Source organism: Candidatus Agathobaculum pullicola (genome assembly GCF_052117205.1).
In the GTDB taxonomy this organism is placed as follows: domain Bacteria; phylum Bacillota; class Clostridia; order Oscillospirales; family Butyricicoccaceae; genus Agathobaculum; species Agathobaculum pullicola.
In genome coordinates, this window is the sequence record NZ_JBQKJP010000019.1 from 1 (window position 1) to 47,214 (window position 47,214).

Here is a 47,214-nt window from a genome sequence, read left to right on the forward strand (position 1 = left end):
TGGAGAAGCACCAGTTATGCCTCACTGCATAAAAAGCGGCCAGCAACCTACAGGCTGCCGGCCGGGAAAACTTTATACTTTTTCACTGTCCTCTTGACGGGTAGCGGTTCATTATTCAGGGTCAGTGGCTTTTCGTTGAAAACGAGGCTGCATTCTGGTACAATCTATGTGTATAAAAGGAACTTCTCATAATTGCACCTTATCGGAAGTTGAAAGGAGGGGCACTGTGAGCGAACTTATGACGAAACACGAGATGACTGAGGAAGATATCAAGTTACAGTATATTACTCCAGCGATTGAGAGCGCAGGCTGGGATAAACTTAAGCAAATTAAAATGGAGTACAACTTCACGGACGGTCGTGTCATCGTCCGCGGAAATGTCACAGCCAGGGGAAAGAGAAAGCGCACAGACTATCTGCTTTACTACAAGCCCAATATTCCTTTGGCTATCGTCGAGGCAAAGGATAACAGACACAGTGTCGGAGCCGGAATGCAACAGGCCATCGAATATGCCGAGGTGCTGGACATCCCGTTTGTGTACAGCTCAAATGGCGACGGTTTCTTGGAACACGATATGAAATCCGGCAAAGAGCGTGAATTGATGTTGGAGCAGTTTCCCTCGCCGCATGATCTCTGGCAGCGGCACATCGGCGACGAGCATTTCACGCCGGAGCAGGAACAACTTATTACCGAGCCGTACTATTTCCAGCTGGGTGATAAGACCCCTCGCTACTATCAGCGCATCGCCATCAACCGCACCGTTGATGCGGTTGCCCGTGGGCAAGACCGCATTCTCCTCGTTATGGCGACCGGCACTGGCAAGACTTATACTGCGTTCCAGATTATTCATCGCCTTTGGAAATCCGGCCGAAAGAAAAAGATCCTGTTCCTTGCTGACCGCAACATTCTTGTCGACCAGACCATGCAACAGGACTTCAAGCCTTTTGCAAAGGTCATGACGAAAATCGAGGGCAAAAAGCTGGACAGCTCCTATGAGTTGTATCTGTCCCTTTATCAGCAGTTGGCCGGTGATGAGAATGAAGAGCCGTTCCGTGCATTCCAGCCGGATTTCTTCGACCTTATTGTCATCGATGAGTGTCACCGTGGCAGTGCCAAGGAGGATTCCCGCTGGCGCAGAATACTCGAATACTTCCACAGCGCCACCCAGATCGGCATGACGGCTACGCCGAAGGAAACGAAAGAGGTATCCAATATCTCTTACTTCGGCGAACCCATCTATACATACAGTCTGAAGCAAGGTATCGACGACGGTTTCCTTGCGCCGTACAAAGTTCTCCGTGTCGGTCTGGACAAAGATCTGGAAGGCTGGCGTCCCACAGCGGGACAGCGGGATATCTACGGCTATGAGATTGATGACCGTGAGTACAATACCAAGGACTACGACAAGAACCTCATCATTGATGAGCGTACCAATGCCGTTGCAAAACGTATTACTCGCTTTTTGGAGGAGAACGACCGCTTTGCCAAGACCATCGTATTCTGTGTGGATATAGACCATGCAGAGCGTATGCGGCAGGCGCTCGTGAATGAGAACAGCGACCTTGTGGCGGAGAACGCCAAGTATGTCATGCGCATTACCGGCGACAACGCCGAGGGCAAGGCGCAGCTCGACTACTTCATCGCAGAGGATAGCAAATATCCCGTGATCGTTACGACTTCCAAACTGATGACAACTGGCGTGGACTGCAAAACATGCCGGCTCATCGTTTTGGACAACAACATAAACTCCATGACCGAGTTCAAACAGATCATCGGTCGTGGTACACGACTCAAGCCCGATTATGGCAAAGAGTATTTCACCATTATGGATTTCCGCAACGCCTGCCGACTTTTCGCAGACCCGGAATTCGATGGAGACCCGATCTCTATCATTGATGATGACGATGATCCCGGCGAAGAGCCGACCATCGATCCGCCGAAGCCGCCCGCCCCGACTCCCGGTCCCTGCGGGGACACCGACGATCCGCCTGAAAAGAAGCATAAATACCGGGTGCGTGGTGTCGAGGTCACGATTTTGAACGAGCGAGTCCAATACTACGACAAGGACGGTAAGCTCATCACGGAAAGCGTGACGGATTACTCCAAGAAGAACATTCTCGGTGAGTATGCCACCCTGGATTCGTTCCTCCGTGCCTGGAACTCCGAGGAGAAGAAACAGGCAATTATTGATGAACTCCAGGAGCGTGGCGTTCTGCTAGAGGCGCTGCGCGAGGCATCAGGCAATAAGGACATCGACGATTTTGACCTAATCTGCCACATTGCCTACGACAAGGCACCGCTGACGAAGGCAGAGCGGGCAAACAATGTCCGCAAGCGTGGATACCTCTACAAGTATTCCGGCTTGGCACAGGAAGTTCTGAGTGCGCTGTTGGACAAATACATGAACGAGGGCATTCAGGACATCGAGAACCTCGAAATCCTGTCCAATGACCCGTTCCGCAAATTCGGCACCCCCATGAAGATTGCAAAGCTGTTCGGCGGCAAAAACGGATACATTCAAGCCATCCGTGATTTGCAGAAGGAAATCTACGCTGCGTAAGGAGATATAAGCTATGAGTTTAAATAACCTGGTAAAACGACTGCAGGACATCATGCGCAATGACGCAGGCATCAACGGCGATGCCCAGCGTATCGAGCAGATGGTTTGGATTCTCTTTCTGAAGGTGTATGACGCCAAGGAAGAGATATGGGAGTTTTACGACGAGAATTACACCTCCATCATCCCTGAGGAGCTGCGCTGGCGCAATTGGGCCGTAGACCACAAGGATGGCAAGGCTCTCACCGGCGATGCGCTTCTGGACTTCGTGAACGGAAAGCTGTTCCCGACCCTCAAGGCCATCGCAATCGATGAGAATACACCCATGAGCCAGATCATCGTCCGCACCGCCTTCGAGGACAACAATAACTACATGAAGGACGGCATCCTGCTCCGCCAGGTTATCAATGTCATTGACGAGATTGACTTTGAAGAGTACGAGGACCGTCACGCCTTCGGCGAGATCTACGAAACGATTCTCCGCAGTTTGCAGAGCGCCGGTAACTCCGGTGAATTCTACACGCCCCGTGCGGTCACGGACTTCATGGTGCAGATGATCAAGCCGAAGCTCGGCGAGTCCATTGCGGACTTCGCCTGCGGTACAGGCGGCTTCCTTACCTCTGCGCTGAAGGTGCTGGACGCCCAGGTGCAGACTGTCGAGGACAGAACGGTTTACAGCAACTCCATCTACGGTATCGAAAAGAAGGCGCTGCCATTCCTTCTGTGCGCCACAAATATGCTGCTCCACGACATCGACAATCCTCGCATCATCCACGGCAACAGTTTGGAAAAGAATGTGCGTGAGTACAAGGAGAGCGACCGCTTCGATGTCATTCTGATGAATCCTCCTTATGGCGGCAACGAAAAAGAGGGCGTGAAACAGAATTTCTCGGCTGACCTTCGTAGCAGCGAAACCGCAGACCTCTTTATGTCTGTCATCATGTATCGGCTGAAGCAGAACGGCCGGTGCGCCATTATTCTGCCGGACGGCTTCCTGTTCGGCACGGATAACGCAAAAATGGCAATCAAGGAAAAGCTGCTGTCCGAGTTCAATCTCCATACGGTCATCCGTATGCCGCACAGCGTGTTTGCGCCGTACACCTCTATCACAACAAACATCCTTTTCTTCGACCGGACGCATCCCACGACGGAGACCTGGTTCTATCGTCTGGATATGCCGGAGGGATACAAGAACTTCTCCAAAACGAAGCCCATGAAGCTGGAGCACTTCGCCCCGACTGTTGAGTGGTGGGACAACCGTGAGGAGATTACTATCGACGGCTTCGACAAGGCGAAGAAGTACACCGTCGAGGAACTGAAAGCACGGAGCTATAACATTGACCTTTGCGGCTATCCTCACGAAGAGGAGGAGATCCTGCCGCCAAAAGAACTGATTCAGCAGTACCAGGAAAAGCGGGCCAGCTTGAACGCTGACATCGACCGCATCCTTGCCCAGATCACCGACATCCTTGGCATCGACATTACGGAGGAGGGCGACGAATGACTGCGCAGCAACTGAAAAACTCAATTCTCCAGATGGCTGTTCAAGGCAAGCTCGTGCCGCAGGACCCGAATGACGAGCCCGCCAGCGTTCTGCTGGAACGCATCCGCACGGAGAAGGAGCGGCTCATCAAAGAAAAGAAAATCAAGCGTGAAAAGAACCCCTCCGTCATTTTCAAAGGTGCCGATAATACTCCTTATGAGAAAATCGGCGATGAAGTGCGGTCGCTGGCGGATGAGGTACCGTTTGACATCCCCGATTCGTGGGAGTGGGTGCGTATTCGCTCCTTGGGAGAGATTGTGCGCGGTAGCGGCATAAAGCGGAACGAAACAGTTCAACAGGGTCTCCCGTGCGTCCGCTACGGTGAGCTCTATACAACCTATCAGACATCGTTCACTTCAGCTGTTTCATTTATTGCCCCTGATCTCTACGAGAAATGTAAGCATTTTTCGTATGGCGATGTGCTCATGACTCTTACCGGCGAGAATAAGCCGGATATAGCTAAAGCTGTAGCGTATTTAGGAACAGAGCCAATTGCCGCAAGCGGCGACCTTGCTTTTTGGACTCAGCATGGCATGAACCCGCTTTTTCTTTCATACATTATGGCTTCGCCGTATATAATCGCCCGCAAAGTAGCTTTAGCAACCGGCGACATAATCGTTCACATCTCAGGAGACAAGCTGGGAACGATACTGCTTCCCGTCCCGCCGCTTGCCGAGCAAGAAAGAATTGTAGCTTGTATCCAAGAAGCTGAACTGGTCATTGAGAATTACGCAATTAAGGCAACAGCTCTCCAAAAACTACAGGATTCTTTCCCAGAAGCCCTAAAAAAGTCCATCCTGCAAGAGGCAGTCCAGGGCAAGCTGGTACCGCAAGACCCATCCGACGAGCCTGCAGAGGCTCTGCTGGAGCGTATCCGGGCGGAGAAGCATCGGCTCATCAAGGAAGGCAAAATCAAAAAGGACAAGCACGAATCTGTCATTTTCAGACGGGATAATTCTCATTATGAAAAGCGTGATCCAGATGAGGTCTGCATCGATGATGCACTGCCGTTTGAGATACCGGAGAACTGGACTTGGGCGAGACTTTCCTCCGCATGCGTAAGCATTGCCGATGGAGATCACCAGCCTCCACCGCAGGTGCAGGACGGAATTCCTTTCTTGGTAATTTCAAATGTATCTGATGGGAGAGTCGATTTCTCAGATACCCGTTATGTCCCAAAAGAATATTTTGATTCTTTGGCAGAAATTCGCATTCCCCAATGCGGCGACCTTCTGTTTACTGTGACAGGTTCTTACGGCATAGTTATTCCAGTACAAACTGAGAGAAAGTTCTGTTTTCAACGACATATAGCCCTAATAAAGTTCAGTTGTCTATCTCCTGACTTTATGAAGCTCTGGTTGTCATCACCGCTCGTTTACGAGCAGTGCAGAAGGGCCGCAACTGGTACAGCACAAAAAACTGTCGGTTTGGCATCCCTGAAAGGTTTGCTTATTCCAATTCCGCCACTAAATGAGCAGAAGAGAATTGTCCAAAAACTGAATACGCTTCTTGCTCTGGCTACTTTGTAAAGTTCTCATTATGAGAAGTTGGACGGCGTGGAGCGCTGTATCGACGACGAACTGCCCTTTGAGATACCGGAATCGTGGGCATGGGTGCGGTGGGGATCAATCGCAGAATCCATCCAATACGGGTACAATGCACCAGCAAAGCAGGAAGGGCGCATCAGAATGGTTCGTATAAGCGATATCCACGAAAATACTGTTGCATGGAGTTCTGTCCCGTTTTGTGATATCGAAGATTCTGATATTCCTACATATCTGCTTCAACCCAATGATATTCTGTTTGCACGAACCGGCGGAACGGTAGGAAAATCGTTTCTTGTTAGCGAAGTACCGTGTGAATCCATTTATGCTGGATACTTGATTCGTACTCGCTATAGTTCGCTTCTTTGCCCGCAATACTTGAAGTTTTTTATGGAGTCTCCGCTATATTGGCAACAGTTAAAGAGCGGGACGACCGCAACTGCACAGCCGAACTGTAATGGGCAGACACTCGCAAAGATGCTACTTCCACTTCCTCCGGCGAATGAGCAATTACGGATTGTTGCAAATCTTGTCCGTGCATTTGCCATAATAGATAAAATGTAACAACCAGGCATACGCCATAGCCGTGCGTATGCCTGGTTTCTTTTTACCAGTCTATGACCTCATCGACGATAGCCCGTTGCTCGGTTGATGTTTTGCGGAGATAAATGCGGGTGGTTTCAATACTTTCATGCCCCATAAGGTCAGCGGGTGCTGTCAAGAATTATGCGCAAAAATGTTTGCAGATTCTGGCTGAATGAGGTCAGCCGGCAATAGAGACGTCTTCCAGAGCCGCCTCCAAGTGCTTCATATTCATGTATTTCTTGTTGCCCCACTGGGTGCCGGCCACATGGCGCAGCCGGGCACAGACCAGCATGAGGGCAGAATTGCCGTCCGGAAAAGTTCCCACCACACGGGTCCTGCGGCGGATCTCCCGGTTCAGCCGTTCAATTACATTGTTGGTACGGATCCGCGTCCAATGCTCATCGGGAAAATCACAGTAAGCACGCGCCTCAGACCGTGGAGATTTACTACAACGGCATTGGCTATGTCGGCAGTGGTCAGCAGGATGTGGAAGAAGCACTGGAAGCGCCGGAACCCCAGCAAACCCAGGACACAGAGAAGCCCCGGCAGGCATCGTAAACACGATGACCTGCCGGGGTATCCCAGGAATCACTTGTTACCCCTGTGAGGGGGGAGCGAAAGTTCCGAAGCCTTTTTTAGAGTGGAGATAGAATGGATCAATAGTTTTCGGCCTTCATCTCGAAGTAAGCCTGCGGATGTGCGCATACCGGGCATACTTCGGGGGCCTGCTTGCCGACAACGATGTGGCCGCAGTTGGAGCACTGCCAGATGCAGTCGCCGTCGCGAGAGAAGACCAGATTGCCTTCCACATTGGCCAGCAGTTTGAGGTAACGGGCCTCATGCTCCTTCTCAATTGCGCCGACCTTCTCGAAGAGGAATGCGATGTCCTCGAAGCCCTCTTCATGTGCTTCCTTGGCAAAGGTCGCGTACATATCCGTCCACTCGTAATTTTCACCGGCTGCCGCTGCCTTGAGGTTTTCCATCGTGCTGCCGATGCCTTCCAGCAGTTTGAACCAGATTTTCGCGTGTTCCTTTTCGTTATTCGCCGTCTCCTCAAAGATCTTGGAGATCTGCACATAGCCGTCCTTCTTGGCCTTGGAGGCGTAATAGGTATACTTATTGCGCGCCATGGATTCTCCCGCAAATGCGGTCTGGAGGTTTGCTTCCGTCTTGCTTCCCTTCAAATTTGCCATAATCACATACTCCTCACATTTTAGTATTTTTCAGACAGATTTCGCTGTCGGAAATCACACTGCTTCTGTCCGACAATCTTGGCAAATGCCCTCGAACAGAATGTCATATCGCTGCACTTCCACGCCGGAAGCATCCTCAACCTGATCAATCAGATTAAGGATGTGCGGCATATGCACATCAAATACCGCACCGCATTTCTCACAGCGCACATGATAATGCTCGCTGGTGTTGAAATCAAACCGATCGGCACCGTTCGGCATAGCTACACGGCGAATTTCCCCTTGTGAAGCCAACTGGTTCAGATTGCGGTATACAGTAGCCTTGCTGATGGAAGGATGCTCCGCCGCGACGGCAGCATACACGGTATCCGCAGTGGGATGATCGTGCATGTGCAGAACGGTCTGCAAAACGATTTGACGTTGCACCGTATTTCGGGTCTGCATGCTGTCACCTACTCTCTAATAGTATAAGATATTAATTAGAGTATATATATAATCTGTGCACTTGTCAAGTATTTTACGGAAAATACTACAATATTACCTTATAAAACATAGAGAAAAACCATCAAATAGTGGCATACGCTGCCTGCAATAACGAACAAATGAAAGATTTCATGAAATCCGAACAGCGCGGTAGGATTTGGATACTTGGCGATGTAGATTACGCCGCCAATCGTATAGAGGATACCGCCTGCGGCCAGCAGAGTGATGGCAGGAGCAGGCATGGAGAGGACAACGTCAAAATCCACTACGATTGCCCAACCCAGTACCAGATACAGGGCAGTACCTAAAAAACGCGGCGCATCAATCCAGATAAGTTTTACGGCGATGCCTGCTGTGGCAACCAACCAGATAAAAGCGAGGAAAATATAATTATGTGACGGACGCATGTAGCAAAGCACAATAGGGGTATAGCTGCCTGCAATCAGCACGTAAATCATGCTGTGGTCAAGTTTTTTGAGACGGCGCAGGGTTTGTTCATCCCGGCAGGAGTAGTGATAAGCACTGCTGGCAGAATATAGTCCGATAAGTGAAAGACAAAAAACGATAACCGAAGTCGCTATCTGACCGTTGGCCGTATCGGTAGTCAGCATACGGAACAACATGGCCAGTAGTCCTATTCCGCTTAGTACCGCCCCGATAAAGTGCGAATAGCTGGAAAATGGCTCCCGTGCCTTGAGGAAAACACGCGGCATATAGACTCCTCCTTGTATTAATATAGTTTTAATAACTACTTTATATTTAATATAATACTATATATATGAGAGGGAATGCAACAGTTTTTTGTGTAGTTATTGTGTCCTGAAGGCAAAAAAATACACCTGCAAGATTGCAGGTGTATTGATACGATACGATTTATGCGGTCACCATAACGGTTTGGGAGATGCCGTCCCAAGCGACCAGAAAGCCGCACAAATCGCCCAAACTTCTGAGTTTATAGTAGGTGTGGCCATCAATATTATACGCGGCAACCATATGCAGCGAGCCATCAGCAAAGGTTGGATCGGTCAGAGACTGCACGGTGCGCCTTTCGCCGGACATCGGTTTATTTTCCTTTCCGGTTGGCGTATAGGGGGAAAAAGACTTAAGTTCCACTTGTTTTACATTTTGGTTCCACTGTACGTCAAAGCTGCTTTGCGTATCCTTGAGCAGCATTGCGACATCACGCACACGCACATAGTTGTTGCCATCAATTTGATACGCTGGCAGTATGGTGGTGTTGCCGTTGACCGACACATTGGCAATCGCAGGGATAGCGACAGATGTTTGGCGAAGCAGGGAGGAAACCGACTGCTGCATGGTGATGCGATAGCGGGGCATCTGGTGGAGAGAAGCCGCAGGATTGGCTTTGCCTGTCTTGGTCAGTGTGCTGACCAATATGCCATTTTCGTTCAAAAGCGGCTGCATCCAACTGTCATACGCGCCAAAGGGATAGGAGAAATAAAGCACTTTCTGCTGTCCGGTATGCTGTGTTATCAACTGAATACTGGTTTGTAGGTCGCTGCCCACACGCAGGCGATAGGCTTTTGCTGATTCGCCGGATAAACGCATCACACCATTGATACCGTTCGGTGCGTTGTAGCCGTCGTACTGTGGATTATGCAGATTATAAGTATGCGATCCGATTTCCACAACACCACTGGAAACCATTTCCGCAATCTCTTCCCAAGTCAGAGAATTAGACGGTGCATCGGTCGTGGTTGCTAAATGAATGTTGTGGCCTATCACGGAGATGGTTGCTTTCATGCCGGTGCTTTGCAAAACCGGATAGGCATATTCGTAATTGGAGTGATAGCCGTCATCGAAGGTGATCATAACGGGTTTTGCCGGCAGTTGTTGCTTACTCTGTGTGATTGCAACCAGTTCTGCCGGCAACAGCGGCGTAAAACCGAACTCCTGTAGGAACTCCATATCCAGCCGGAAACGATCCGCTGTGATGGTCATGCTGTTGGTCTGTCCCGGATCGTTTGTTAAATCATGATACATTAAAATAGTTAAGCTGTTGTTGGCTGATGCAGCGCCGGCTGTTCCCAGCGTAGACAAAGACACCATAGAAAAGAGAGTGATAATCGCCGCAACTCTTTTGATAAGCACTATTCCCATCGTATCCTCCTGCCCTTTCCAAAGCATTATACCAGTTTTTTTCAATGCTGTCCACTTTTCCACCCCTTGCATGCCGGTTCTGGAAGGATTATAATGAGGAGGAAATGAGGTGAATATCATGCCTGATTTTAGCAATGTCATTGAACGGGTTTTTTCGGATCAGGACATTATGCCCGCGGATGTGCCGCGGCTTGATTTATATATGGATCAGGTTTTGTCGCTGTTCGATCAGCACCTGTCTGCGGATAAGCGGAATCCGTCAGATAAGCTGCTGACCAAAACAATGGTGAATAACTATGTAAAAGAGGGGCTCATGACCCCGGTTCGCGGCAAAAAATATACCCGGCAGCAAATTATGCAGCTGCTTTGCGTGTATCATTTGAAGCAAAATCTGCGGTTGAGCGATGTGAAGGCGCTGACCGGACGCGATGATGTGGACTTTGAGGCCTGCTATGCGCATCTGCTGGAGGATAAAATGAAGATCCGCCAAAGCGTTCCGCCGATGCTGGATGCGTTCCTGCCTTATGATTCGGACGATCCCAACGGACGGCTGATGCTGTGTCTTGCGCTCAGTGAAATTGCTTCTTATTTGCGTCGTTTATGCGAAAGTGTAGTTGATGCAATTGACGAACAGAGCGGAGGAAAATAAAGATGTCCATTGAAAAAGCAAAGAATTGGCTGCGGCAATTTGGCGCGGCGGAACGTGTGCAGGAATTTGATACCTCCTCGGCTACGGTCGAGCTGGCAGCGCAGGCGGTTGGCTGCGCGCCCGCACGCATTGCGAAAACGCTGTCCTTTCGCACCGGGGACGGCGTCATTTTGATTGTTGCTGCGGGCGATACCAAAATTGACAATCCAAAATATAAGGCCCGTTTTGGCTGTAAGGCGAAAATGCTTGCCTTTGAAGAGGTCGAGCCGGAAATCGGCCATGCGGTTGGCGGAGTCTGTCCCTTTGGTATCAAGGAGGGTGTGACGGTGTTTCTGGATGAATCCCTTCATCGCTTTGAGACCGTGTTTCCCGCCTGTGGGTCCGCCAATTCCGCAATCGAGTTGACGATTCCGGAGCTGGAGAAGTTCTCCGGGTATAAGGCTTGGGTAGATGTGTGCAAGGGATGGCGGGAGTAACCGTTTCGTTGGCGCAGTTTGGCGCCTGTGAGGACAAGCTGGATAACCTGCGCAGGATACAAGACTATGCACAGAAAGCGAAGGAATTTGGCGTATCTATGCTGTTTTTGCCGGAATACAGCATGTTTTATGCAAAAATGAACAGGCGGTCACGCAATGTTCAGGCGGCGGAGACGCTGGATGGCCCGTTTGTTTCCGCGCTGTCGCAGATGGCCCGGCGGTACGGCCTGTGGATCACTGCAGGCATGTATGAACGGACGGACAACCTACCGTACAATACGGTTGTCGTCATGGCTGCGGACGGCACACTGCGCGGTGTACACCGCAAGCAGCGGCTGTATGATGCCTTCGGCTATCGGGAGTCCGACGAATGTCGGGCAGGAGAACGCCCTTTTCAGCCGGTGGATACACCAGTCGGTCGGCTGGGGCTGATTACTTGCTATGAATTACGCTTCCCGGCGTTGGCCGCTGCGCAAAAACAGGCCGGAGCGGAGGTGCTATTGGTCCCTGCGGGCTGGGCGGACGGCGCCAATAAGGTGCTGCATTGGCGCACGCTGCTTTGCGCGCGTGCAATCGAAAACAGTATACCCGTGCTTGGTGTCGACCAATATTCGCAAGCCTGCTTCATCGGTCATAGCGCGGCTTTCGCAGCGGATGGACAAATGCTTGGCGCGCTGGAAAAAGGGGAAGGTCTGTTGACTATCACAATTTAAAGGAGAACGAGTATGCAATTTGATCCCACGTTATATGTTATTACGGACAGCACATACCATACCACAGAGACTTTGCTGCACGCGGTTGACCGGGCCTGTGCGGGCGGTGCAACGCTGATCCAGCTGCGTGAAAAGGACACAGGCGGACGGGATTATCTGACGCTTGCGCAGCAGGTTAAGACAGTCACTGACCGCTGGAATGTGCCCCTTATTATCGATGACCGCGTGGATGTGGCCATTGCCTGTGATGCCGCTGGGGTGCATGTCGGCGCAAGCGATCTGCCGGTGGCCGTATGCCGCAAGCTGTTGGGGGCGGATAAAATCGTCGGTGCGACCGCGAAAACCGTGGAAGCTGCGCAGGCGGCCTATGCGGATGGTGCGGATTATCTTGGTACGGGTGCGATTTATCCGACTACTACGCATGTCACGACTAAGCTCACGCCGGTTTCCACGCTGGATGAAATTTGCCGTGCCGTACCCATTCCGGTGGTTGCGATTGGCGGTTTGAATGCGGACAATATGGAGGTGTTGGCAAACAGCCCAATTGCGGGCATTGCGGTGGTTTCCGCTGTGATGAAAGCCGAGGACCCTTGCGCGGCAGCGGCACATATCAAAGAAAAGTTTTTAGCAATGCAGAAGCATTGATGGGAAAGCATAAGAAAAAGGCTTCGGAGCGAAGTGCTCCGTCCCATAGGGACATGAAGTGAACCGAGGGGCACTACCGGTACGGAACAAAAGCCACACAAGAGTTTGCAACTCTTGTGTGGCTTTGTTTGTGCAAATCGGATAATTGCAATACCTGTTTAACATAAGTTTCAATCAGGATTTAAGACAGATGACAACCTTTGATTTGCTATATTACACCATTTTTCTTCCAACTCAATTCCAATCCACTTAATGTTGTGTCCTTGTCTATTGAGTTTTTCACAACAAACGCCTAAAGTCCCTGAACCGTGAAATGGATCAAGAATTGTTCCCTCATATTTCCCTTCTGCATTTTTGGGGCAATATGCTTTTATCAATTCCGTAATTAAGGCTTCTGGTTTTTGTGTCGGGTGATCTGTTTTTTCTTTAGCAAACCGTTTGCCTGCCAGCGTGGGAAAAGACCATATGTCGCCTCTTAGAGAACCGTTTGGATTTGGTTGCCAAGCTTTGCGAGCCCCATCTTTCCCGGAATAATACACCGGGGTTTTGAGCCTGCTACTACTCTTATAGGGGACGCGAACATCGTCAGCGTTATAGACCCAATGTGCGTTCGATTTCGAAAACCACAAAAACGGCTCATATTGTGTTGCTGGTGATTTCTTTGAGCGTGAAAAACCATTTTCATAATGCCAAATATTCATTCGGCGATAGTACAAACCCAATTCATACATCATCACCTGGATATAACCAATATAATGATGAATTCCAAACCAGATAATGCTCCCGTTATTGCTCAAAAGATTGCGGCAAATGGATAAACGAACTCTGGTTGTTGATAGAAACTCTTCCAAGCTTAGTTGATCAGTTGCGTTACCAAAATCTTTATTCAGGTTATAAGGCGGATCTGTAAGAATTAAATCGAAAACAATTCCTTCGTTTTCAAGCTGGGGGAGTATCTTGTCACAGTCGCCATGATAGACTTTGTTCCATTGCATTTTATTTTCCCTGTTTCTGTTTTACTTTTCTGAAAATAAGAATGTATTGATGGTGAATATTCTCCACATATGTAAACGGATACCCATAAGGCAAGAGACTCTTATGGTTTTGCAGCAAGACTTTTGTGCCTTGTAATTGAAATTCAAAACCATCAGTCAGTTCATGATGATTCAAGCGACTTATTAAATCACTATGAAAACTAACAAATTCGGAATTGTTTCGAAAATCCGAAACGACTATGCAGATATATTTATCGCGCTTTAGGATACGTCCGCATTCACAAAACACATTTTTAACCAATATTGAAAGGAACTCTTCGTAATCACAAATATTTCCTAAATCTTTTTCGCTATCCGAATAATGTGTAGCAAGTGATTGCTCTGCACGTGTTTTTGTTTTATGATCAAGTTTCTTGTTCAGTATTGACCAATACGGAGGACTTGTCACAACAAAATCAACACTTTCTGAATCAAAACGGGGCAGTTCCTGAATGCTATCACCTAAGATAAACCGATGATTTGGTACTTCTTCAGGTGTAATTTCTGTAGATATGCGCTGAATTGCAAGAGAGTGCCATTTTTCACTAAGTTCTATTTGAACACCTTTTCGCCCTTGCAAAGCACAAGCCTTTATCGTTGATCCTACACCACCAAATGGATCCAAAACAGTTTGCCCCGCCTTGGTAAAGAAGCTAATTAGTCGGCCAATATCCTGAAAAGAAAATGGTGCCGGATGTTGACGTTCGATCCGAGCTTCTGGATGATTTGCCCCCAATCCTTTTTGGAACATATAGCTTTTTGTTTCTTGAATCCACTCTTTTCCCGGAAGATCGTTAAGTTTGTTTCTTGGATCAACAGGCTTTCGTTCTTCAGCGTATTCTTGAGGAACGACCTCTGCGGCTTGTTTTTGCAGGTGAGGATTTTGTGGTGCAATTATATTTTTGCTATCTTCTATATACTTTTCAAGTAGCTCTTTATTGTATCGCCGCTGTCCACCTGGCGTGCGGAAGGGACTGAGGATACCGGATTCAGTCATGCGATACAATGTAGATATACTAATGCCCAGCATTTCAGCGGCTTGCTTGCTCGTAAGACATTCTGTCGAATTCATTGGACCACCTCCAAATACATTATAATCGGGTTTCAAATATTGTCAACACTTGTCAACACTATTTAATTTTGACTTTTCCCCGCGCCATATTGTGATTTTTGGGGAAACACGTTAAAATAAAAATGAATTTTGCTAAATTGGGAGTGAGTTTATGAAAAATTTTCCGCACCAAATTAATGATATCCCCAAATTAATTGCAGCGCTGAGAGTATACCAAGATTTGCTAATTGCAGGGGCTGACACATCTGACGATGAAGTTCTTGGATACGCTATGGCCTCCGCACTTGTGTACAAATTCAGGAATCAAAGGGACGACTCTCCTTCCGCTATTGCTGCCAGAATAGAGTCGGAAAAGCAGAAAACACCGCAAAATCAAGGGGCCCGTACTGCGGCAAGAGACATTCGGCGTTTCTTTGAACTCGCTCATTTCGTTGATGCTCACGGAATCACAAAAATGGGGCAAAACATACTGGACGCAGGCGGCGATGTCAAAGACCCTGTTGTACAGCATCTGTGGCGCAATGCTATGCGGGATATTGCGCTTCCAACTACGAATACATCCATAAATAGCGTCTCTCATCCCTATCAGGTGTTGTTAAATTTAGTAAAAGCGCGACCTAACTTAAGCAGAGATAGACTGGCACTTGCATTAGAGGCAGAGACTGATTCCGATGAAGAACTTCAGAGGATTTTGCACATTGCAGATTTGCCAGACTGGATCGATCAAATTCATTGCTCAGAGGCACAACGCAGAAATGCGGTGAAAATACTGCCTGCAATCGCCAGACAAATTGGTGATATCACAAACACTGGCCAGATTCGCCAAAAAAATGCTGTCGTTGCACCCGGAGTTGACCGCCAACAGAATGAAGCAATTGAAGATTTTGTTTGTTACAATTATGAAATAGCTGAAGAAGAGTATCCGGATACGTTTGCTTATTCTGGAAAACCTAAAGCCAAGCGGTCCCCTGTAAGCAAGGACAAGCAAAAGGCCTATCCCAGAGATCGAGCGGTTGCAGTAAACGCACTTGTACATGCAAATCATGCTTGTGAAGTTGATGCCAGTCATGGGACATTTGTTCGCAGAAGCAATAACAAACCCTATACTGAGCCGCATCATCTGGTCCCACTCGCATTTTCGGACAGCTTTGATGTGTCTCTCGATATTGAAGAAAATGTTATTTCTTTGTGCAGCACTTGTCACAACCGTATCCACTACGGCAAAGATGCTGCAGAGATCGTGAAAAAGCTTTACGACCAAAGAAAGGATCTGCTCCAGCAGGTTGGAATTGAGATTACATTGGAAGAACTTCTTTCTATGTATTGACCTTTCCGAACCAAAGGAAATTTTGGAGCTGGCTATTTCATTTCTTCTGTGCTATTGTGTGTTGCTACCAGGAGGTGCAACATATGAACAAGCTGCTCAAAGACCTGTATGACTGCTTCTACACCCCACCGGAGCTCCCGGCGCAGAAGCAGGAAATCGAGGAATGCCACCAAGCCCTCATTGAAGCGTTGGAGAAACCGGAACGGCGGCTGGTGCTGCAGATCATCGATGCCAAAGACCGCATCGTGGAGGACACATCCATTGACAGCTTTATCTCTGGATTTGAGCTGGCATGGCAACTCTCCATGGAGCTGAATCAATATGAAAAAGAGCGCTCAGTCTCTCGCTGTACGGCGAAGAGATTGGGCGCTCTTTCTATGTCTGGGAAGAGAGATCCAAAATAAGCGAATAGCAGTACGGTATCAGGCTGATGTCCGGTACCATACTGCTATTTTTCTTTGTTCTCCAATGCGTCACTGAATATCTTATGGACACGCGCCAGCGTAACGACCTCACAGATAAACTGCTCCGCCAGATCCTTCTCATCAATCCATGTAGTCTGTGGCGGCACATAGTAGCCATGGTCAGCCTCCGCTTCCGCTCTGGCCTTGTTAATGGCTTTCTGCATGGAGCGCCACTGTCCATAGGAACCGGAGTAGAGTTCCTTCTTCAATTTGCGAAGCGCGCTCTTATATGCTTTCTCCGCACCACTGGGACCATTGTAATTAAGTCGAATGGCCAGTTCCTGAAAGGTCATCCCTTCCTCGTCCGGCTGGCCAATGCCGAGATAGTAACGCACCAGATTTCGTTCCCTGGGCTTCAGCACATCTTCCATCAGCTGGAGCAGAAGCACCCGGCGCATATAGCGGTCATAGTCCTTGGCCGGATCTCCACCGTAGCTGATGTAATTCACCCGGTCTCCCAGCAGCCAGATGTTGAACACGGTTCGATATTCCTTCAGCAGCTCCGCCGCCACCTTTGGGGATACCTCTAATTGTTTGCAGACAGCATCAATGAGCGCAGGCTCGGATTCGTCCTGCGCCTCGGCACAGACATAGGCTACCCTGCGAAGCTGGTGGTACCGGCTGGGCGGGATGCTGATCGTCAGCGCCCCGTGGGTGCCATAATCCATCATGGCCGATTCCATGGCTGGCGTTGCGTAGGTCAGCAGCTTCGTCCCATAGGAAAGATCAAACTGCTTCGCCGCCTCCAGAAGCGCCATGGCACCCTCCTGTTTCAAATCTTCTATCTCACACCACTCAGTATTCTTCAAAGCCAGTTCTGTAAGGTACCCTTCGTTCTGTGAGATAAGCAGATCCGCAGCCTTTCTATCTCCGGCCTGTATCCGCAGAACCAGATCTTCATTGCTGGGGCAGTCCCCGGCAATGTTATACATATTCTTTGACATGGGACCGCCCCCTTTCTTACTTCAAGCGTTTTCTGGCTTCCGCATAGACATGTTCCTGTTCCATGTCCTTCTCATAGCCGTTGGCGGCATAATCATTGTCCATCAGAGCCTTGTCCCGATAACACTCCGCTACATACAGCGCCTCCCGGCGCAGCTCATCGGAGATTTTTCCTCTCTGGTGATGTTTGCGTATGGTATTGGTGCGGGTCGAGAACAGGCGGTAGATGGGATGCTGTTTGTTCTGTTCCTTCTGCCGCATCATAGCTCCGTACTGCCGGCAGGTCATGCGGCTGTCCTGGGGTGCGATGCCGTCACAGTATTTCGGCATATGACCGTTGGTGGTCAAGAAGTATTTCCCGCAGCCCCGGCATTGGCTGGGAGCATGGCCGTGATGCAGTCCATTCATCAGGTCAAAGGTATAGAAATCCACGAGCCGCAGGAAGGACACCCGGTTAACAAACACCATTTCTTTTTCGTTCTTCGGACTGCGGGCAAACACATAACTGGATGTCAGTTCTGGATGAACAGAAAACTGTTCCATGTCCCAGCTCTGCAGCTCCTGCATTTCTTTCCAGAATTGCTCACTGTTGAAACAGTCGTGTGAGGCGATGGCAAAGAAAGTCTCATTCCGTTTTTTCAACCGCCGTAAGTAATCCAGCTCAAAAAATTTGCCTACTGTAACAAAATGTAAAATGGCGACAGGGATTCGCGTGATGGCCGCGCAGAACATCAGGAATTCTTGCTGAAACTCTGAATGCGGGACTCGTATTTTGGGGAGGGCACTTTCATCAAATAGGAAATTGATTTGTGCCAGTTCTTGCCCATGGTCGTTGTAACAGAAAGGTGGATACCGCCAAATCAGTTCCGCCAGATACATGATACGTTCACGAAGCAGAGGAAAAACCTGAGCGGCCTCCTGTTCACTACCTTGTACCACCACAGGGAGGAGAAAAGTAGGCGCACCACCGCTCTGGATGAGCTCCCGCAATTCATCATCTGAAATATTTAGAATGGACGCAGCGAAGTGTCCGGCGGGAAATTCCTGCTCCTGATAAAAGACTTTGTCATTCCAGATATCGAGCGTGGTTTGAACGAAGCTGTTGTTCTGCTGTATTCCCAGCGGCATTTTTTCGTCCTCCTGTCCCATATCTTCTCTAATGCTGTCTTGCGACAATCTCATTATATCAAAATCCACAGAATAATCAAGTGAAAGGACAAGAGCTACGGTGGCCGCGTGGTCTCTGTCCTTATCTTTTTTACAAGGAGACGATCCAATGAACAAAAGCAAACGACTGCAAACCATTGACGGAGAGAGCCTGATGAGCCTTCCACTTACGCCGCTGAACTTCGTGGTGGATACGCTGCTGTCCCAGGGACTGCACATCCTCGCTGGCTCACCAAAGGTAGGCAAGTCCTGGCTGGCGCTGTGGCTGTCCGTCATGGTGGCAAAGGGAGAATCCGTCTGGGGGATGACCGTCAAACAGGGTACCACCCTCTACCTCTGCCTGGAGGACTCCACTCTCCGTATTCAAAACCGACTGTTTGAGATCACGGAGGACGCTCCCGGAAATGTCCACTTCACTACCCAGAGTGACATCCTGGGCAAGGGTCTGGAGGAGCAGCTCTGCACCTTCCTCACCGAACATCCCAACACTGTGCTGGTTATCATCGACACGCTGCAGATGATCCGCGGCACCAACTACGACAACACCTACGCCAACGACTACCGCGACCTCTCTGCTCTGAAACGAATTGCGGATACCCACGGCATCGCTATCCTGCTGATCCATCATCTGCGAAAGGAACCTGCCGATGATGTATTCAGCCGCATCTCCGGTACGACTGCTATCAGCGGCGCGGTGGATTCCAGCTTCACACTGGTGGAGAGCAAGCGCGGCAGCGGACAGGCTGTGCTGCACTGCATCGGGCGGGACATCGAGTATCGGGAGATCGAACTGAAACGCAGCGAGGAAAATATCTGGGAGGTAGTCAGCGACAGCAAGGAGGCGCGGCCGATGAAGTTGGAGAGCCGCGTCACATTTCTTCTCTCTGAATTTATGAAACAGAGAACAGATTTTATCGGCACTCCCACCGAACTCTCACAACAAATCGACCCTGCCGGTGTCGAGAAGATCACACCGAAGAAAGTATCCCGACTGGTTCTGCAAAGCGTTGACGCTCTAAGAAAAACTGGTATTTCCGCCTCTGTCAGAAGGAGCAATGGCAAGCGGCTCATCGAGCTGCGCCGTGCCGATAGTGTCGATATTCCCGGTGCCGGAGAAAGCGGCACTTGCGACCCTGCTGAGGCCACAGGAGGCGATTTGCGGGTCTTTCCCGGCGAGGTGGAGTAAACGCCCACAGCAGTACGAAAGCCCGTTTGTGGCCCGTTTTTGCGGAGGGTTACGGCAGAGGGAAGAATCACCTCCTTGGAGGTGGCCAGCATCGCGTTTGTCTGGTCTACGGCAACGCCGCTGCCCGACTCCCGCATGAATTCCGGGCAGAAGCCCGGACCCACTTCATCTACGATTGGGAGGAAACGACATGAAAAAAGATATTAAATTCAGCACTCGGATGACTTCTGAAAACCGCACGAAAATCAAAGCACTGGCAGCAAAATCCGGAATGTCTATGAGCGACTATGTAACTGCCTGCTGCCTGGGAAAGCAGGTGGTGGTCATCGACGACCTGAAAGAAGTGCTGAAGGAGCTGAAGTCCATCGGCAGAAATCTGAACCAGCTCGTCACCCTGGCGCACATGGGGCGAGTGGCTGTGATCGATTTGGAAAGCGTATGTCGAGCGTTCTCTGAACTCTGCGACGCCGTCCGAATGATCCTGGAACGAAAGCGGTGGTGACTATGGCGATCATCAGCTTCACCAACTACAAGCGGGGACAGAGCGGCGGATGCATGGGGGCCGTGATGCGGTATACCATGCGGGATAAAAAGACCGAGTTCGAGGGGCGGCGGTTGGTCACAGGCATCAACTGTCAGCCGGAATCTGTCTATGCGGATTTCATGACCACCAAGCGGCTTTACCACAAAACGGACGGTGTGCTGTTCTACCACATGGTACAGAGCTTCCCGAAAGGCGAAGCAGTCGACCCGGTCACCGCTCACACGGCTGCGCTGAAGCTGGCGGAGTACTATGAGGGATACGAAGTTCTGGTCTGCACCCACACAGACCGTGACCACATCCATTCCCACTTCATCATCAACTCGGTCAACTTCGATACCGGACGGAAACTGCACATCGCCAAAGAACAGCTGCAGGAACTGCGGCAGCGCAACGATCAGGTCTGTGCGGAGTTTTCTCTCCCTGTGTTTCAACCCAGGAAACGAAAGCAGAAAACAAAGGCTATGACCATCGGAGAGTATCACACGGCGGCCCGCGGTCAGAGCAAGAAGCTGCAGCTCATGAATATCATCAACGACTGTATGCGCCACGCTTCCAACCGCGAGGAATTTATTGCTCTGATGGAGAGCGAGGGCTACAAGGTTCGCTGGGAAAAGTCCCGAAAGAATATCACCTACACTACACCCAGCGGTTGGCAGTGCCGTGACCGCCTGCTGTTCGGTGACAAATACTTGAAGGAGAACATGGAATATGAATTCAGGATCAGAGAAGAAATTATCTATGGACGAGCTCATGGCCCTGAACCGGCCCGAGCCTTCACCGCAGCCGACAGCGCAGGAGTCGAGTTCACCGATCACACCCATCGTCATTCAGTGTCCGCTGCCGGAGGCTCTGACGATGCTGACACAGAAAACAGAATCCATCGGGTGGGAAGTGCGTGGGATGCGGGAGTATCTTCCGAACCTGAGATCCCACACGGATCTGACAGCAGTACAGAACAGCATGGCGGAGATCCAGAAATCGTTGACGGAGATGACCACTCTGCTGGAACAGGCTGGGAAGAAGAAAGAAAAGCGTACCTGCAAATGGCTGGACTGGCTTCCGGACTTCGACCTGATCGTAGTGGCCAAATGGATCGTGCTGGTGCTGCTCATCGTGGGCGCGCTGCTGGGGATGGGGTATGGCACAGCGACAGTGGTCAGCAATATCCGCAACCTGTTTCTATGAAGCCGCTCTACGCTGGACTGTATGGTCTGGCGGCAACCGGAGCGTTATTGGAAGATGGTAACGAAGATGCCGAGGAACGTTACCGCCGTATCCAGGCAGAACAGGAATCCAAAAATATCGGCGCGGTCATCGGACTGGTGGCTGGCGTAGCCATGGTGCTCACGCAGGATGAGCAACCAGCTACAGAACAGCAGTGGTCCGAAGATCAGCAGGCAGAACAAGCACAGCAGCAGACCATGTAACGGTCTGCTATTTTTATTGCCCAAATTGATTTTGGGGGAAAGGATCTTTATGAAAAGCGAATACGAGATCTATCGAGATACTGGAATCCTTGGCGGCTATATCCCTGAGCGCGTTGTTGCCCGCCGTGATGAGAATACGGTCACGCCCATTTTCCGTGACACTTCGTATTGGTATACGGACAAAGGGTTGGAACTGCACCGTGAAATGATCGTGGGTGAGAGAAGATTCCTCATTCGTTCCATCCTCTCCAACGCTGAGAAAGCGAGAACACCTACGGAGCAAATGCTCCAAATCATCGACAGCGATTTGGAAAAAGGCTCGATTTAAGAATAGACTTTGGGCAGGAGATGCGGTATGTTTGTTGATACCGTATCGGCTTGCCCGGAAAGGAGTAACAATGGCAAGCAACGAAAAATACACCATCCTCTATGGCCGGCTGAGTCAGGAGGATACACAGAAAGCAAACAAGACGGATGACTCCAACAGCATCCAGAATCAGAAACTTCTGCTGGAGAAATACGCTGCTGAGAAAGGCTTCACCAATACCCTATTCCTGTATGACGATGGCTACTCCGGGACTAACTTCAACCGCCCCGGCTGGCAGCAGGTCATGGAGATGATGGAAAACGGTCAGGTGGAAACCCTCATCGTGAAGGACATGTCCCGGCTGGGCCGTGAGTACCTTCAGGTGGGTCAGTACACCGAACTCATCTTCCCCAGCTACGGTGTACGCTTCATCGCCGTCAATGATGGCGTGGACAGCCTGTACGAGTCTACCAACGACTTCACACCCTTCCGGAATCTCATGAATGAATTCTATGCCAAGGACTGCAGCAAGAAAGGCCGCTCCGTAGTTCGGCTCAAAGCCGAAACTGGCGCCAGAGTTTCCTCCCGTCCACGCTATGGGTATATGAAAGACCCGGCAGACCCCAAGCGACACATGGTACCTGACCCGGAAACAGCTCCGGTGGTACGGTATATCTTCGACCTCTGTCTTTCCGGAAAAGGACCTTCCCAGATTGCAAAGCAGCTCAAGAAGGACAAGATCCCCACGCCCGGTTATCACTACTACCAGAAGAATAGCGTAGAGCTGACCAACACCAATATTACCGAACCCTATAATTGGTCCAGCAAAACGATTGCCGGAATTCTGGAAGATGAGACTTATCTGGGCCACACTATCAACCTGAAGTCCACCACGCTGTCCTTCAAGAACAAGAAGCGTATCGAGCGTCCGGAATCTGAGCAGCTCCGCTTCGAGAACACCCATGAAGCACTTATTACGCAGCAGACTTGGGAGATCGTACAGGAGATTCGCAAACACAAGCGGCGTCCGGCAAAAATGGAGGAGCAGAATATCTTCTCTGGATTGATTTACTGCATGGACTGCGGTGGCACGCTGGTACTGCACCGGGCGCATACCATGGATGCGGTAAAGAACAACTTCATGTGTTCCGTCTATAAGAAGAAAGGTAAGGACGCCTGCACAGCTCACTACATTCGGGAGCAGGAGCTCAATGCCATCCTTCTGGATGACATCCGCCGTGTCACACATTTCGCCCGTCAGAACGAATTACGATTCGCAGAACACATCCGCAAGAAGCAGGGCAAGGAGGCGCAGCAGGAAATCACGGTGCTCCAGAAGAAGATCGACACCATGCAGAAGCGCCAGACCGAGCTTTCGAAGCTGTTCAAGCGACTCTACGAGGACAGCGTCCTTGGCCGTATCCCGGACGAGCAGTACCGCATCCTGTCTCGGGAGTACACCACCGAACAGAAAGATATCCAGGAGCAGCTTCCTTCTATGGAAGCACGGCTTCAGGAACTGAAAGACTCCAGCTCCGACATCGCCCGGTTCATCGAGAACGCCAAACGGTACAGTGAGATTCCGGAGCTGACCTCTGAGATCCTGCGCATCTTCATCAAGCGGGTAGAGGTCGGAGAGCGTGCGGAGAAATACTCCCGCACAGCACCGCAGGAGGTACGCATCTACTACCGTGACATCGGTCTGGTGGATGAACTGCCTCAGAGCATGGCCGAGGCTGTGGCTGAGCAGGTACCCGTTGAGGTCGCATGAACAGAAAAGGGAGGCTGTGCTAAAACACAGCCTCCCTCCACAGGAACAAATATTAACTTATTTGGGTAGGTTCACAAATTGTCCCTATGAAACGCCGGAGAATGCTGCGAAGCCTTTTTTGTCGTATGAGCAAAACAAAATCAATCCTGAAACAACGGTGTGGAGAAGTAGCGCTCGGCTGTATCGGGCAGAATGGTGACAACGGTTTTGCCAGAACCGAGTTTTTTGGCAAGCTGGATGGCTGCCGCAACATTGGTACCGCTCGAGATACCGCACATGAGTCCTTCCAAGCGCGCCAGATCTTTGGCGGTCTGGATAGCCTCGTCATCGGTGACGATGTAAAGATGATCGTAAATCTTCGTGTTTAGGTTGTTCGGGATAATACCGTCTCCAATACCCATCTGCAAATGGGTGCCAATCGAGCCGCCCGAGAGGATAGCTGCGTTTTCCGGCTCGACTGCCCAGATTTCCAACTGGGGATTTTGTGCCTTGAGCACTTCGCCAATGCCGCTTATCGTGCCGCCGGTGCCAAAACCGGAGCAGAAGCCGTCGATTGGGCCGCCAACCTGTTCGAGAATTTCCGTGGCGGTGTGATGACGGTGAACAGCGGGATTGGCCGGATTGTCGAACTGTCCAGGAACAAAGACCTTTGGGTCATTTTTAGCCATTTCGTCTGCAATTCGTTGACATTCTGCAATACAATCGCCGATATTGCCGGCATCATGTACCAAAATTACTTCAGCGCCATAATGCTGTACCAGCTTGCGGCGCTCTTCGGAGACCGAATCCGGCATAATAATTTTAACCTTGTAGCCCTTCACTGCACCGCAAAGCGCAAGGCCAATGCCCTGATTGCCGCTGGTGGGTTCTACAATAATGGTATCCGGTCCGATTAAGCCGCGCTGCTCAGCGTCCTCGACCATATTGAGTGCCGTGCGCGTTTTGATGGATCCGCCGACGTTTAAGCCCTCGAATTTGACAAGCACCTCGGCGCAGTCTGCGGGAACCATACGGTTCAAGCGTACTATCGGCGTGTGGCCGACTGCTTCCAGGATATTGCTGCATATCATCGTAAAATCTTCCTCTCAAACGTGTCTGACATACATTATAGCACAACTTTCTGCATAAGGATAGAATGGATTGACCAAATAGAGTCAATCCAACCTTCTTTTTTTGGAGTTTATGCAGGGAGGAGGTGAAAGGTGATGGAAATTCATTTTCAGCAGGCCAATTCAGGGAATTATCTGTCCGCTGCACGTGGGAAGAAGGAAATTCTTTATCTGGTGATTCATTTTACGGCGAACGACGGTGATACCGCCAAAAATAATGTAGATTACTTTAAAAATTCCAATATTTCTACTTCAGCCCATTATTTTGTCGACGAAAACGAAGTATGGCAGTCCGTGCGTGATGCGGATATTGCGTGGCATTGCGGAACCAAAGGTACTTACTTTCATCCATATTGTCGCAATGCCAACAGCATCGGCATTGAGCTGTGCAGTCGCATCAAGAGCGGCAAATATTATTTTCAACCGGGTACGGTGGAAAACGCGGTGCAGTTGGCGCGTATGCTGATGCAAAAGTACGGCATTGCGCCCGACCATGTGGTGCGGCACTATGATGTGACGCATAAAAACTGTCCTGCGCCGTTTGTGGAAAATGCAGCGGCATGGCAGGACTTCAAGAGGAGACTGACAGAGGAGGTGGATGATATGACGGTAGATGAGGTCAAGAACCTGATTGCGCAAAGTAAAACAGTGTACAGCACCGTAGCATCCGTGCCAGAGTGGGGGCGTGCGACGGTGGAAAAGCTGGAGAGAAAAGGCTGGCTCAAAGGCGAAGGCGGTGCTGCGGGGCTCAACCTTCCGGAGGAGATGCTTCGTGTGCTTGTCATAAATGACCGGGCAGGCATTTATGGGGATTGAGTAATAAAAAACGGCGAAAGCAACATGCTTTTGCCGTTTTTTCTTCTATTTATAGAAATCATTCGAGATTGCCACATATGCTGGAAACTTCTTTTCGTCCATCATTGGGCGGCATTGCAACGCATGCAATTATGGGGGATATCATGGTCCAACGCGCAACATTGTGCATCGGCATCTCGCTGCGTGCTTTCTGCGCAAGCCTTTTGGAGATGAGCCATGCTCTCGCGCAGGCTATTTTGGGCTTTATGATTCTGGTGATTTACGGTTTCGGTTTGGTCATCTTTATGCCAATAAAAATTTGCGCTGCATGTTGTCAAAACAACATACAGCGGGGGAGGATTACGTTATACTGAGGACAATCGAAATACATGGGAGGATACCGCGATGATGCGTAAAATTATTGAGATTGATGAAGCAAAGTGCAATGGCTGCGGCCTGTGTGCGAATGCGTGCCACGAGGGTGCCATCGGCATGGTGGACGGCAAAGCCAAGCTGTTGCGCGATGATTACTGCGACGGACTGGGTAACTGTCTGCCAGTTTGTCCGACTGGAGCAATTACATTTGTCGAGCGGGAGGCTGCGGCCTACGACGAAGCGGCAGTACAGGCTAATCTGAGCGCGAAGCAGGCACAGCAGCCGTTGGCTTGCGGTTGTCCCGGCAGTCAGGCGCGCGCAATTGAGCGCACGACAGCTGCGCCGACAGCTTCGGCTGTGCCTGCGGCATCTGAACTGCGTCAGTGGCCGGTACAGATCAAGCTGGTTCCGGTGCATGCGCCATACTTTGACGGGGCGCACCTGCTGGTCGCGGCGGACTGTACGGCCTATGCTTACGCAAACTTCCATCAGGACTTTATCCGGAATAAGATTACTCTTATCGGTTGCCCAAAACTGGACGAAGGCGATTATAGTGAAAAGCTGACCGAAATCATTCGCAGCAATAACATTAAAAGCGTTACAGTTGTGCGCATGGAGGTGCCGTGCTGTGGCGGTATCGAACATGCGGTGCGTACGGCATTGCAGGCGAGCGGCAAGTTCCTGCCGTGGCAGGTGGTTGTCGTTTCGACCGACGGAAAGATTCTTGAGCAGTAAGCTGATAGGCAAAACCGTCTGTTTGTGCTACAATGAAAGCGAAACATGGCATAAACGGAGGGGAACGGATGAATACGTTGGATGTAGTACATGATTTTTTGCGGCGTCAGGTGAAGACGGGCGCATTCTGCATTGACGCGACGGCAGGAAAGGGGCGCGACACTGCGCTGCTGTGCCGTTTGGCTGGCCCGAAGGGCCGCGTGCTCGCGTTTGATGTACAGCAGGATGCTGTGTCACAGACCTGCGCGTTGCTGGAAACGCAGGGCCTGAACGCTGAGGTTGTATTGGACAGCCATGCGAATATGGCGCGTTACGCCGCACCGGAAAGCGTGGACTGCATTGTGTTCAATTTCGGTCGGCTGCCGGGCGGAGACCCGAAAATCTTCACTACCGCTGCGTCATCTATTCCGGCAATCGATGCGGGGCTATCGCTGCTGCGCCCGGGCGGTGTGATGGCACTTGCACTCTATTATGGCAAAGAAAACGGATATGAGGAGAAAAATGCGGTTTTACAGCATCTAAAATTGTTGAATGATCGAACCTTCACTGTTCTGGCCTGCGACTGGCTCAACCGGAAGCATGACCCACCGCTGCCTATTTTTATCTGGAAAGAATAACGCGGATATGCTATAATCGGCAGGAAGGAGGGATGCAGCATGCCTTGGTGCCCCAAGTGTAAGGCAGAATACCGGGAGGGATTCACAGAGTGCAGCGCCTGTCATGTGCCGCTGGTGGATGGCTTGCCTGAAGAAAATGCGGCGTCAAAACGGGAAAAGTTTGTCCTGCCGGACGGCATGGAAAAGCCAATTGTGGTTTACACGGCTAAAAATCGACTGGAGGCCACGACAATCTGTGATATGCTGCATGAAAACGATGTAGTGGCATACGACCGCCCAGCTTCTTTCGGTCAAATCGTTGATTATACCGGTGCAGACAGCCGTTTTGGTCTGTCGATTATTGTGGACGCGAGTCAAACCGCACGGGCGCGAGAACTGATTGAAGAGATGCACCGCAACCTTTCGGAAACGCCGATTGATGAGGAAGCGCTGGCGCGTCTGGCAGAAGAACAGGCAATGGACATGCCCGAGCAGCCTATGGAGGACAATGTTTCTTTCAAGCTGCTGCCGCTGGTGATTGGTGTGATCGTGGTCGCGCTGGCGCTGCTGTATTTGGTGGCGAATTGAAGGAGGCGAATTTATGCCGTGGTGCCCAAAATGCGGAGCAGAGTTTCGCAAGGGATTCACTGCCTGTAATACGTGTCATGTCAAGCTGATCGACCATAAGCCGGACGGTACGGAGACGGTGGAAGAGCTTTCGTCGCCGCCCGAGGGCTGGGAGCGCGAAAGCCCGAAAAAGCAGCGCATGCTGCGTATTCTGCGTGCGCTGACGATGGTGCTGCTGGCGCTCGCGGCGGCGCTGTTGCTGCAAAACATGTGAAAGTATGAAAAAAGCGTGCACTCCATTGGAGTACACGCTTTTTTGTTGTCTTATTCAAGGATATCGTCAAACAGGCCGGTGAAGTCCAGCGTTGCGAAGTAATCCTTCGGAGTTTCCGCACGGCGAATGAGTTCTACCGAGCCGTCTTCGTGCAGCAGCAGCTCTGCCGAGCGCAGCTTGCCGTTGTAGTTATAGCCCATCGAGAAGCCATGTGCACCGGTATCGTGGATATAAATATAATCGCCGATATCAATGCGGGGCAGGTTGCGGTCGATGGCAAATTTGTCATTATTTTCGCACAGACCGCCGGTTACGTCATAGGTGCGGTCGTGCAGCGCGTTTTCCTTGCCCAGTACAGTGATGTGGTGGTATGCACCGTACATCGCCGGACGCATCAGATTGGCCGCGCACGCATCCAGACCCGCATATTCCTTGTAGGTATGCTTGTGATGGATGCACTTGGCGACCAGCGCACCGTACGGCCCAAGGATAAAGCGGCCCATTTCGGTGTAAATGGCTACGTCATCCATACCAGCCGGAGCGAGGACTTCCTCATACGCGCGGCGCACGCCTTCGCCGATGGCCATGATGTCGTTGGGCTCCTGCCAAGGCTTGTAGGGGATGCCGACGCCGCCGGATAGGTTGATAAACGCGATGTGCACACCGGTTTCCTTGCGTACCTCGACCGCCAGCTTGAACAGAATACGTGCGAGAGCCGGATAATACTCATTGGCCACCGTGTTGGAAGCGAGGAACGCATGAATACCAAAGTGCTTGACGCCCTTGGCCTTCATATACTTAAACGCCTCAATGAGCTGCTCGCGGGTCATGCCGTATTTGGCTTCCTGCGGGGTATCCATGATTTCGTTTTCCAGAACAAAGTCGCCGCCGGGATTGAAGCGGCAGGACATGGTTTCCTTCCACTCGCCGACCTTATCATAGTAGTCCAGATGCGTGATGTCGTCAAAATTGACGATGGCATCCAAATCGCTGGCCAGCTTGAAATCCTCGTTCGGGGTAACATTGGAGGAGAACATAATGTCGTGTCCGGTGATGCCGCAAGCCTTGCTCATCAGCAGTTCGGTGTAGCTGGAGCAATCGCAGCCGAAGCCCTCCTCGTGGAGCAACTGGATTAAACGCGGATTGGGGGTCGCCTTGACCGCAAAATACTCCTTAAAGCCCGGATTCCATGCAAAAGCCTCCTTGACTTTGCGCGCATTTTCGCGGATGGCCTTCTCATCATAGATGTGGAACGGAGTGGGGTAGGTCTTTGTGATATCCTGTACCTGTGCGAGTGTCAAAAAGGGTTTCTTTTCCATTGGTTTTTTCGCCTTTCCTTTTAGGGTTTATTCATCGAATTGTTTGCCGAGGATGCGCTCAAAACGGCGGCGCATATCGTCCTCGAGACGTTGGGTTTCAATCTGATCGATTTCCGCGATGCGGTCGTCTCGGATGATGACGACCATACCCTCGCCCAGCATAGCGGGAGCGTCGGTGCGGGGGAAATTGACCATTTTTCCACCGATTTCAACAACCACATCATCGCCTTCAAAGCGATCGACAATACCGGTCTGTTTCATGCAGCATTCTCCTTGCTTGATGACGGTGGGTGAAGCGGGAGGATTACGGTGCCGCGTTCCGCGGTAATGCGGATGTCGGTTACTCCCGCAAGGGACAGATTTTGCAGCGTTTGCGGGTCGGGGTGGCCGTAGTCGTTGTCTACGCCGCAGGAGATGACGGCAACGGATGGTTGAACGGTTTGCAGAAAGGACTGAGAGGACGAGGTTGCCGCGCCGTGATGCCCTATCTTGAGCGCATCGCAGCGCAAGGTTGGGTAATGTGCCAAAAGCGACTGTTCGGCGGCAGCTTCCGCGTCGCCCATTAACAGCACTTTCTGCTCGTCGGCCTGAAACAATGTGATGAGTGAACGGTCGTTTAGGTTATCACTCGGTACATCGTCCGCAGGACCGAGAAAGGTGAGCGAAGCGCCGGAGTCAAACGCCAGAATATCGCCCGACGTGGGAACGGTAGGCTGAACGCCTTGTGTTTGCAGTGCGTCCAACAGGTCGGAAAAAGAGGAGGTGTTCTGCGTTTCCGACCCCATGTAGAAATGCTCGACCGGAAACGTCTGAAGAACCTGTGCCATGCCGCCCATATGGTCGGCATGTGGATGGGTGACAACGGCTGCATGCAGTCGAGATACGCCAAGGTCCTGAAGATACCGGACAATCGCCGGTCCGCTTTCCGCCGTGCCTGCGTCTACCAGCACGGCCTGCCCGCCCGAAAGCAGCAGCGCTGCATCGCCCTGACCGACGTCAATGAAATGCACGGCGGTTTCATCTGTCAGCTGCTGCCGCGGGAGCAGGTGCTCGGCGGCCTGTAGAACGCCGCTCAGCACGAATGCAACGGCAGCCGCGCACCAGAGAAATATCCGAAGTTTGCGTTTCATCATTCCTCACAGGTGCGATAGGAATCGAATTGATCGGTAACGGCCTTGGACGGAGCGGGAGTGAGCAGGCTGACCACAAAAATGGCGATCATACCGCAGACAAAGCCGGGGACAATCTCATACAGCTCAAAGATACCGCCGGACAGCTGCGCCCATATCAAATCGACTACACCGCCGACGATGATGCCGGCATACGCGCCGTATTTATTGGTGCGGCGCCAGAACAGCGAGCAGAGTACGAGCGGGCCGAAGGCGGAGCCGAAACCGGCCCAAGCGTATTCGACCAGACCGAGTACGGTGCTGTTTTGATTGGTGGCGATAAAAACGGCGATCAGTGCGACCGCGATAACGCAGATGCGGGAAACCCACATCAGCTCGGACGGAGAGGCGTTCGGACGGATCTTGTTATGATAGAAGTCTTCAGTGATGGCGGAAGCAGTGACCAGCAGCTGGCTGTCGGCTGTGGACATGATGGCTGCCAGAATCGCAGACAGGAAAATACCTGCGATAAACACCGGGAAGATGCGGCTGACCATGTTGATGTAAATGGTTTCTTCGTTGCCGGCGGTGACCAGCAGGCCGTCGCCCAGAAACATGCGGCCGGAAACGCCGATCAGCACGGCGGCCGTCAGCGAAATGAGCACCCAGATAGAGGCAATACGGCGGGATTTCTTAATCGCGCCGGGCGAGGAAATGCCCATAAAGCGGACCAGAATATGCGGCTGGCCGAAGTAGCCGAGGCCCCAGGCGAGCAAGGATGCAATACCGAGCACCGTGTAGGGAGTATTGGTTGCGCCGTCGACAAACATATTCAGGAAGTTGGGGTTGAAGGCTTCCACCTGTGCCAAAAAGTCGGACGGACCGCCGAGAGAGCTAATCGCAATCGAGGGTACGGCGATGACGCAGAAAAACATCAGCAGGCCCTGAAAAAAGTCGGTCCAGCACACGGCAAAGAAGCCGCCTGCGAAGGTGTAGGAAATAACGACAACTGCGCCCACCAGAAGCGATACCATATACGGGATACCGAATACGGAGGAGAACAGCTTGGCGCAGGACACAAAGCCGGAAGCGGTATAAAACAGGAAGAATACCAGAATGAATACGGCTGCGATGACTGAAATCATGCCGCTTTCATCCTGAAAGCGGTTTTTAAAAAACTGGGGCAGCGTGATTGCATCGTTTGCAACCTTGGTATACTGGCGCAGGGGTTTGGCAACCAGCAGCCAATTCAGATAAGTACCTACGGCAAGTCCGATGGCGATCCAGCCGGCAGAAATACCGGACAGATATGCGGCGCCGGGCAGACCCATCAGCAGCCAGCCGGACATATCGGACGCCTGAGCGCTCATCGAGGTGACCCAGGAGCCGAGCTTGCGGCCGCCGAGAAAATAATCGGTCGTCGTTCGGCTTTTGCCCATGAAGTACATGCCGATACAGATCATAAAGATCAGGTATACGCCAAAAGCGGCGATCGTGATGATGCTGTCAAAGTTCATGTGTATTTACCCTCCCAAAATTCATGTTTATTATACATGGAAACTGCTTTTTTTGCAAGAACACGGGAAGAGAATTGCGAGGCTGGATAAAAATATACGCTTTGCACAATTTTATGCACATTTCTCTTATAGCAGTTATCAGAAACGTCTGCGCACAGAGCGCAGGCATAACAAAAGAGGCTGCGTATATGCAGCCTCTATAAAAGTGCGGAGGATTATAATTGCATCGCCCGTGCCAGCTTGCTTTCCGGCTCCGGAACGAGCGAAAGATGTTCGGCAAGCTCGGCGGCAAGCGCGTGAAAAGCATCCTCGCTGCCGGCGACGTATTCCAGCTCGATTTCGCACAGCGGTGCGGTTTTATCCCCGTGCCGCAGCGTGCCCTGATCAAGGGCCAACTCACACACTGTGTTGCCCAGTTGCAGCAGAATAGCACAGCGCCGGAAATTCACTGTGCAGATGACCTCCAGCGGAGCGGCGAGCGCCTGTGCGCAAAGCGTCAGCGGTGCGCCTTTTTTGGGTAGGATAGCAAGCCCTTCCGCGACCGTTTGCGCCATGCACTCGTATTCTTCGTGCGCACGCATTCCCTCCGGTGTGTTTTCGTTGCGCAGCTTGAGGCAGCATATGCTCCGGTCGTTCTCCTTGCGTATGCGCAGCGCGGCTTGCTGCCGGCGCAGTAAGCCGTCTGCCGTGTCGAAATACTGCGACTGCATATGCAGCGTCCGGCTCTGTGTGCCAATGCGGGAGGAGGCCCATAAAAGTGCCTGCCCCAACAATCCTTCGTTCGCGCGCCACTTATATTCCTTCTCCATGCCTTTGTTCATCAGCGCACCTGCCCGTTTCCGTAAATGATATATTTGGTGGTGGTCAGCGCAGTCAGGCCCATCGGGCCACGCGCATGCAGCTTTTGGGTGGAAATGCCGATTTCCGCGCCGAAACCGAACTCAAAACCGTCGGTAAAGCGGGTGGAGGCGTTGACGTAGACCGCCGCTGCGTCCACTTCGTCAAGAAACCGCTGTGACGCGGCGTAGTCGCGGGTGACAATGCACTCGGAGTGACCGGTGTTGAAGCGGTTGATATGGTCGATGGCCTGGTCCAGCGAGTCGACCACTTTGCAGGAAATTTCGTATCCAAGATATTCGCGGCCGTAGTCCTCGTCGGTCGCGGGCAGCACCGCGTCCCCGAGGATTTCCATGGTGCGCGGGCAGCCGTGCAGCACAACGCCGTCGGGCGCGAGGCCCTTGGCGGCCATAGGCAGGAACTGCGCGGCGATATCCTTGTGTACCAGCAGGCTTTCGGCGGCGTTGCATACGCTCGGCCGCTGACACTTGGCGTTGACCAGAATGTGCTGCGCCATATCGAGGTCGGCGGAGGCATCGACATACACGTGGCAGTTGCCCGTGCCGGTTTCGATGACAGGGACGGTCGCGTTCTGCACGACTGTGCGAATCAGCCCCGCGCCGCCGCGCGGGATGAGCACATCCAGATAGCCGTTTAGTTTCATCATCTGGTTTGCGCTCTCGCGCGAGGTGTCCTCAACCAGATTGATTGCGTCTGCGGGCAAACCCTCTGCTTCGAGCGCCGCGCGCATCAGCTTGGTCAGGCACATCGAAGAGTGGAAGGCTTCCTTGCCGCCGCGCAGGATACAGGCCGAGCCTGCCTTGAAGCACAGCGCTGCCGCATCGACCGTGACGTTGGGGCGTGCCTCGTAAATGATGCCGATAACGCCCATCGGTACGCGTTTCTGGCCAATCAGCAGGCCGTTGGGACGCTTGTGCATGCCCAGCACCTCGCCGATCGGATCGGGCAGCGCGGCAACCTGTCGGCAGCCCTCGGCGATGTCTGCAATGCGCTTTTCATCCAGCATCAGGCGGTCAATCAGCCCATCAGACAGACCGGCAGCGCGGCCGTTTTCCATGTCTGTGCGGTTGGCGGCGATGATTTCGTCCGCGTGCGCGCACAGCGCATCCGCGATGGCGAACAGGCCGCGGTTTTTATCGTTTGTGCCGAGTTTTGCCACCGCGTGCTTGACACGGCGCGCATCCTCAGCGATTTCCAGCAGTTTGCGCATGGTATTTCACCCCGTTTATTCAGAAATCGGTATTGATAACCGGCAAGGCTCAGCCCAGCCAGCCGTTGCAATAAGCCTGCACGCCCAGAAACGCGCCGATAGCCGCGCCAACGAGCGCCGCAATGACCTGCGCCTTGGAAAAAAAGCGCAGATTGCCGCCGCAGAGTACATCCGTCAGACGGTGAAAGTGAAATTTTGTCATACGCGCTCCTCCTCCCGTGCAAACAGCGTGCCAACCGGCTTGCCGTCCACAATGTCATACAGAATATCGTCCTTATCGCCGTTGGCCACCAGCATGGGAATGCCGGCGTCCATGCACAGCTCGGCGGCGGTGATTTTTGTGGCCATGCCGCCCGTGCCGTGTGCCGAGCCTGCGCCGCCCGCCATGCGGCGGATTTTTGCGTCGATTTTGCCTACATGTCCAATCAGCTTGGCCTGCGGGTTTTTGCGAGGATCGGAATCATACAGCCCGTCAATATCCGAGAAGATGACCAACAGGTCGGCATCGCACATGCGCGCGACCACGGCGGAAAGGGTATCGTTATCACCGAAGTTTTCAATGTGCTTGAGCTCTGCGGTAGCGACCGTGTCGTTTTCGTTGACGATTGGCACAACGCCCGTGCGCATGAGCGCAGTGAAGGTGTTGTGAATGTTTTCGCGCTGGTCGTCGTCGATGATGTTTTCGCGCGTGAGCAGAATCTGCGCGACGTTGATGCCATATTCGAGGAACATTTTGTCGTAAATGTGCATCAGTTCACACTGGCCGACCGCGGCGGCAGCCTGCTTCATCGCAAGCTCACGGGGCCGCCCGCCGAGCCCAAGTTTGGCAGCGCCCACGCCCACCGCGCCGGAGGAGACGAGCACCATGTCGAACCCGCGGTTTTGCAGGTCGCTGATGGTGCGCACCAGCCGTTCGATGCGGCGGATGTTGAGCTTTCCGTTTTCGTATGTCAGCGTCGAGGTACCCACCTTGACCACAATGCGGCGGACCTCGTTGATATGCAGCATAAATCTCACCTGTTGTTTGTCCGGCATCTTAAATCCGGACGGAATAGTTCATTTTTATTTTAGCACAGTGCAGCGTATCACACAAGGCAAACAAAAATCTTTTACAAATTTATGCGCCGGCATCGTTGTGTACAAAAAAAGTGAAGCAGACTGCGCATCTTTGCACAGATTTTGTGTTCCAAAAGAGGATGGGTTGTGGTATACTATATTTTATCAAATTATGCCTTTTAAGCGACTATTTTGCGAAAGGAAGGATTTGCATGGCAAATCGTGTGACCATACAGATTGCCGGACAGAAGTACACCATGCTGGCGGAGGAATCTGTGGAATATATGAATGAAGTGGCGGAGCTGGCGCAGCAGACCATCGCGGAGTGCGGCGGTTCGGCGTCGTTTGCGTCCACACGGGCGCTGGCTCTGGCGACAGTCAACCTTGCTGACGAATATATCAAGGCCAAAACGGCCGCAGAGGCTGCGGAAGCCAAATGCCGCGCGCTGGAAGCGGAAAACACTGCGCTGCGGCAGCAGGTCAACCGAAACGGCGCGGCGCATCTGAGGAATCGTCACAAATGAGCCAGGTAGAACTACTTGCACCCGCCGGTTCGCCGGAGGGGGTGCGTGCGGCCGTGCAGTCGGGCGCGGGCGCGGTGTATATGGGCTTCGGCACGTTCAACGCGCGCCGGGGTGCGAAGGGATTTGCGGCCGACGAGATGGCGGACGCTATCGCCTACTGCCGCGCACGCGGCGTTAAGACCAATATCACGCTGAATATCCTTGCGGGCGACCGCGAACTGGATGCGGCGCTCCGTGACGCGAAGTTTCTGTACGAGGCGGGCGCGGATGCGTTGATTGTGCAGGATTTGGGGCTGGCGCGTCTGATTCATGCGCACGCGCCGGATTTTGCGCTGCATGCCTCCACGCAGATGACCATTCACACGCTCGACGGCGCAAAGCAGGCGCGCGACCTTGGCTTTTCGCGCGTGGTGCTCAGCCGCGAGTGTACGCGGGACGAGGTGCGCCTGATCACCGAGCAGGCGGGCGTCGAGACCGAGGTGTTTGTGCACGGCGCGCTGTGCATGTGCTATTCGGGACAGTGCTACCTGTCGGCCGTCATCGGGCAGCGTTCGGGCAACCGCGGCCTGTGCGCGCAGCCCTGCCGCCTGCCGTATAACGGAGGCTATCCGCTCTCGCTGAAGGATTTGGCGCTGGCGGGGCATGTGGCGGAGCTTGCCGACCTCGGCGTGTCCTCGCTTAAGATTGAAGGTCGTATGAAGCGGCCGGAATACACCGCAATTGTCACGAAAATTTACGCTGATTTGCTGCGTGAGCACCGCGAGCCGACCCCGGAGGAACGCGACACACTGCGGCGCGTCTTTTCGCGCGATGGTTTTACCGACGGCTACTATACCGGCAAAAAGGGCGAGGAAATGTTCGGCACCAAGACCGACGTGCCGCTACGCGACGTGCAGTCGTTGTACGACGAGGCGTCGCACCGGTTTGCCGAGGGCAAGGAAGCGCCGCTGGTGCCGGTCTCATTGTGCTTTACCGCGCGCGAGGACACGGGCGCGGTGCTCAGTGCGGACGGGGTTTCGTCCGCCGCGGCTGTCGAGCGGGCGCGTACCCGATCGACCACGCCGGAAATGGTAGAAAAATCCCTGCGTAAGACAGGCGGCACGCCGTTTTATATCAGAAACTTACGCATTGAGATGGAGGATGGCTTGGCGCTGCCCGCCTCCACCATCAACGCCATGCGGCGCGATGCGCTCGCGCTGCTGCTGGCCAAACGCGCGGCTCCGCCGTCACGGGACTGGCTGGAGGGTCGGCTGCTTGCGCGCGATGACGACAGCCGTCCGCGCACCGGCTTTTGCGGATATACCGCGTCTGTGCGTACCAAGGCGCAGGCGGACGCGCTGCGCGACTTGGGGCTGGAAACCATCTATGTGCCGCTGGATGTTGCGGCGCAGACTGGCCTGCCCGCCGTGCTGCCGCGCGTCTTTTCGGACGCGGAGCAGCCGGAAATCGAAATGCTGTTGGGCGAGGCGATGAGTCGCGGCACGAAAACCGTGCTGGCGGGCAATCTTGGCCACATTGCGCTGGCGCGGCGGCTTGGCTTTGCCGTGCACGGCGACTTCGGCCTGAATGCGTTTAACAGCAAAACGCTGCATGCGCTGGCTGAAATGGGTGTGCAGCGGCAGACGCTGTCGGTCGAAGCGCGTCTGGCGCAGATTCGAGACATGCGCGGACCGCTTGAAACCGAAATGATTGTCTATGGTCATCTGCCGCTGATGATTTTTGAAAACTGCGCGATTCGCCGTCAGCACGGCGGCAAGTGCAGCTGCGAGAATGGCGTCACCTATCTGACCGATCGCCGCGGTGAGCGCTTTGCGCTGCTGCCCGAATATGGGTGCCGCAATACGCTGCTGGGCAACCGGGCGCTTTGCCTGCGTGAGGATGTGCGTCCGCTCGGCGTACAGACCGCGCGGCTGCTGTTTACGATAGAAACGCCGGAGGAGTGCGCTCGCATCGCTTGCGCGTTTCTCGAAGGCAACCCCTTGGAAGGGGAATTCACCAACGGACTGTATAAAAGAGGAGTCGAATAATGCAAATCGTTCTGGCGTCCGGCTCGCCGCGCAGGCGGGAGCTGCTGGCGCTGATTACCGAGGAATTTACTGTCTGTCCGGCTGACGCAGATGAAACGCTGCGTCCCGGTGCGCCGCTGGAGGAAGAGGTCGTGCGTCTGTCGCAGCTCAAAGCGCAGGCGGCACGGCGACTGCATCCGGAAGCCGTCTGCATCGGGTCGGATACGATGGTTACGATAGACGGCCTGCCGCTGGGCAAACCGGCGGATAGAGGGCAGGCATCGGACATGCTGCGCCGTCTGCGCGGGCGCACCCATGAGGTGCTGACCGGGTTGGCCGTGCTGCCGCCTGCGGGCGAGGCGCGCACGCTGTGCACTCGCACCCGGGTAACCTTCCGCGCGTTTGATGAGGATGAGCTTGCAGCCTATCTTGACACGGGTGAGCCGCTGGACAAGGCGGGCGCTTACGGTATACAAGGGCACGGCGCGCTTCTCATCGACGGCATTGAGGGCGACTATTACAGCGTGATGGGCCTGCCGGTGGCGGGGCTGCATGTGATCCTGCGGCAAATGGCGCGGGAGATGTGCTGAAACCCGCGCGTTTTGGAATATTGAAAGGAGCTTAGAGTTTTTGCGAAGACGTAACAGAGTGGGGTCGCGTTTTGTGATCGGCGTGGTGGTTGTGATTGTGCTGTGCATCCTGTCCGCGCTGTACAGCGGCGTGACTGGTAAACCGTCTCCGGTGACCCGTTTGGTCAGTTTTGTGACCACTCCCGTACAGAGACTGGCTTCCGGTGTGACCGGTGCGCTGGGGAAGGGTGTGGGATACTTCACCGAATTTGATAACCTGAAAGCGGAAAACGAGGAGCTGAAAAAGCAGATTCGTGATATGGAGCAGACGGTGCGCGATGCGGAGCTGGCAATTGAGGAAAACAACCGGCTGCGTGCGGCGGCAGGTCAGCCGGAACGCACGCGTGAGCTGACAACCGTCACCGCCGAGGTGATTGCCCGTAACCCGGGCGACTGGGCGATGACGCTCAGTCTGGATAAAGGCTCATCCCACGGTGTGGAAGTGGGCGATCTGGTTACCACGGTGGACGGTATGGTGGGATACGTCAGCGAGGTGTATTCCAACACCTGTGAGGTCACGACTGTAATCGACGTGGAGATGCAGTGCGGCGCGCTGATTACCCGCACCCGTGAAACGGCCATTGCCGAGGGCAATTACGACCTGATGGCGGAGGGCAACCTGCGGCTGAGCTACCTGACCGAGGATTCCAGCGTCGTCATCGGTGATACGGTGGAGACCTCCGGTCGTGGCGGACTGTTCCCCAAGGGCGTGATGATAGGCACGGTGGAGAGCGTGCTGCCTGAGGAAAACGGCATTTCCTATTATGCGGTTATCAAGCCGTTTGCGAATGTGGATACGGTATCGAGCGTTTCCATTGTCACCGACTTTACGGATACGACGGAGTGAGTACATGCAGAGAGAACAATTATCCATCCCGAAGATTGTGCTGTACATCTTGTTTGCACTGCTCATCTATGTGCTGCAGACCACTCTGTTCGGCACATGGTCGATTCGCGGCTATCACCTTGACCTGCTGCCCGCGCTTGTGGCCGCAGCCGCGCTGCTGGACGGTCCGGTGGAAGGTGTGATTATCGGTATCACGGTAGGACTGTTTTACGATTTGGGCTTTATCGGCGTGGACGGCCTGTATCCGCTGTTTTTCCTGATATTCGGTTTTATTGCCGGTGAGATGAGCCGTCTGACGCTCAGCGGAAGCTACGTGTCCATGGTGCTCATGACGGCATTTGAAATGATTGTGCTGGGACTGCTGCGGTATTTCGCCTATCTTCTGCCGCAGGCCGGTGCATCCTTTGGACTGGTGCTGCGTCAGATCATCGGCGGGACGCTGCTGGCCTGTTTGTTTTGCTTTATCATATACTGGCCGATGCAGAAAATCAGCCGTAAATTCGCCAACCGATGAGAAGCGAAAAGAGGAACCCCTATGGTAAATAAAACACAACTGCTGCGCCGCTTGATGGTACTGGGCTGCCTGCTCCTGCTTTGCGTGGGACTCGCGGGCGGTCAGCTGCTGCAGCTGCAGCTGATTAACGGAGAGAGCTATGTGCGCCGCTCGGCGAGCTTTTTGACGACGACATCCACCGTATCAGCGGCGCGCGGCGAAATTCTGGACCGCTATGGTCGGGCGATGGTGACCAATCAAACCGGTTTTTCTCTTGTGCTGATCTACTCTTCCTTTTGGGAGGATAAGCAAGACCGTTTTGAGATCCTGCTGGACTTGGCCAAGCGAGTCAAGGCAGACGGGGCGGCGGCCGCATCCGGAGACACGGCGGACCGCGATACCGAGGACGGTACGCAAACCGATACGGATACAACGCAGGACACGAGCGGTGCGGTACTCAATGACGTGATGCCTATTAGTGATACCGCGCCATACGAATATGTTGGCGCGGAGGGAGACACGGAGCGCAAAGCGCTGTCCGATTACATGAAGCAAAGCGCGGATACGCTCAGCCTAAAGGCCGTGCAGGATGCCAAAGCGGCTGCAAATACGGCGAATGAGGAAAACCCGCAGTACGATGCAGACGGTAACAAAATCGATCAGGTGTTGCAGATTGATGCGACTACACTGGTATCGGCTTCCGAGTTTATCAGCGCGATGCGCACCTATATGGAGGATAGTCTCGGCATGCAGACCGGCCTGTCCGACGCGGATGCGCGCACGCTCATCGGTCTGTATTACAGCATGCGGCGTGTTGGCTTTAACAATAACGCGACCTTCACACTGGCAGATAATGTCTCCATGGATTTGATTGCCTATATCAAGGAGCACCATCAGCAGTATACCGGTGTCGATGTGCAGAGCGAAGCCATCCGTAAGTATGACACGACCTATGCCGCGCATTTGCTGGGCACGGTTGGTGCGATGTTCACAGAGGAATGGACAGGCACGAAAAACGGCGGTCCGTATGAGAGCAAAGCGGGCTATACCATGAATGACACCATTGGCAAAAGTGGATTGGAGTCTGCGCTGGAGTCCTATCTGCACGGTACAGCCGGCTCGCGCACGGTGGAAACCGATTTGGGCGGCGACAGCATAACGGATCATGCCAATTCGTATGCGCCGAAGCCGGGTGATAATGTCATCACCACCATCGATCTGGAATTGCAGGAAGTGGCGGAAAAATCCCTGGCAAACTATCTGGCAGAGTACCAGCGTGGCGGCGCGGCGGTTGCGCTTGACCCGGATACGGGTGAGGTTTTGGTCATGGCATCCTACCCAACCTATAATCTGGAGAATTATAACAAGGATTACGACCAGATTTCCAACGATTCGAGAATTCCAGAGTTGAACCGTGCCACGCTGGGTTTGTATCCGCCCGGTTCCACCTTCAAGGTGCTCACTGCGATCGCAGGGCTTGAGGAGGGCATTATTGATGCCAGCACTACGTACACTTGTGACGGTACGTTTGAGTACGGTGGTGTCAAGTTCACCTGTAATAACCATGACCAGCCGATGACGCTGGATGTGACGCAAGCCATCAAGTACTCCTGCAACGTGTTTTTCTATAATGTGGGTCAGCAGCTGACCGGCGCGCATTTGGAAAACTGGTGCGATAAATTCGGCCTGGGAAATGTGACCGGCGTGGAGATTGCGGAGGATGCCGGTCAGGCGGCCGGCCCGACCGAGCGCGACGCAAACCGCAAAAATAACCCGTTGCTGCGCGAATGGCAGGGCGGTGACGATGTCAACGCCGCGATCGGCCAGTCGGATAACCTGTTCACGCCCTTGCAGCTGGCAAATTATATGGCGGCGGTGGTCAACGGCGGCACGCTGTATCAGCCGACGCTGGTCAAGAGCATCAAAACCTATGATTATTCCGACGTGGTCGAGGAAGAGCAGCCGGAGGTTGTGGGTACGATTGAGTTCTCGGATGCGACACGCAATCTGGTTATGACGGGTATGAGCGAGGTTACCGCCGAGGGCGGTACCGCAGCGACCACCTTTGCCGATTATCCGATTAAGGTCGGCGGTAAAACTGGTTCGGCGGAGATGTTTGAGCTGTCTGATCCGAAAGACCCAAACAGCGCGGTAATCGAATATACCAACGGCTTGTTTGTCGCTTTCGCACCGTTTGATGACCCGGAAATTGTCGTTTGCGTGGTCGGTGAAGGCGCGGGACACGGCTCTTCGGTCGCACCGATTGTACGCGATATTCTCGACGCATATTTTGCCGAGGAGGAGCCGGATACCGTCGAGTCTGTGCAGAGCGAAAACACCATGGTGCCCTGACGGCAAGCTGCGGCGCAATAAAACTTTGCGCAAATGCTTGTAAATTGGCAGTTCGTAGTTTATAATACAATATATAAGTTTTTCTATTTCGGAGGCGGTATGTTGAAGGTGATTCTGGTTGCGTCCGGTAAGGGCGGCACAGGGAAAACCTCCTTTACGGCGGGCGTGGGCACTGCGTTGGCGCAGCTTGGGCATCGCGTGCTCCTGATCGACGGCGACTGCGGCCTTCGGAATCTGGATATCGTGCTGGGCATGTCGGACAGGGTGGTTTATTCCTTTGCTGATGTGGCGGGCGGCGCTGTGCCGCTCGGCGACGCTATGGCGCGGCATCCGGAGTATCAGGGCCTGTACTTGCTGACAGCGCCGGTAGCGCTGCCTGCGCTCAGCGAGCGCGGCATGGAGCAGCTGGCCGTACAGGCGGAGGAAGCTTCGTTTGATTATATGCTGGTGGACGGCCCTGCCGGGCTGCCCGCAGAACTTTCTTTTCTGGCGCATATTGCAACGCAGGCGGTTGTCGTTACGGCAACCGATCGTGCCTGCATTCGCGGCGCGGAGCGGTGTGCGCGCAAGCTGGAAGAAGAATACTGTATCCAGCGTATTCGCATGGTGCTCAACCGGGTGCGGCCGCAGCTTATCTGCCGCGGCAAATCGGGCAATATCGATGACGCGATGGATGAAGCGGGGCTGCCGCTTCTGGGAGTAGTGCCGGAGGATGAGGATTTGATTTCCTGCGGCAACAGCGGAAAAAGCATTTTGTCCATCAAGCATACAGGTGCGGCGCGGGCCTTTCAAAATATTGCCCGACGGCTGGATGGCGAGCGGGTACCGCTTATCCGTATTTAGACAGTGCGATATATGGAATAGCATCTTCTCTGCAAAATATCAGCAACCAAACAGCGTTGTTTAACGCAATGATAGAGTGGAAACAGCATATATGTGGTACGTGGAAAGGGGATGTTTCGGAAATGAACATAGCGCTTATCGCACACGACCGGAAAAAAGAACTGATGGTTCAGTTCTGTATGGCGTATTGCGGTATTCTGGCAAAGCATGATATTTGTGCAACCGGCACAACGGGGAAATTTGTGGAAGAAGCAACCGGGCTGAAAATTGATAAGTGCCTGGCAGGTATGCAGGGCGGCGAGGAGCAGATTGCATCCCGCGTTGCGTATAACGAAATTGACCTTGTCCTGTTTTTCCGTGATCCCATGTCCAATTCACAATATGAGCCGGATGTTCACGCCATTGTTCGTCTGTGCGATATGCATAATATTCCGATTGCAACCAATTCCGCAACGGCCGAAATGCTCATCCTTGGCCTCGACCGCGGTGATTTGGATTGGCGTAATATCGTCAACCCCAAGAATAAAAAATAAACGACAGAAAGCAATGCACCGGATGGGCGGATGGGCCTATTCGGTGCAATCGTCTGTCTTGAGGAGAATCAAAAGATATGGAAAAAGTGAAACCCAGAACTCTGTCCGGCTTTATGGAGCTGCTGCCCGCCCCGCAGGTGCAGATGGAGCGTATTATGCAGGTGCTGCGCGAAACTTATGCCCTGTACGGCTTTTATCCGCTGGACACGCCGCTGATTGAGTCCTCCGAGGTACTGCTCGCCAAGGGTGGCGGTGAGACCGAAAAGCAGATTTACCGCTTTACAAAGGGGGACAGCGACCTGTCGCTGCGCTTTGACCTCACGGTGCCGCTGGCGAAATATGTCGCGCAGCATTACGGTGAGCTGACTTTCCCGTTCCGCCGCTTCCAGATTGGCAAGGTGTACCGCGGTGAGCGCGCGCAGCGCGGCCGCTTCCGCGAGTTTTATCAGGCGGATATCGACGTTATCGGCGACGGCAAACTGGACATCATCAACGAAGCGGAAGTGCCCAGCATTATCTATAAGACATTCACTTCGCTTGGCCTAAATCGCTTCAAGATTCGTATCAATAACCGCAAGGTGCTGGGCGGCTTTTTTGCCATTCTCGGCCTGACTGAAAAGGCGGGCGATGTGATGCGCACGATTGACAAGCTGGAGAAGATCGGCGCGGAAAAGGTGAGAGCCATTCTGGTGGACGATTTCGGTGTGGCAGCCCAGACAGCAGACGAACTGCTGGCGTTTATTGCGACACCGGGCGGCACACCGGGGATTCTGGCAGCGCTGGAGAACTATAAGGGCAAAAACGATGTATTCGATCAAGGGGCGGATGAGCTGCGCACGGTCGCGCAGTATATGACTGCTTTCGGTGTGCCGGATGATCACTTTGAAATCGACCTGACGATTGCGCGTGGTCTGGATTATTACACCGGTACGGTATACGAGACGGCAATGCTGGATCATCCGGAGATCGGCTCCATCTGTTCGGGTGGCCGGTATGATAATCTTGCAGAGTATTACACCGACAAGCAGTTGCCAGGTGTGGGCATTTCGATTGGCCTGACCCGTCTGTTTTATGTGCTGGGAGAGCAAGGCTATCTGAACGACAGCATGAACAAAGCACCCGCCGATGTGCTCATCCTGCCGATGACGGACGATATGGGTGCGGCCATTGCGCTTGCGACCAGCTTGCGTGAGGCGGGTATCCGCACGCAGCTGTACAGTGAGCAAAAGAAGTTCAAGCACAAGATTGGCTATGCGGACAAACTGGGCATCCCGTATGTTATTTTCCTCGGCGAGGACGAGATCAAGGAAAACGTCGTGGCGGTCAAGGATATGGACTCCGGTGAACAGGTGAAGGTATCGCTTGCAGACGCCATCACCCGTATCCGGGACGGCCTTGCGGCCAAAAATCAGGGCAAGGTTATCTGCGACAAGTAAGACCGGAGCTGGACAAATGAAACAATTGATCTGGGGCTGCACGGTTGTGGTTTGCGGCACCCTCACGCTGTTGACCGGGTTGCTGTGCCTAGGCATCCTGCTGCTGCTCATCGCAATGGGCGGCTATTATACCGGAATTGCAGTTGCGCTGTTTTTGCTGACGTTCATTTTGGCAATTGTGGGCGCATTGCTGATTGTACAAGGGAAAAACGCCGTGAATACGGCCAGTGTATATTTTCATACTAACGATAAGGATTGATCAAACATGAATGAAACTTCAATTCACGGAATGAAGCGCACGCATATGTGCGGCGATCTGCGCCTTGCCGACGCAGGTCAGGAAGTTACGGTCAACGGCTGGGTGGATCGTGTGCGCGATAACGGCGGCGTGCTGTTCCTGCTCGTGCGTGACCGCGCGGGCATCGTACAGTGCACGTTTGACAAGTCGGTCAACGCAGACCTGTTCAATATCGCGTTTACCTGCCGCACGGAGTTTGTGGTTGCTGTGCGCGGTAAGCTGGTTGCGCGCGACGAAGCGGCGATCAATAAGAAAATGCCGACCGGTGAGGTCGAGATCATTGCCGAGGACATCCGTATCCTGTCTCGGGCAGAGACCACGCCGTTTGAGATTGACGACTCCAAGGAGGTCGGCGATCAGGTGCGCCTGAAGTATCGCTACCTCGACCTGCGTCGCCCGTCAATGCAGCGTAATATGATGCTGCGTCACCGTGTAACCCAAGTAGCGCGCAATTACTTTGACGAGCAGGGCTTTATCGAGATTGAGACGCCGATGCTGACCAAGTCCACGCCGGAGGGTGCGCGAGATTACCTGGTGCCGTCCCGTGTGCATCCGGGTAAGTTCTATGCGCTGCCGCAGTCTCCGCAGCAGTATAAGCAGCTTTTGATGCTGTCGGGGATGGACCGCTATATCCAGATCACCCGCTGTTTCCGCGACGAGGATCTGCGTGCCGACCGTCAGCCGGAGTTTACCCAAATTGATCTGGAGATGAGCTTTGTCGAGCAGGATGACGTCATCGCAGTCAACGAGGGCTTCCTGAGCCGCGTGTTCAAGGAAGTGCTGGATATTGACATTCCGTTGCCGCTGCCGCGCCTGACTTGGCGCGAAGCGATGGACCGCTTTGGTTCGGATAAACCGGATACCCGCTTTGGGTTTGAAATCAAGGATATTTCGGATATTGCGGCAAACTGTGGCTTTGGCGTGTTCAAGGGCGCGGTTGAGGCTGGCGGTACGGTGCGGCTGATCAATATCAACGGCTATGCCGACAAGTTCCCGCGCAAAGAAATTGACAAGCTGGCGGATTTTGTCAAGACCTATCGTGCGAAGGGCCTTGCGTGGATGAAGGTTGCGGATGACGGCGCAATGACCTCTTCCTTTGCCAAGTTCCTGACCGAGGAGGAAATTGCGGCTATCAAGGAGCGCGCGGACATGCACGAGAACGATGTGTTGTTTGTCGTTGCGGATGCCTCTGAGGAAACGGCGCTCGTTTCGCTGGGCGCGCTGCGCTGTGAGCTGGCAAAGCGTCTGGGTCTTGCCAAGAAGGACGACTTCAAACTCCTGTGGGTCACGGAGTTCCCACAATTTGAGTATAGCGAGGAAGAGGACCGTCTGGTGGCCAAACACCATCCGTTCACCGCGCCGATGGATGAGGATATCCCGCTGCTGGATACTGACCCGGCCAAGGTGCGCGCCAAGGCGTATGATATCATTCTCAACGGCTGTGAGCTGGGCGGTGGTTCAATCCGTATTCATGACCCGGAACTGCAAACCAAGATGTTCGAGGCACTCGGCTTTACCGAGGAGCGCGCCAAGGAGCAGTTCGGACACCTGATTACGGCGTTCTCGTACGGTGCACCTCCGCATGGCGGCCTTGCCTATGGTCTGGACCGTCTGTGCATGCTGCTGGCGGGGTTGGACTCCATCCGTGATGTGATTGCCTTCCCCAAGGTGCAGAATGCGTCCGATTTGATGATGAGCTGTCCGGATACTGTGGATGCCAAGCAGTTGGATGATTTGTCCATTGCCGTTACCCGCATGGAGAATGAACCGGAAGCATAACAGCAGACGGAGAAAAGCTGTTGCGGCAGAGTGAGCAGCCCCAGTTTATGAGACAGTACAAAAAAGCCCTGAGTAGGAATTTCTTAAATTTTAACCGGAGTGGGGGGGGGGGGGGGGGGGGGGGGGGGGGGGGGGGGGGGGGGGGGGGGGGGGGGGGGGGGGGGGGGGTGTGGGGGGGGGCGGGGGTGTGTTGTGGTGTTATTT

50 protein-coding genes and 1 pseudogene are annotated in these 47,214 nt (G+C 53.0%); 33 read left to right on the plus strand and 18 right to left on the minus strand.

Annotated features, from left to right (window positions below):
* Positions 1-238 precede the first annotated feature (238 nt).
* Genes hsdR through ACTQ3V_RS08100 form a run of 4 tightly spaced genes read left to right on the plus strand, consistent with a single transcriptional unit; the run spans position 239 to position 6,208 of the window.
* Complete coding sequence (gene hsdR, locus ACTQ3V_RS08085; protein ID WP_441467118.1) at positions 239-2,560, plus strand: EcoAI/FtnUII family type I restriction enzme subunit R; 2,322 nt, start codon at positions 239-241, stop codon at positions 2,558-2,560.
* Between the two features lie 13 nt (positions 2,561-2,573).
* Complete coding sequence (locus tag ACTQ3V_RS08090; protein WP_441467081.1) at positions 2,574-4,061, plus strand: class I SAM-dependent DNA methyltransferase; 1,488 nt, start codon at positions 2,574-2,576, stop codon at positions 4,059-4,061.
* On the plus strand, positions 4,058-5,629 hold the full coding sequence (locus tag ACTQ3V_RS08095) for a restriction endonuclease subunit S (protein ID WP_441467082.1): 1,572 nt from the start codon (positions 4,058-4,060) through the stop codon (positions 5,627-5,629). Before ACTQ3V_RS08090 ends, ACTQ3V_RS08095 begins: the two co-directional genes overlap by 4 nt.
* Before the next feature lie 27 nt (positions 5,630-5,656).
* A complete protein-coding gene (locus ACTQ3V_RS08100; RefSeq protein WP_441362288.1) occupies positions 5,657-6,208 on the plus strand; it encodes a restriction endonuclease subunit S in 552 nt (183 codons plus the stop codon).
* A gap of 199 nt (positions 6,209-6,407) precedes the next feature.
* Here ACTQ3V_RS08100 and ACTQ3V_RS08105 read toward each other — a convergent pair.
* A pseudogene (locus tag ACTQ3V_RS08105) lies at positions 6,408-6,659 on the minus strand (transposase); the annotation flags it as partial.
* A 5-nt stretch (positions 6,660-6,664) separates the two neighbouring features.
* On the opposite strand from ACTQ3V_RS08105, the gene ACTQ3V_RS08110 reads away from it, so the two are divergent.
* Positions 6,665-6,787, plus strand: coding sequence for a hypothetical protein (locus ACTQ3V_RS08110; RefSeq protein ID WP_441467119.1), 123 nt, complete (start codon positions 6,665-6,667; stop codon positions 6,785-6,787).
* 98 nt (positions 6,788-6,885) lie between these two features.
* Here the strand turns inward: ACTQ3V_RS08110 and rbr are convergent, their stop codons facing one another.
* The 4 genes from rbr to ACTQ3V_RS08130 all read right to left on the minus strand — a co-directional run bounded on the left by rbr (position 6,886) and on the right by ACTQ3V_RS08130 (position 10,026).
* On the minus strand, positions 6,886-7,422 hold the full coding sequence (gene rbr, locus ACTQ3V_RS08115; RefSeq protein WP_441467083.1) for a rubrerythrin: 537 nt from the start codon (positions 7,420-7,422) through the stop codon (positions 6,886-6,888).
* 54 nt (positions 7,423-7,476) lie between these two features.
* Positions 7,477-7,866: a Fur family transcriptional regulator gene (locus ACTQ3V_RS08120; protein WP_441467084.1), complete on the minus strand. Its 390-nt coding sequence runs from the start codon at positions 7,864-7,866 to the stop codon at positions 7,477-7,479.
* Between the two features lie 98 nt (positions 7,867-7,964).
* Positions 7,965-8,618 (minus strand): PAQR family membrane homeostasis protein TrhA, encoded by a 654-nt coding sequence (trhA, locus tag ACTQ3V_RS08125; RefSeq protein ID WP_441467085.1) that lies wholly within the window; start codon positions 8,616-8,618, stop codon positions 7,965-7,967.
* 160 nt (positions 8,619-8,778) lie between these two features.
* Positions 8,779-10,026, minus strand: coding sequence for a polysaccharide deacetylase family protein (locus ACTQ3V_RS08130; RefSeq protein WP_441467086.1), 1,248 nt, complete (start codon positions 10,024-10,026; stop codon positions 8,779-8,781).
* A 118-nt stretch (positions 10,027-10,144) separates the two neighbouring features.
* On the opposite strand from ACTQ3V_RS08130, the gene ACTQ3V_RS08135 reads away from it, so the two are divergent.
* Genes ACTQ3V_RS08135 through thiE form a run of 4 tightly spaced genes read left to right on the plus strand, consistent with a single transcriptional unit; the run spans position 10,145 to position 12,509 of the window.
* A complete protein-coding gene (locus ACTQ3V_RS08135) occupies positions 10,145-10,675 on the plus strand; it encodes a DUF1836 domain-containing protein (protein WP_441467087.1) in 531 nt (176 codons plus the stop codon).
* A 2-nt stretch (positions 10,676-10,677) separates the two neighbouring features.
* Entirely contained in the window at positions 10,678-11,151 is a 474-nt protein-coding gene (locus ACTQ3V_RS08140) for a YbaK/EbsC family protein (RefSeq protein ID WP_441467088.1), read from the plus strand.
* Entirely contained in the window at positions 11,139-11,864 is a 726-nt protein-coding gene (locus ACTQ3V_RS08145) for a nitrilase-related carbon-nitrogen hydrolase (protein ID WP_441467089.1), read from the plus strand. The genes ACTQ3V_RS08140 and ACTQ3V_RS08145 overlap by 13 nt, the downstream gene beginning before the upstream one ends.
* A gap of 12 nt (positions 11,865-11,876) precedes the next feature.
* On the plus strand, positions 11,877-12,509 hold the full coding sequence (gene thiE / locus ACTQ3V_RS08150; RefSeq protein WP_441467090.1) for a thiamine phosphate synthase: 633 nt from the start codon (positions 11,877-11,879) through the stop codon (positions 12,507-12,509).
* A gap of 170 nt (positions 12,510-12,679) precedes the next feature.
* On the opposite strand, the gene ACTQ3V_RS08155 is transcribed toward thiE, so the two are convergent.
* A complete protein-coding gene (locus ACTQ3V_RS08155; RefSeq protein ID WP_235255335.1) occupies positions 12,680-13,504 on the minus strand; it encodes a DNA-methyltransferase in 825 nt (274 codons plus the stop codon).
* 1 nt (position 13,505) lies between these two features.
* Positions 13,506-14,615 carry a DNA methyltransferase gene (locus tag ACTQ3V_RS08160; RefSeq protein WP_235255333.1) on the minus strand — a complete coding sequence of 370 codons (1,110 nt, stop codon included), beginning with the start codon at positions 14,613-14,615 and terminating at the stop codon, positions 13,506-13,508.
* 151 nt (positions 14,616-14,766) lie between these two features.
* Between ACTQ3V_RS08160 and ACTQ3V_RS08165 the strand changes: the two genes are divergently transcribed.
* Positions 14,767-15,942 carry an HNH endonuclease gene (locus tag ACTQ3V_RS08165; RefSeq protein ID WP_235255331.1) on the plus strand — a complete coding sequence of 392 codons (1,176 nt, stop codon included), beginning with the start codon at positions 14,767-14,769 and terminating at the stop codon, positions 15,940-15,942.
* A gap of 83 nt (positions 15,943-16,025) precedes the next feature.
* Complete coding sequence (locus ACTQ3V_RS08170; protein ID WP_235255330.1) at positions 16,026-16,346, plus strand: DUF6809 family protein; 321 nt, start codon at positions 16,026-16,028, stop codon at positions 16,344-16,346.
* 44 nt (positions 16,347-16,390) lie between these two features.
* Here ACTQ3V_RS08170 and ACTQ3V_RS08175 read toward each other — a convergent pair whose 3' ends face one another.
* Together ACTQ3V_RS08175 and ACTQ3V_RS08180 are read right to left on the minus strand one after the other, a co-directional pair.
* The gene (locus ACTQ3V_RS08175; protein WP_235255328.1) at positions 16,391-17,350 is read right to left on the minus strand and encodes a sigma-70 family RNA polymerase sigma factor; all 960 of its coding nucleotides are present in this window, start codon (positions 17,348-17,350) and stop codon (positions 16,391-16,393) included.
* Between the two features lie 16 nt (positions 17,351-17,366).
* The gene (locus tag ACTQ3V_RS08180) at positions 17,367-18,476 is read right to left on the minus strand and encodes a DUF6076 domain-containing protein (RefSeq protein ID WP_441467091.1); all 1,110 of its coding nucleotides are present in this window, start codon (positions 18,474-18,476) and stop codon (positions 17,367-17,369) included.
* 148 nt (positions 18,477-18,624) lie between these two features.
* Here ACTQ3V_RS08180 and ACTQ3V_RS08185 point away from each other — a divergent pair, with 148 nt between their 5' ends.
* The 5 genes from ACTQ3V_RS08185 to ACTQ3V_RS08205 all read left to right on the plus strand — a co-directional run bounded on the left by ACTQ3V_RS08185 (position 18,625) and on the right by ACTQ3V_RS08205 (position 23,750).
* The gene (locus tag ACTQ3V_RS08185) at positions 18,625-19,701 is read left to right on the plus strand and encodes an AAA family ATPase (RefSeq protein ID WP_235255324.1); all 1,077 of its coding nucleotides are present in this window, start codon (positions 18,625-18,627) and stop codon (positions 19,699-19,701) included.
* 190 nt (positions 19,702-19,891) lie between these two features.
* Positions 19,892-20,203 carry a plasmid mobilization protein gene (locus tag ACTQ3V_RS08190; protein ID WP_235255322.1) on the plus strand — a complete coding sequence of 104 codons (312 nt, stop codon included), beginning with the start codon at positions 19,892-19,894 and terminating at the stop codon, positions 20,201-20,203.
* Between the two features lie 2 nt (positions 20,204-20,205).
* Entirely contained in the window at positions 20,206-21,672 is a 1,467-nt protein-coding gene (locus ACTQ3V_RS08195) for a relaxase/mobilization nuclease domain-containing protein (RefSeq protein WP_235255320.1), read from the plus strand.
* Positions 21,673-21,721: 49 nt separating this feature from the next.
* The gene (locus ACTQ3V_RS08200) at positions 21,722-22,000 is read left to right on the plus strand and encodes a hypothetical protein (RefSeq protein ID WP_235255319.1); all 279 of its coding nucleotides are present in this window, start codon (positions 21,722-21,724) and stop codon (positions 21,998-22,000) included.
* 70 nt (positions 22,001-22,070) lie between these two features.
* Positions 22,071-23,750 (plus strand): recombinase family protein, encoded by a 1,680-nt coding sequence (locus ACTQ3V_RS08205; protein WP_235255316.1) that lies wholly within the window; start codon positions 22,071-22,073, stop codon positions 23,748-23,750.
* A 140-nt stretch (positions 23,751-23,890) separates the two neighbouring features.
* On the opposite strand, the gene cysK is transcribed toward ACTQ3V_RS08205, so the two are convergent.
* Positions 23,891-24,820 carry a cysteine synthase A gene (gene cysK / locus ACTQ3V_RS08210; protein ID WP_441467092.1) on the minus strand — a complete coding sequence of 310 codons (930 nt, stop codon included), beginning with the start codon at positions 24,818-24,820 and terminating at the stop codon, positions 23,891-23,893.
* A 135-nt stretch (positions 24,821-24,955) separates the two neighbouring features.
* Here cysK and ACTQ3V_RS08215 point away from each other — a divergent pair, with 135 nt between their 5' ends.
* The 6 genes from ACTQ3V_RS08215 (at position 24,956) to ACTQ3V_RS08240 (ending at position 28,201) form a co-directional block, all read left to right on the plus strand.
* Positions 24,956-25,675, plus strand: coding sequence for a peptidoglycan recognition protein family protein (locus tag ACTQ3V_RS08215; RefSeq protein ID WP_441467093.1), 720 nt, complete (start codon positions 24,956-24,958; stop codon positions 25,673-25,675).
* Entirely contained in the window at positions 25,672-26,028 is a 357-nt protein-coding gene (locus tag ACTQ3V_RS08220; protein WP_441467094.1) for a hypothetical protein, read from the plus strand. The genes ACTQ3V_RS08215 and ACTQ3V_RS08220 overlap by 4 nt, the downstream gene beginning before the upstream one ends.
* 31 nt (positions 26,029-26,059) lie before the next feature.
* Positions 26,060-26,764 (plus strand): ATP-binding protein, encoded by a 705-nt coding sequence (locus tag ACTQ3V_RS08225; RefSeq protein ID WP_441467095.1) that lies wholly within the window; start codon positions 26,060-26,062, stop codon positions 26,762-26,764.
* A 68-nt stretch (positions 26,765-26,832) separates the two neighbouring features.
* Positions 26,833-27,381: a tRNA 5-(aminomethyl)-2-thiouridylate-methyltransferase MnmM gene (mnmM, locus tag ACTQ3V_RS08230; protein WP_441467096.1), complete on the plus strand. Its 549-nt coding sequence runs from the start codon at positions 26,833-26,835 to the stop codon at positions 27,379-27,381.
* Between the two features lie 39 nt (positions 27,382-27,420).
* A complete protein-coding gene (locus ACTQ3V_RS08235; protein WP_441467097.1) occupies positions 27,421-27,948 on the plus strand; it encodes a hypothetical protein in 528 nt (175 codons plus the stop codon).
* Between the two features lie 13 nt (positions 27,949-27,961).
* Positions 27,962-28,201: a hypothetical protein gene (locus tag ACTQ3V_RS08240; protein WP_441467099.1), complete on the plus strand. Its 240-nt coding sequence runs from the start codon at positions 27,962-27,964 to the stop codon at positions 28,199-28,201.
* A gap of 50 nt (positions 28,202-28,251) precedes the next feature.
* On the opposite strand, the gene ACTQ3V_RS08245 is transcribed toward ACTQ3V_RS08240, so the two are convergent.
* From ACTQ3V_RS08245 to proB, 8 genes are all read right to left on the minus strand, one after another.
* Positions 28,252-29,520, minus strand: coding sequence for a diaminopimelate decarboxylase (locus ACTQ3V_RS08245; protein ID WP_441467100.1), 1,269 nt, complete (start codon positions 29,518-29,520; stop codon positions 28,252-28,254).
* 27 nt (positions 29,521-29,547) lie between these two features.
* Positions 29,548-29,781, minus strand: coding sequence for a DUF3006 domain-containing protein (locus ACTQ3V_RS08250; RefSeq protein WP_441467101.1), 234 nt, complete (start codon positions 29,779-29,781; stop codon positions 29,548-29,550).
* Entirely contained in the window at positions 29,778-30,650 is an 873-nt protein-coding gene (locus tag ACTQ3V_RS08255; protein ID WP_441467102.1) for a ComEC/Rec2 family competence protein, read from the minus strand. The genes ACTQ3V_RS08250 and ACTQ3V_RS08255 overlap by 4 nt, the downstream gene beginning before the upstream one ends.
* Positions 30,650-32,146, minus strand: a complete 1,497-nt coding sequence (gene putP, locus ACTQ3V_RS08260) for a sodium/proline symporter PutP (protein ID WP_441467103.1) — start codon at positions 32,144-32,146, stop codon at positions 30,650-30,652. The genes ACTQ3V_RS08255 and putP overlap by 1 nt, the downstream gene beginning before the upstream one ends.
* Before the next feature lie 215 nt (positions 32,147-32,361).
* Complete coding sequence (locus ACTQ3V_RS08265) at positions 32,362-32,967, minus strand: CYTH domain-containing protein (protein ID WP_441467104.1); 606 nt, start codon at positions 32,965-32,967, stop codon at positions 32,362-32,364.
* Positions 32,967-34,214 (minus strand): glutamate-5-semialdehyde dehydrogenase, encoded by a 1,248-nt coding sequence (locus ACTQ3V_RS08270; protein ID WP_441467105.1) that lies wholly within the window; start codon positions 34,212-34,214, stop codon positions 32,967-32,969. Before ACTQ3V_RS08270 ends, ACTQ3V_RS08265 begins: the two co-directional genes overlap by 1 nt.
* 49 nt (positions 34,215-34,263) lie before the next feature.
* The gene (locus ACTQ3V_RS08275) at positions 34,264-34,416 is read right to left on the minus strand and encodes a hypothetical protein (protein ID WP_441467106.1); all 153 of its coding nucleotides are present in this window, start codon (positions 34,414-34,416) and stop codon (positions 34,264-34,266) included.
* Positions 34,413-35,222, minus strand: coding sequence for a glutamate 5-kinase (gene proB, locus ACTQ3V_RS08280; RefSeq protein WP_441467107.1), 810 nt, complete (start codon positions 35,220-35,222; stop codon positions 34,413-34,415). The genes ACTQ3V_RS08275 and proB overlap by 4 nt, the downstream gene beginning before the upstream one ends.
* 260 nt (positions 35,223-35,482) lie before the next feature.
* Here proB and zapA point away from each other — a divergent pair, with 260 nt between their 5' ends.
* The 11 genes from zapA (at position 35,483) to aspS (ending at position 47,010) form a co-directional block, all read left to right on the plus strand.
* Positions 35,483-35,794, plus strand: coding sequence for a cell division protein ZapA (gene zapA, locus ACTQ3V_RS08285; RefSeq protein WP_441467108.1), 312 nt, complete (start codon positions 35,483-35,485; stop codon positions 35,792-35,794).
* Complete coding sequence (locus ACTQ3V_RS08290; RefSeq protein WP_441467109.1) at positions 35,791-37,821, plus strand: U32 family peptidase; 2,031 nt, start codon at positions 35,791-35,793, stop codon at positions 37,819-37,821. The genes zapA and ACTQ3V_RS08290 overlap by 4 nt, the downstream gene beginning before the upstream one ends.
* A complete protein-coding gene (locus ACTQ3V_RS08295) occupies positions 37,821-38,390 on the plus strand; it encodes a Maf family protein (RefSeq protein WP_441467110.1) in 570 nt (189 codons plus the stop codon). The genes ACTQ3V_RS08290 and ACTQ3V_RS08295 overlap by 1 nt, the downstream gene beginning before the upstream one ends.
* 40 nt (positions 38,391-38,430) lie before the next feature.
* Positions 38,431-39,276 (plus strand): rod shape-determining protein MreC, encoded by an 846-nt coding sequence (gene mreC, locus ACTQ3V_RS08300; RefSeq protein WP_441467111.1) that lies wholly within the window; start codon positions 38,431-38,433, stop codon positions 39,274-39,276.
* A gap of 4 nt (positions 39,277-39,280) precedes the next feature.
* A complete protein-coding gene (gene mreD, locus ACTQ3V_RS08305; RefSeq protein WP_441467112.1) occupies positions 39,281-39,790 on the plus strand; it encodes a rod shape-determining protein MreD in 510 nt (169 codons plus the stop codon).
* Positions 39,791-39,811: 21 nt separating this feature from the next.
* On the plus strand, positions 39,812-42,121 hold the full coding sequence (locus ACTQ3V_RS08310) for a penicillin-binding transpeptidase domain-containing protein (protein ID WP_441467113.1): 2,310 nt from the start codon (positions 39,812-39,814) through the stop codon (positions 42,119-42,121).
* A 99-nt stretch (positions 42,122-42,220) separates the two neighbouring features.
* The gene (locus tag ACTQ3V_RS08315; RefSeq protein ID WP_441467114.1) at positions 42,221-42,964 is read left to right on the plus strand and encodes a nucleotide-binding protein; all 744 of its coding nucleotides are present in this window, start codon (positions 42,221-42,223) and stop codon (positions 42,962-42,964) included.
* 122 nt (positions 42,965-43,086) lie between these two features.
* On the plus strand, positions 43,087-43,497 hold the full coding sequence (locus ACTQ3V_RS08320) for a methylglyoxal synthase (protein ID WP_441362680.1): 411 nt from the start codon (positions 43,087-43,089) through the stop codon (positions 43,495-43,497).
* A 77-nt stretch (positions 43,498-43,574) separates the two neighbouring features.
* Positions 43,575-44,933: a histidine--tRNA ligase gene (gene hisS / locus ACTQ3V_RS08325; RefSeq protein ID WP_441467115.1), complete on the plus strand. Its 1,359-nt coding sequence runs from the start codon at positions 43,575-43,577 to the stop codon at positions 44,931-44,933.
* Positions 44,934-44,949: 16 nt separating this feature from the next.
* Entirely contained in the window at positions 44,950-45,192 is a 243-nt protein-coding gene (locus ACTQ3V_RS08330; RefSeq protein ID WP_441467116.1) for a hypothetical protein, read from the plus strand.
* A 6-nt stretch (positions 45,193-45,198) separates the two neighbouring features.
* Positions 45,199-47,010 carry an aspartate--tRNA ligase gene (aspS, locus tag ACTQ3V_RS08335; RefSeq protein WP_441467117.1) on the plus strand — a complete coding sequence of 604 codons (1,812 nt, stop codon included), beginning with the start codon at positions 45,199-45,201 and terminating at the stop codon, positions 47,008-47,010.
* The last annotated feature ends 204 nt before the right edge of the window (positions 47,011-47,214 follow it).

What these genes read in the sequence shown, in the direction of transcription:
- ACTQ3V_RS08275 (WP_441467106.1), bottom strand. Translation starts at nt 34,416, where the DNA reads ATGACAAAATTTCACTTTCACCGTCTGACGGATGTACTCTGCGGCGGC.
- ACTQ3V_RS08250 (WP_441467101.1), bottom strand. Translation starts at nt 29,781, where the DNA reads ATGAAACAGACCGGTATTGTCGATCGCTTTGAAGGCGATGATGTGGTT.
- ACTQ3V_RS08255 (WP_441467102.1), bottom strand. Translation starts at nt 30,650, where the DNA reads ATGAAACGCAAACTTCGGATATTTCTCTGGTGCGCGGCTGCCGTTGCA.
- ACTQ3V_RS08185 (WP_235255324.1), top strand. Translation starts at nt 18,625, where the DNA reads ATGAACAAAAGCAAACGACTGCAAACCATTGACGGAGAGAGCCTGATG.
- ACTQ3V_RS08195 (WP_235255320.1), top strand. Translation starts at nt 20,206, where the DNA reads ATGGCGATCATCAGCTTCACCAACTACAAGCGGGGACAGAGCGGCGGA.
- ACTQ3V_RS08140 (WP_441467088.1), top strand. Translation starts at nt 10,678, where the DNA reads ATGTCCATTGAAAAAGCAAAGAATTGGCTGCGGCAATTTGGCGCGGCG.
- ACTQ3V_RS08320 (WP_441362680.1), top strand. Translation starts at nt 43,087, where the DNA reads ATGAACATAGCGCTTATCGCACACGACCGGAAAAAAGAACTGATGGTT.
- aspS (WP_441467117.1), top strand. Translation starts at nt 45,199, where the DNA reads ATGAATGAAACTTCAATTCACGGAATGAAGCGCACGCATATGTGCGGC.
- ACTQ3V_RS08235 (WP_441467097.1), top strand. Translation starts at nt 27,421, where the DNA reads ATGCCTTGGTGCCCCAAGTGTAAGGCAGAATACCGGGAGGGATTCACA.
- ACTQ3V_RS08190 (WP_235255322.1), top strand. Translation starts at nt 19,892, where the DNA reads ATGAAAAAAGATATTAAATTCAGCACTCGGATGACTTCTGAAAACCGC.
- ACTQ3V_RS08310 (WP_441467113.1), top strand. Translation starts at nt 39,812, where the DNA reads ATGGTAAATAAAACACAACTGCTGCGCCGCTTGATGGTACTGGGCTGC.
- rbr (WP_441467083.1), bottom strand. Translation starts at nt 7,422, where the DNA reads ATGGCAAATTTGAAGGGAAGCAAGACGGAAGCAAACCTCCAGACCGCA.
- thiE (WP_441467090.1), top strand. Translation starts at nt 11,877, where the DNA reads ATGCAATTTGATCCCACGTTATATGTTATTACGGACAGCACATACCAT.
- ACTQ3V_RS08135 (WP_441467087.1), top strand. Translation starts at nt 10,145, where the DNA reads ATGCCTGATTTTAGCAATGTCATTGAACGGGTTTTTTCGGATCAGGAC.
- trhA (WP_441467085.1), bottom strand. Translation starts at nt 8,618, where the DNA reads ATGCCGCGTGTTTTCCTCAAGGCACGGGAGCCATTTTCCAGCTATTCG.
- ACTQ3V_RS08130 (WP_441467086.1), bottom strand. Translation starts at nt 10,026, where the DNA reads ATGGGAATAGTGCTTATCAAAAGAGTTGCGGCGATTATCACTCTCTTT.
- ACTQ3V_RS08120 (WP_441467084.1), bottom strand. Translation starts at nt 7,866, where the DNA reads ATGCAGACCCGAAATACGGTGCAACGTCAAATCGTTTTGCAGACCGTT.
- ACTQ3V_RS08165 (WP_235255331.1), top strand. Translation starts at nt 14,767, where the DNA reads ATGAAAAATTTTCCGCACCAAATTAATGATATCCCCAAATTAATTGCA.
- mnmM (WP_441467096.1), top strand. Translation starts at nt 26,833, where the DNA reads ATGAATACGTTGGATGTAGTACATGATTTTTTGCGGCGTCAGGTGAAG.
- zapA (WP_441467108.1), top strand. Translation starts at nt 35,483, where the DNA reads ATGGCAAATCGTGTGACCATACAGATTGCCGGACAGAAGTACACCATG.
- ACTQ3V_RS08290 (WP_441467109.1), top strand. Translation starts at nt 35,791, where the DNA reads ATGAGCCAGGTAGAACTACTTGCACCCGCCGGTTCGCCGGAGGGGGTG.
- ACTQ3V_RS08180 (WP_441467091.1), bottom strand. Translation starts at nt 18,476, where the DNA reads ATGCCGCTGGGAATACAGCAGAACAACAGCTTCGTTCAAACCACGCTC.
- hisS (WP_441467115.1), top strand. Translation starts at nt 43,575, where the DNA reads ATGGAAAAAGTGAAACCCAGAACTCTGTCCGGCTTTATGGAGCTGCTG.
- ACTQ3V_RS08145 (WP_441467089.1), top strand. Translation starts at nt 11,139, where the DNA reads ATGGCGGGAGTAACCGTTTCGTTGGCGCAGTTTGGCGCCTGTGAGGAC.
- ACTQ3V_RS08175 (WP_235255328.1), bottom strand. Translation starts at nt 17,350, where the DNA reads ATGTCAAAGAATATGTATAACATTGCCGGGGACTGCCCCAGCAATGAA.
- ACTQ3V_RS08170 (WP_235255330.1), top strand. Translation starts at nt 16,026, where the DNA reads ATGAACAAGCTGCTCAAAGACCTGTATGACTGCTTCTACACCCCACCG.
- ACTQ3V_RS08265 (WP_441467104.1), bottom strand. Translation starts at nt 32,967, where the DNA reads ATGAACAAAGGCATGGAGAAGGAATATAAGTGGCGCGCGAACGAAGGA.
- mreD (WP_441467112.1), top strand. Translation starts at nt 39,281, where the DNA reads ATGCAGAGAGAACAATTATCCATCCCGAAGATTGTGCTGTACATCTTG.
- ACTQ3V_RS08315 (WP_441467114.1), top strand. Translation starts at nt 42,221, where the DNA reads ATGTTGAAGGTGATTCTGGTTGCGTCCGGTAAGGGCGGCACAGGGAAA.
- hsdR (WP_441467118.1), top strand. Translation starts at nt 239, where the DNA reads ATGACGAAACACGAGATGACTGAGGAAGATATCAAGTTACAGTATATT.
- ACTQ3V_RS08155 (WP_235255335.1), bottom strand. Translation starts at nt 13,504, where the DNA reads ATGCAATGGAACAAAGTCTATCATGGCGACTGTGACAAGATACTCCCC.
- ACTQ3V_RS08225 (WP_441467095.1), top strand. Translation starts at nt 26,060, where the DNA reads ATGATGCGTAAAATTATTGAGATTGATGAAGCAAAGTGCAATGGCTGC.
- ACTQ3V_RS08295 (WP_441467110.1), top strand. Translation starts at nt 37,821, where the DNA reads ATGCAAATCGTTCTGGCGTCCGGCTCGCCGCGCAGGCGGGAGCTGCTG.
- ACTQ3V_RS08205 (WP_235255316.1), top strand. Translation starts at nt 22,071, where the DNA reads ATGGCAAGCAACGAAAAATACACCATCCTCTATGGCCGGCTGAGTCAG.
- ACTQ3V_RS08160 (WP_235255333.1), bottom strand. Translation starts at nt 14,615, where the DNA reads ATGAATTCGACAGAATGTCTTACGAGCAAGCAAGCCGCTGAAATGCTG.
- ACTQ3V_RS08090 (WP_441467081.1), top strand. Translation starts at nt 2,574, where the DNA reads ATGAGTTTAAATAACCTGGTAAAACGACTGCAGGACATCATGCGCAAT.
- ACTQ3V_RS08215 (WP_441467093.1), top strand. Translation starts at nt 24,956, where the DNA reads ATGGAAATTCATTTTCAGCAGGCCAATTCAGGGAATTATCTGTCCGCT.
- ACTQ3V_RS08270 (WP_441467105.1), bottom strand. Translation starts at nt 34,214, where the DNA reads ATGCGCAAACTGCTGGAAATCGCTGAGGATGCGCGCCGTGTCAAGCAC.
- ACTQ3V_RS08330 (WP_441467116.1), top strand. Translation starts at nt 44,950, where the DNA reads ATGAAACAATTGATCTGGGGCTGCACGGTTGTGGTTTGCGGCACCCTC.
- ACTQ3V_RS08240 (WP_441467099.1), top strand. Translation starts at nt 27,962, where the DNA reads ATGCCGTGGTGCCCAAAATGCGGAGCAGAGTTTCGCAAGGGATTCACT.
- ACTQ3V_RS08245 (WP_441467100.1), bottom strand. Translation starts at nt 29,520, where the DNA reads ATGGAAAAGAAACCCTTTTTGACACTCGCACAGGTACAGGATATCACA.
- ACTQ3V_RS08095 (WP_441467082.1), top strand. Translation starts at nt 4,058, where the DNA reads ATGACTGCGCAGCAACTGAAAAACTCAATTCTCCAGATGGCTGTTCAA.
- ACTQ3V_RS08200 (WP_235255319.1), top strand. Translation starts at nt 21,722, where the DNA reads ATGAAAAGCGAATACGAGATCTATCGAGATACTGGAATCCTTGGCGGC.
- cysK (WP_441467092.1), bottom strand. Translation starts at nt 24,820, where the DNA reads ATGATATGCAGCAATATCCTGGAAGCAGTCGGCCACACGCCGATAGTA.
- putP (WP_441467103.1), bottom strand. Translation starts at nt 32,146, where the DNA reads ATGAACTTTGACAGCATCATCACGATCGCCGCTTTTGGCGTATACCTG.
- proB (WP_441467107.1), bottom strand. Translation starts at nt 35,222, where the DNA reads ATGCTGCATATCAACGAGGTCCGCCGCATTGTGGTCAAGGTGGGTACC.